Genomic DNA, 57,671 nt, shown 5'->3' on the forward strand with positions numbered 1-57,671 from the left:
TTGGTTCCCAGATAATGGCTGGTTTATCTCCATTTTCTGCCAAATGACGGTCAAGACAGTTTTCTGTGATATTTAACTTAGCACCCTCGAACCATTTAATGTTTGGCTCTGAGAAGTTCCAGGATAATACTTTATCCCATTTCTTTCTCCACAGGAAATTATCAGCGATACCTGCCCAGAACTGTTCAGGTTGGTCCACGCTCAACTTATAAGTTTCCTGATACTCTTCAATAGAATTAATTTGCATGATTTGGTTTATGTCAACAACTAAAACTCAAATATAACTTTATTCAGTCCCTATCAAAATTTTAATACAAGGTTTTCCTCTTGTTTTTGGCCTGAATTTTAAGAAAAAATCTTAAGATTAATACTTAGGTTATCATTTTTTCGAGATAAAAGGGAAATCTTTATGCTCCGTATGTTCTCTTTGCATAATTTGCAGAGCCTGTTTTATGATATCGGGGTGGTTTTCCGATAAATCACTGGTTTCCTTTGGATCTACAGAAAGATCATACAATTGAATCTTGGCATTTGGATTCCTGATCACCTGTTCTTTAATGGCTTTCCATTTCCCCATTCTTACTGCTTGTCTTCCCCCATCTTCATGAAATTCCCAATAAAGAAAGGGGTGTCGTTGCTGTTTTCCTTTTTTAAGCAAGGTGGGTAAGATAGAAAGGCCATCGGTTTGTGCTGGTGCCGGTTGACCAGCAAGGGCGGCAAAAGTTGGGAAGAAATCCCAGAAAGCACCAATATGATCGGATACCTGTCCATTTTTAATTTTCCCTGGCCAGGTCACAATCATAGGCTCTCTGATACCACCTTCTGTCAGTTGTCTTTTGATCCCTTTAAATCCGCCACTGCTGTTAAAGAATTCCGGTTCATTTCCACCTTCTCGATGTGGCCCGTTATCACTGGTAAAGACAATAAGCGTGTTTTTATCGAGGCCCAAGGCCTTCAGTTTCGCCACTACTGCGCCTACATAGTTATCAAGGCGGGTTACCATGGCTGCATAAGCGGCATGAGGATAGGCTTGTGGCTGATATCCTTTACCATTCCACTCCTTTTTAATCACTTTTGGCTGCTCATTGAATTTTTTCTTATAGTATTCAAAGGAGAGATCACCCTCAGGTAATTGCAAGGCGGCATGCGGCAAAGTATAGGACAGGTACATAAAGAATGGTTTGGACTGATTGGCTTCCATAAACGACATGGCACGTTGTTGAATTAATTCCGGTGCATAATCCTTTTGTTGTGTCGTTGTATTGTTAAGTACCACACGTTTTTCATTATCCCATAGGTGATCCGGAAAGAAATTATGTGATTGACGCTGGCAGTTATAACCATAAAACTGGTCTATCCCTTGTTTTACAGGATCACCTTCAGAACCCGGATATCCCATCCCCCATTTCCCAAAACAGCCGGTCGTATAACCTGCTTTTTTGAACATTTCGGGCATGGTGAAAGTGGCATCGGGCAATGGCAACTGACCTTCGGGGTTTATTTCATAATTCCCTCTTATCGGGCTGTGTCCGGTATGTAGGCCGGTCATTAGAGAAGCTCTTGAGGGTGCGCATACAGAGGTTCCTGCATAAAATTGCGTGAAACGCATCCCATCAGCTGCCAGTCGATCAATGTTTGGGGTTTCAATCAGTCGCTGACCGTATGCACCAACATCGCCATAGCCCATATCATCGGCTAGAATAAACACCACATTTGGCTTTTGCTGTGCTTGTGAAAATAGCGCAAGCGTGATGATTAGCGCTGTAAAAATTGTTTTTTTCATATTCTTAATTTCCTTAAAAAAGGAGCAACATTTCTGTTGCTCCCGGTTTTATAAATTAATAGCCTGGGTTCTGCTGCAATGCAGGATCCGCTACGATTTCTTTCAATGGTATGGCGTACAAATACATTTTCGGTGCTACAAAACTCAGCTGATCGACTACGATCGGCGTATAGGTAAAGGTACTTCCTTGTTTTACAATTTTCATTCCTCTTACTGAAGAATTCCCAACCTGTTCTGCAATTTTCCAGCGTCTGATGTCCCAGAAACGTTGCTCTTCAAAAGCCATCTCAATCCTTCTTTCATTTTGAATTACTTTGCGCATCTCTACCTGATTTAGGTCTGTTCTGATTCCGTGGGCATAACCAGCCACATTACCTAATGGTATTCCCGCACGGTTTCTGATCAGTTTCAGTTGTGTTAAAGCTTCCGCCTGATTTCCTGTCTCGTTGATTGCCTCGGCATAATTCAGCAGAATTTCGGCGTACCTGAAAATTGGGAAATTATGTGTTTGATCCTGATAGGCAGTTGCCGTACCGAAAAGGCCTAAGAATTTACGCATATAATAACCGGTACGGGTTTGTAAACGCATTCCGCCGGGTCTGTCTAAACCGCCATCAAATGTTTCTACTGCTCTGCTTAACCAAGTTGCTCCGTTGTAAAAAACTGTTAATCCTAACCTTGGGTCTCTATTTGCATACGGATCCTGTGCTTTATAGGGCAGAGTTGCAGCGGTGGCATCAATTGCTCTACCATCACTCATCGGGAAAGCATCTACCAAATTTTGCGACGGATTTACATAACCATTACTGGCATTAGGTTCTGCAAAGCCAATAGGAGCATTTCCTGTTTCCAGTGTTCTGTTTTGTGCTTTTTGATAAGCTAGAATCACTTCAGAATTTTTTCTATTCAGGAATGCGCTGGTAAAGGCTGGAGTAAGACTATAAACATTTAAATTGATCAGGTCTTTTGCTGCATTTGCAGCTGCCAACCATTTATTTTGGTCATTAGCAGGGTTATTGAGGGGGCTGGCTACATACAAAAGCACTCTTGACTTTAAAGCATATGCAGCTCCCCTGGTGATACTCCCCAGGAAAGTATCCAATACCGGCTCTGTTCTTAGCAATAACTTAATTGCCTCACATTCAGCCAAAATATACTGCACACCTTCATCGAAAGTATTTCTTGGAATATTACTGAGGTTGTCATTAAGTCCAAATACCTGATCCCCCAAAAGTGGCACGCCACCATACCTTTTGAGCAACTCAAAATAGTTCATGGCTCTGATGAATCGTGCTTCTGCTTTCCAAAACTTGATGGAAGCCGCATCGTAAGGCACTACGTCAATCTTAGATAGAAATATATTCACCTTTCTAACCGCGGCATAGCTTGTTGCCCAGCGATCATCTGGATTTGTTCCGGCTGTAATCCCAGATTTTGCCAGTAATTCTATCGGACTTCCGTATCTGGAGGCTACTGCATCATCGGTAGCGGCATCGAGGACTACATTGTCTATTCGGTTAAAACCATCTGGCAAATATGTATAAAGATCATTTCTAACCCATTGCGCATAAGTACCATTCTTATCAAACTGATCGTAGATGATATCCGGGTTCACCAATTCATTCGGCACCTCTTCATATTTTTTGCAGGAGGAGACCAGTATTCCTATATATAGCAGGATAATAATTTTTGTCGCTTTCATAATTTTTTCAGTTTATAACTCCTAAAACTTAACTGTTAAACCTCCGTTAATCATCCTTTGTAGCGGATAATCCAGACTTAATCCTTCGGGATCAAAGCGCTTAATTTTTGAAAAAGTAAGCAGGTTTGATCCATTGACAAACAAGCGAACCTGTTTCACTTTAATTTTTTCAAGGAAGCTACCTTGAAGCTTATAGGCTATTTCTGCATTTTTCAACCTTAAGAAGTTTGCCTTTTGGATCCAATATGAAGAGACCACATTGTTATTGATGTTCGGTCCTACGGATAAACGCGGATAGGTTGCAGTTGTGGCTGTTTCAGGAGTCCATCTGTTCAGGTGCTGCTCAAATGCATTTCCTGTACCGTTGTTTTGAAAAGCCCATTCTCCTAAACCGGTAACCATTATATTTCGGTTAGTAATGCCTTGAAACAAAACTGAAACCTCAAAATTCCTGTAATCAAAGCCCAGACTAAACCCATAATACACTAAGGGCTTAGTGCCACCGATTGCAGTTACATCATACTGATTGATGACCCCATCATTGTTTAAATCTTTGTATTTAATATCACCGGGTTGAGATTTATAACCTTCTACAACCGGACCTTCACCTGCAGTTTGCACATAACCATCGGACACATAACCGTAAAGCTGCTCCATTGGCTGTCCTTTTTTAGACATCCAGCTGTAAGGCATTTTCGGCTCATCATTTTCAATAATTTTACTGCGATTCATCGATACATTCCCACTAATGTGGTAGCCAATATCTCCGATTTTATCCTTCCATCCAGCAGTAAATTCCAGACCTGATATTCGTGATTTACCCAGATTTTCTAGAGGATATGCAATTCCCAAAAGCGATGACGCTTGTCCGCGAATCTGTAGTACATCAGTATATGTATTCATGAAATAATCTGCCTGTACATAACCTCTGTTCTTCGCAAAGCCCATATCCAAACCCGCATCAAATTTGGTTGATTTTGAGGCGGCAACGGCAGTAGGTAAGCCTGCTTCCTGAGTTCCTTGGAAGGAAGAAGGTCCTGTTCCAAAATAATAAACATTCCCAATGTTCACATAAGAATACAAATAGGCATAATATAACGGATCAATCATTCCCACCTTTCCATAGGTAGTCCTTAGCTTTAAAGTATTCAAAAACCCATCATTATTAAAGAAATCTTCTTTATTCAAGTTCCAGCTCAAGCCTCCTGCAGGATAAAAATCATACTGTTTCCCTTTTTTATACCAATTATTTCCACTGTAGGAAGCAGTGGCTTCTAAAACATATTTATCTTTGATGCTATAGTTTGCAGATATTCTTCCAGTATTAAAGTTTTGAGGCAGCTGACTATTGCTTCTATAACTTTGCAGGCTATAAGCCATTACCACATCCAGTTTATTTCCATCTGCCTCATGGTTATATCCTGTAGCACCTTCAGCGAAGAATTGCTGATTTCTACTGATTACAGAGGAATTATTTACCTGAGAAGTTTGGGTACCATAACGCTGGTAGCTTGCTTGTCCGGTAACCGGATCGATGAGCAATTGAAAGGTTTGAAAATTCTTACTACGGTCTATCAGCTGTAGTGATTTTGCATAGAATGAAATATTGGCTTTGATCCACCATCCTTTCCAAACATCATCCATTTGCCTGGTTAAGGCAAGGTCACCAAAGCCATCTGAAGTTGAATTTCGCTGGTATCCTCTATAAACTGATTGCCCATAAATGTTATTGCTAAACAAGGCATTCCCTCCCAAAGATCCGTCTGGGTTAAGCACAGGATAAGCACTCGAAGGAGTGTTCAATATCGAGTTGTAAATTAATAAGCCGCTGGATCCTGGCGAATTCTGATCTCCAATACTAGAATACAAATTGATACTTCCTTTTAAGCGTGGCGTCAACTGCATCTCCAGATTGGTCCTGAACACAAAACGCTCATAATCTGTGTTGGTATTGTAAGTATTTTGAGCCAGAGGCTTGAATAAGCCCTCTTGTTTCAGATAATCAAGAGAGATAAAATAATTCACATTTTTATCTGAGCCTTCAGAGTTCAGGTTATATCTGCTAAATGGTGCATTGTTTTTAAAAATCTGATCATTCCAATTTACATTAGGGAATAGGAAAGGGTCGGAACCGCTTTTATAGCCGGCAATTGCTTCAGGAGTATAAATTGTCTGACGGCCATCATTTCTGAGTGCTTCGTTATAAAGTGTGACATAGTCACCTGCAGAAAGCGCTTTACGTTCTTTCAAACTGCTACTCAATCCTGTTTGTGCACTCGCTTGAAAAGAATAGCCCGCAGCTTTTTTTCCTTTTTTTGTGGTGATCAATAAAACCCCATTTGCACCTCTATTGCCATACATCGCGGTAGACAAAGCGTCTTTTAGCACCGTTACTGAGGCAATTTGTTCTGGATTAATTCCGGTAAGGTCTCTTGGGATCCCATCTACGACGATCAATGGTACCCTACCTCTTAGGATAACACTTGGTGCATCAAGACCTGGTTGCCCGGTACCTTGCAGAGTGTATAATCCCGCCAATCTACCGGATAAAGCATTATAAATAGACGAGGTTGGGTTAGAAGTAAATGCTTTTCCACCCTCCAACACACCAATTGCGCTGACCTGTCTGAGTTGGAGGCTGTCTGTTTTCTCCTGGGCATTCCCGCTAGCGACTGTAAAAATAACAATGCCTATTTGGAGCAATAACAATCGCTTCTGGCGTCGAATGGTATGATATAAATATGAGATCATGAGTTACGGTTTAAGATTGATTGATAAATTCCAAAGTCCATATGGATTACCATCCTGGATTTTGTTTCATTTCCCTGTTGATGCTGATTTCGGCAACTGGAATAGGGAATAAATAGCTGTTTACTTTAAAGTACCGGGCGGTTCTGACGTTGATTTCTGCATAGGTATAATTGTTACCGGTTTTGGTTATCCTCATACCTTTCAGGAATTTCCCATCGTAATCTGCCCCCAGCCTCCATCTTCTTAAATCGAAGTAGCGCTGTTCCTCAAAAGCCAGTTCAATAAATCTTTCGTTTTGAATGAGTGATCTGGCATCGGCTTGCGACATTGTACTTGGAATACCATACCTAGAATCGGCACCTTGAATTATTCCTGCACGTTTTCTCAGGGCGATCAATTGATCCAGGGCGATATTAGTTTGTCCACTTTCATTTGCTGATTCTGCATAATTAAGCAGCACCTCTGCATATCGGATTAGCGGCTGACAGCGTTGCGCGTTGGCGTTGCTATTTCCATAAATTAGCTCATCACACATTTTGCGACAATAGTATCCGGTATTTGTGGCTGTGTTTGCAGTTGCGGCCTGAATTCCATCTTGTGCAGCACCCACATAAGTAAACACGGGTGCCATGGCATTAACACGACCATCAAAATACATCGCGCCATTATAAATAACGGTATAATCTAATCGTGGATCCCGGTTGGCATATGGATTTGCGGCATCAAAACCGGATCCTGGTTCACTTTTAAGTTTACCATTTTTCATTGGAAAAGCATCCACCAGTTGTTGAGAAGGGTAAATTAAAAAACTCCCTCCTCTTGTTGGTGGTAGCCAATTGCTTTCAAACAATTTATTATTACCGAGCATTCTTTGAAAAATAGCTTCGGAATTTACTCTATCCAGGAACATTTTATAAAATCCATTCCCTGGTCTGGTGATATTATCTTCTACCAATTGGTATTGATTCAGGTCCATCACCGCCTTACTTGCTTCCATTGCTTTCTGCCATCTAATTGCATCAGCAGTTGGATAGGCAGTTAATGGAATTACGGCAGCATCTGTGGCAAAACTTCCTCCATTAAACAATGGGCTTGCTGCGGAAAGTAACACTCTTGCTTTCAGTGCCAATGCGGCACCTTTGGTCACTCTTCCATAATCCAGGCCCTGGTTCTTTAAAGGCAATTGAGCGGCAACAGCATCCAATTCAGAAATAATGTAATTGACAGTAGCTTCAAAACTGGCTCTTGGGTTTACATTCTCATCTGAGAGACCTTTAACGTCATCTCCCACCAATTGTACGCCACCATAAAATTTTAGCAAAAAATGATAAAAATAGGCCCTTAAGAATCTCGCTTCCAATTTCGACTTGGCTTTCAAATTGGTCGATAAAGGGGCATTATCTACATTTTTAAGATAGATATTCACCATTCTTATCCCGGTGTATAAAAAAGTCCAGTTTTGATTATTTGCATTGATAAAGCCTGTACCAAAGCTCCCTTGAAACATCTGAATGGGTACGTTTTGTCCACCTGGCCAGCGGGATTCTGCTTCATCAGTTGCTGCATTAAAGGGTGCACCAAGCTGGTTTACTTCTACGGGATCTGACTCAAAACCTACGCGGCCATAAATCCCAAGCAGGAAAGCAGAAGTTCTTGCACTATCTGCAAATACTGTTACTTCATCCAGATCGTTAGTAGATTGGCTATCCAGGAAACTATTTGCTTTTTTACATCCTGTTGTAACCCCAAGAATTAGGGCAATACCTATAGTAAGTGTATAATATATTTTTTTCATAATTGTCCTATTTAAGCGTTACCGATAATCCAATGTTTATTAATCGCGTGGTTGGATACACATATCCGTAGACATTACTCGCAACCTCAGGATCAAATTGATAGCGTTTATAAAAATCGGAGACGGTAAAAAGGTTGTAGCCATTTGCATAAACCCTTACTGCGCTCATTCCTAATTTATCCGCAAATGTTTGTGGTACTCTATATCCGATCTCCGCAGAACGCAATCGGAGGAAATCAGTACTGGTAGCCCAGAAAGTAGACAGGTTTCCCTCAGGATTCATGTAAGTTCCTGCAAACGTGGTCGTCAATGCAGGAAAAGTAGCGGTATTAGCAGTTTCCGGCGTCCATCTTTCCTTATGGAATTCTTGCAATTGTGTTTTGAATGGTACTGCGGAGTCAAAACCAGTATAAGATTCTCCATTTAGGTTAGACTGGAAAAGCATAGAAATGCTAAAGCCTTTGTAGTCGAAACCTATGGTGGTTCCGATAACCGTATTTGGGACGTTTGGATTACCTACAAATGCCATATCTTCTACGTTGATAATGCCATTTCCGTCCAGATCTTTATACTTTAACCAACCTGCTTTGATCGTTCCCGAAGGTTTTGCTGTTCCAAGATCGTTGACCTCATCTTGTGTATAAAACTGGCCGGTCCAAATGTATTTCTTAGCCAGTCCAACCGATAATCCTGTTCCTCTCTGCCATGGTTTTGAAGCATCCGGCTCAGGTTCATCCATAAAGACGATTTTATTTTTAGCATAGCTGAAATTTGTTTTAATGCTATAACCTAAGTTACCGATTCTGGATTTATGGCTCAATTCGATTTCAAAGCCTTTATTAGATACGGCACCCAGATTCACGGGAGGTAAAGTTGAGGTTGGCACACCAAAAGAAGATGGTACTGTACGACGATTGATCAAGATTTTATCCCTAAAATTATCGAAGTAATCAAAGCTACCGCTTAGTTTTCCACTAAACATGGAGAAATCCAATCCGATATTCGCTTTCCGTTCTGTTGCCCAGGTCACCTCATTATTTCCAAGTTTTCCTTCAAAAATGGTTGGAAAAGAATTTGCGGTTTCCCCTAGATTATAGTTTGTCCCATTGCTATAATAACTTTCATAACCATATTGGTAACCAGCTATATCATCACTTCCGGTATAGCCATAAGAGCCTCTGAATTTAAACATCTCGATAAAAGGAAGCGCCTTCTCCATAAAAGATTCTTTAGAGATGTTCCAACCTGCGGAGACTGCAGGGAACCAGGTATATCGCTTCTGAGAAGTAAAATTAGAGGAACCGTTGTAGGCACCACTCAGTTCAAACAGATATTTTTCTTTAAAATTATACGTCCCACGGAATGTGTATCCGAGGAAATTACTTGGTGGTTTTGCGGCCACAATTCTACTTGATCTGTTATAAAGCAGTAATCCGGCAACGTCATGGTCTCCAAAAGTTCGCTGATAAGTTAAAATTCCCTGATAGGTCATGATTTTGGCCGGCAGATCGGTTCCTGCTCCGGTATAACCAAGGCTCAATGGAGACACCCGATATACGTTAATGTCTTTTGGTGTATAGCTACCATCCAGAGGATTGTAATAAAAAGAAGGAATTGGTCCTCTACCTAGGGTACGTGTGGCAGCATTGTTATTTGAATAGGCGAAAAGCCCTTTTAGAGACAAGCCTTTTGTGATGGCATCCAATTTCTGAACTGCAGAAAAATTAGAGCTGAGGAAATTGTTGAAATTTCTGTTATAACCACTTAAGGCAACAATTGCGGCTACACTATTCATTCCATCTCTTGGGGAGAAGACTGCAGGGTTTGCAAAGCCGAAACTTCCGTCTGGATTGTAAACCGGATAAGCGTAAGGATTCACGTACTCGTATTGTGTCATTTGAAAGCCCAGGTTTCCAACGTCCGGTGAATTCCGCTCACTGAAAGTACCATTTAAATCCAGGCTTAATTTAAGCGAGGGTGTTGCATCTATGTCTAAATTAGATCGGAATTTATACCGTTTAAAATAGTAATTGGTATTGATTGGTGATTTATCAGGAACCGGCATTGCGCCTTTGTATTCCATCTTATTGAATAAACCATCTTGAAACAGGTAACCTACAGAAGTGAAATACTTCACCTTTTCGGTACCTCCAGAGATGTCTACGTTATGGTCTGTTTGAATGGCGGACTTACCGAAAACTTTGTCGTACCAATTGATATCTGGATGACCATAAGGATCTTCACCAGATTGAAAAAGATCCAGATCCTCCTGTGTAAACTGAGGGTTAAGGTTGTCATTTTTCAGTGCTTCATTGCGTAAAATCGCTGCGTCGTAGGAGCCCAATGCTTTGAATGGAGATACTGCCAGATTAACTCCTACTTCCGACCTAAGATTGATCACTGGCTTACCCAATTTACCTCTTCTTGTAGTCACGAGGATAACACCATTTGCACCTTTAATTCCATAAATGGAGGTTGAAGCAGCATCTTTTAATATGGAAACATTTTCAATTTCATTTTGGTCAATCATTGCAAACTGACTCAAATCATACTCTATATTGTCTACTAAAATTAATGGTGAGGTAGAGAAACCTGAAAGTGTGCTTACTCCCCTTACATAGATCTGAGCAGCATCATTACCTGGTTGGCCGGTTCTCTGCAAGGTGGTTAGCCCTGTTACCTTTCCGGTTAACATATTCTGTAAACTTGCACCTGGTGTGCTGTTGATTTCTTCTCTGGTTACCTGAGCTACAGAGGAGGTTACTGTCGCTTTTTTTTGCTTACCATAACCAACAATCACGATATCACCATCCAAATCATTGGAAGTAGGAACCAGTTTAATGACTACATTATTGCTGACTTTCACTTCCTGAGTGTTGAACCCAACATAGCTGATCACGAGGACGTCATCGTTCAATAGACCTTTAAAAGCGAATTTCCCCTGTCCATCGGTGATGGCGACTTGTCCGGAGCGCTTTACTTTTACCGTTGCGCCTGGAATTCCTTGTCCGGTTTCATCCAATACTTTTCCAGAAATATCAGTCATGAGGAACATTTGCTGGGAAAAAGAAGGATTTTCTTTACGGACTTTAACCGTAATGATATTATTTTTAATAGAGTAGGTTAAGGGTTGATTGATGAATAGTTTTTCTAATGTTTCTTCTAAAGAGAGCTTTTCGACGTTAATATTTACCAGATTCGCATTTTTTATGGAATTGGAAATATAAACCAGGTCATAACCACTTTGCTTCCCAATAGCTTTTAACACCCGTTCCAGGGAAGCATTTGTCCTGGATAAAGTGATTTTATTCTGAGCATAGGTGGAGGCGCTGACTTGTAGCATTACCGTAAAACTCAATAACAGGGTTAATTTCATGGTTAGTAATATCTTATCCTTGACATAGGATGCCCTATACGAGTTAAAATCGTAAAATTTCATACATTTGGTTTGTTTAGGTTTGAGACAAATGCCGGCACATGAAAATGAGCTGGCCATTCATCAATTTTGATTCTCTATCTAATTTTTGAACGGGGACCTAAACGCATTAGACCAGGAGCGCTCCAACGCTTCTGGTTTTATTTAGTCCACCGTTTCGAGTTGTAAAATTTACTTCATAACGGTGATCCTCCTTCCTTCTACTTTAAATCGGAATTTTTCTGTTGATTCTAATACATTGAGGATATTGGCGAGGCTTCTTGACTTTGAAACGATTCCTCCGAGTTCCACATTTTCTATTTCTCCTTGATAAACAACCTCTACGTTATACACTCTCTCGATGTTTCTCATGATGGTTTTCAGGTCATCATCTAAAGAAAAATAGCCATCTTTCCAGGCAAGGACTTCTTGCAAGTCAACTTTCCTTACGTTCAACGTTCCATTTTCTAAAACGGATTGTTCCCCGGGAACGAGTCTTTTCTGGTTTGTGTATGCTTGTTTTTTAATTTCTGTTTCCATATTCACTAGTACACTTCCTTCTGCGAGCGTAGTTTTTACTACGGATTCATTCTGGTAAGCATTGATGTTAAAATGCGTTCCCATCACTTCTACGACTTGCCCTCTGCTGCTTACTTTAAAAGGTACACCTTCATGTTTTGCTACTTCAAAATAGGCTTCACCGGTTAGGATAACCAACCTTTCTTTACCTATAAACTGCGGCGCGTATTTTATGCTGGACATGGCATTTAACCAAACTCTGGTTCCATCTGGAAGGTTAATCTGATATTTGCTCCCTGCAGGGGTGGAAATGCTATTGTATGCAGATTGAACTGTTTTTCTATGTTTTGAAGCATTGTTTTCCTTCCCTGCAGCTATATCATAGATCAATTGCCCATCGGAAGTCTTGGTGATTTTTATTCCTGATTGCACTGCAATCTTCCCATTTGCAGCATCAGTAAGACTGATTTCGGTACCATTAGCCAGGGTCAGGACGGCCTTATTTTCCGGTGTTTTTATCGCATACTCCTGATGCTTACCATATTGCTCAGGTATTTCATGCGGAGTATCTTGGTTCAGAAACATCGTTACAGATAAACTAATGAGCAGAATTGCAGCCGCTGCATAGCCATAAATTGTTTTCAATTTATATTTTTTTACTACTTTCGGAAGGGCCTTTTCTTTAATTTTAACCAGCAGCAGGGGATCAGGGAGTTCATATTGGAGCTCATCGCTAAGCTTATCCTGATAAGCCATAAGCAGTATTTCATAGGCATCATCATCCAGTTCCGCCAGATATTGATTAAATACCTGATGATCGGTTTCTGAAGCAAATCCTTTTGAGAATTTATCTAAAATATTTTCTATATCCTGCCTTTCCATGTCTTCGATTACTTGTAAGACGGAGCCGATTGAAAAAGGTACACCTCCTTTTCAAAAGATTTATTAAAATAAAACTATAGCTGAAAAAGACTAAGAAAGAATAAGAATAAACCAGCATAACAAAGGCCAGCCGGTTTTATGACGCAACTCCTTTTTAATGGTATGAATGGCTTCGTAAAGTTGTTTCTTTACGGCAGATGAAGAAATGTTCAACGCTTTGGCTATTTCATCTATAGACATCTCCTCTTCCATGCGCATGTCAAAAATCCTGCGCCTTTGCGGAGATAAATCCTGTAGTGCCTGCTTTGCTATTTTATAATACTCCTCATATACCAATTGATCATGGACGGAGGCTAGCTCCTGACAAGCATCATTCCCTACCATATTGATCAGGCGTAGCTGTGAACTCTGACGCCCCCGTTGGTCCAGCAGCTGATTTTTTGCCATTTTAAATAGATAGGATTCAAAAGACCGTAGTTCTGCTATCTTTTCTTTCCGCATCCATACTTTAAGGAATACATCCTGAATGACTTCTTCTGTATCTTCCTTATTCTGATTGGCAAATGGATAAATAAAACGATAAAGTTTAGGCACATAGGTATTATATAGCGCAGCAAATGCTTCCCAGTCCCCTGAAGCTACCTTCTCTAATAAATCCTGATTTTCAATACTCGTTTGCACCCCCCCAAAAATGTTAACAATATTAATATCCCTATAAAACTTGCTCAAGTTACATTTTATTCAGAATCTCCAATTATTTATTTGGCATTCCAATTCATTTATTCTTGAAAGTTGCGAGCAGATATATTATATATGAAATTAAACTAAAAGGTAGTCTTATTAGTCTATGCTTCAATACCTAATCGCAAATCATGAGCAAACAGTTATACGATCAGATTGCAAGAATTTTAAGAAGGGGAGAACTGGCTAACCAATATTACCAGACAGAGTCTTTAATATGGAATATTGACCCTGATCATACCGCGCATCAGGAAATGAGGAATACGCTTGAAGAAATTTACCAGATCAGGATTCCACTAACGATTGTATCTATGATGAAAGCCATCGATCTTCCTGGAATACATAATTTAATTTTATATAAAGTCATGCATCCCGAACTGCAGACTTCTAAACTGGCCTACGGAGTCACTCCTACTATATATCATATGGAGGAATATAAGCAACTTTGGTTAACACAGTTGGAAACAAACGAAAAGCCAGAACTGATACATTATATCAATGATTTGCGAGGATTTGTCTTACAATTTGAAAACCTCCTGAGTGATTTAGAAGAATCTGTGACCTTGTAATCCGTATAAAAGTTGTATATTGCGCCCCGAGAGCATCCACGGTAGGAATCTGGGCAGCAGTCCGTAACACGCTGTAAATAAATTCAAAATATTTTAGATACCTACTTGATGATTACAAATATTTTATTGATATTTGCACACTCTTAAAAAAATTAAGAAAACATAATTAACACTATATTTAAAGGCATGTCTAGAGTTTGTGATTTAACCGGAAAAATGGCAATGACAGGTTTTAATGTTTCTCACTCAAACGTTAAAACTAAGCGTAAGTTTTATCCCAACTTACAACTTCAGAAATTTTATATTCCTGATGAGGATCGTTGGATAACCCTGAAAGTTTCTACTTCAGCTATCAAAACCATTAATAAAATTGGTATTACTGAGGCGATCAATCGCTTCATGAAAAAAGGATATTTGTAAATAACAATGGTTGATGTGAATCGACCTTAAGATTAATAAAATGGCAAAAAAAGGTAACAGAGTACAAGTTATTCTAGAGTGTACGGAGCATAAAACTAGTGGCATGCCTGGTATGTCTAGATATATCTCTACTAAAAACCGTAAAAACACTACTGAGAGATTAGAATTGAAAAAATTCAACCCAGTTTTGAAAAAGGTAACTGTACATAAAGAAATTAAGTAATACATTTAGTATTTAACTAAATACAATCTATTTAGATCATGGCAAAAAAGGTAGTTGCAACCCTTAAAACGGGAAAAGGTAAAGAATATTCGAAAGTTATTACAATGACTAAATCACCTAAATCAGGTGCATATTCTTTCAAAGAAGTTATTGTTCACAACGATCACGTTCAAGATGCTATTTCTGCATCCAAAAAATAATTTTAATATTTAATTATATTAAAGCCGTCCCTTTTAAATGGGGAGGGCTTTTTTTGTTTAGTTAGACATTGTATGGGTTTATTTGATTTTTTCAAGAAAAAGGAAACCGCTCCCGAAGCGCAGGAAGCACTAGACAAGGGTTTAGAGAAAACTAAAGAAGGCTTTTTGACTAAAATCACAAAAGCCGTTGCGGGTAAATCAACAGTAGATGACGATGTACTCGATAATCTTGAAGAGGTTTTAGTAACATCTGATGTTGGTGTAACCACCACCTTAAAAATTATTGACCGTATACAGGCTCGTGTAGCTAAGGATAAGTATTTATCAACTTCGGAATTGCATCGTCTACTTCGTGATGAAATTCAATTGATGCTTTCTGAAAACAACAGCAATGATTTTCGCAAGTTTGAATACGGGCAGCATAAGCCTTATGTAATTATGGTAGTTGGTGTAAATGGTGTAGGTAAAACAACTACTATTGGTAAACTGGCGCACAAACTGAAGGCCGAAGGATTAAGTGTCGTTTTAGGTGCAGCGGATACTTTCAGAGCCGCAGCTGTTGAACAGATCAAACTATGGGGACAACGTGTTGGCGTACGTGTAGTGGCACAGGCAATGGGTTCAGATCCTGCTTCTGTTGCCTTCGACACCTTGCAGTCTGCAGTTGCCAATGGAGAAGATGTAGTCATTATTGATACTGCCGGTCGTTTACACAACAAAATCGGCCTGATGAATGAATTAGGCAAAATCAAGCATGTGATGGAAAAGGTAATCCCTTCAGCTCCACACGAAATTTTATTAGTATTGGATGGTTCAACAGGTCAGAACGCCTTTGAGCAATGTAAACAATTTACAGAGGCAACCGATGTAAATGCATTGGCCATTACTAAGCTGGATGGTACTGCTAAAGGCGGTGTCGTGATCGGCATTTCTGATCAGTTTAAAATCCCGGTAAAATATATAGGCGTTGGCGAAAAAGTAAACGACCTGCAATTATTTGACAAAAAAGCATTTGTAGACAGCTTGTTTAACTAATCGTTAGTTCAACAGAAGAATTCTACTCCAAATAAAAAAACATGAATACAAAAACCACATCTAAAATCATTCCCCTTAAAAAACCTAAAATCAATGTAATTACTTTGGGTTGTTCCAAAAATCTTTACGATTCAGAAGTTTTAATGGGTCAGCTTCGTGGTAATAGCATGGATGTGGCCCATGAATCCGATAAAATGGGCAAAGATGATATCGTAGTCATCAATACCTGTGGTTTTATCGACAATGCTAAGCAAGAATCAATCGACACCATTCTGCAATACAGCGAATTAAAAGACGCCGGAAAAATTGCAAAAGTAATTGTAACAGGATGTTTATCTGAAAGATATAAGCCTGAACTGGAAGCAGAAATCAGCAACGTAGATGCTTTCTTTGGCACAAATGATTTAAATAATATCTTACATTCTTTAGGTGCAAACTATAAGCATGAGCTGATTGGGGAAAGGTTATTAACCACTCCTTCACACTTCGCATATTTTAAAATTGCAGAAGGCTGTAACCGCCCCTGCTCTTTCTGTGCCATTCCTTTGATGCGTGGAAAACACGTTTCCAGAGATATGAATGAACTGGTAAATGAAGCAAAAATTCTGGCTGCTAATGGTACAAAAGAACTGATTCTTATTGCACAGGATTTGACCTATTATGGTTTAGATATTTACGGAAAACGTAATCTGGATGAATTGTTAAGACGCCTTTCTGATGTAAATGGAATCGAATGGATCAGATTACAATACGCCTACCCTTCTGGATTCCCAATGGAAATTTTGGATGCCATGAACGAGCGTGACAACATCTGTAAATATCTGGACATGCCTTTACAGCACATCACAGATAACATGTTGAAATCTATGCGCCGTGGAATTACAAAACAAAAAACCATTGATATCGTTAACCAAATCCGAGATAAAGTACCTAATATCGCTATGCGTACTACATTAATTTGTGGTTATCCTGGTGAAACAGAAGCTGATTTTGAGGAAATGCTGAGCTGGGTGGAAGAAACCAGATTCGACAGATTAGGTTGTTTCACTTATTCTCATGAAGAAAAAACTCATGCCCATGACCTGATTGATGATGTACCTGCAGAAGTAAAACAGGAACGTGTAGATGCCATTATGGAATTACAACAAGGTATTTCTTATGAGATTAACCAAGAAAAAATCGGTCATACTTATAAAGTACTGGTAGATAGAAAAGAAGGTGATTTCTTTATTGGACGTACGGAATTTGACTCTCCAGAGGTCGACAATGAGGTTTTAATTGATGCCGCTACAGGATATGCAGCCAATGGAAGCTTCGTAAATGTCAAGATTGACAGAGCTGAGGATTTCGATCTATATGGACAAATTGTAAAATAATGTTGTGATGTATTGACTTCTGGTTTATTAACTTAAATTCGTAGCAATGCAGGCCAAATACATCTCTTACCAAGAAACGAATGCCTTCTCCAACGTTGTACTGGATTACATCGGAGGAAAGGATCAGTTAAGTGCTTTTTATAAGTACACACCAGATTTTGAAGGCTTTGCTAAAGCCATCGCGAATCGCAATTTCAAAGGAAACCGGTCTACATTGACTCAGATCCTAAAAAAGCAATATGCTACCATTAAAGCTCCTGCTCTAGTGGAACAAAACATACAACTTCTAGCCGATGACCGGACTTATACCATTACCACCGGTCATCAGCTTAATATCTTCAGCGGTCCTCTTTACTTCATTTACAAAATTGTTACTGCCATTAACCTCGCAAAAGAGTTAAAGGAAAAGTTTCCCAATGAAAATTTTGTGCCTGTTTATTGGATGGCGACAGAAGACCATGATTTCGAAGAGATCAACCATGTGAAAATCGAGGACAAAAAACTCAGCTGGAATAAAAAAGCAGCAGGAGCTACCGGAAGATTAAACACGAATGATATTACAGAAACTTTATTGGCGTACAAAGGCTATCTGGGCATAACTGAAAATGGCCTTCAATTGGCTGAATTGGTAGAAAAAGCATACGGAACACCTAAGAAACTTTCTGATGCCACCAGAGCACTCGTAAACGCCTTGTTTGGAAAATATGGATTGGTATGTGTTGATGCAGATGAACCTGAATTAAAGAAAGAATTTGCCCCAATTATCGAAGCAGACATCATCGGTCAGCACAGCTTCAAGCAGATTTCAGATAGTAATGCTGCTCTAGAGGCAGAAGGCTATAAAATTCAGGTAAACCCAAGAGAGATTAATTTCTTTTACATGACAGACCAACTTAGGGAACGAATTGTTGAAGAACATAAGGTTTATAAAGTTTTGAATACGGATATTCAGTTTACTGAAGCCGAATTAAAACAGGAAATAAACGATTTCCCGGAACGTTTTAGTCCGAATGTAGTGATGCGACCTGTGTATCAGGAAGTAATTCTGCCAAACCTTGCCTATATCGGAGGTGGGGCAGAGCTGACTTACTGGCTGCAATTAAAAGCAAACTTCGACTATTATCAGGTTGATTTCCCGGTATTGTTACTTAGAAATTCCGCTTTAGTAATTGATAATCGTTCAGAACTCAAAATGCAAATTCTGGGGATCAGTCACATTGATCTCTTTAAAAATAATGAAGCACTTAAAAACGACTGGATCAAAACGCATGTTAATTTACAACTTACTTTAGGGGACGAACAGCGTACGATCAGTGCAGTCTTTGATCAGATCAAGCTCAATGCTTATAAAATTGATAAAACCCTTTCTCAGTCGACTGATGCCGCTAAAACAAAGGCTTTAAAATTGATTGTGAATCTGGAAAAGAAAATGCTAAGAGCTGAAAAACGCAAGCATGATACTTCCTTGTCACAAATTGACAATTTAAAAGGGAAACTTTTCCCTTCTGGGGTGTTACAGGAAAGGGTGTTGAATATTGCTCCATTGTATATCGCCTATGGTGATGATTTTATAGCATCACTCATTTCAAATTTCAAACCAATGGACCACCAGTTTACGGTTCTATTTGCTTCATAAAAATGATTTTTCACACTTTTACCGAACAAAGTTTACGTCAATTTACGGAAAGCGTATTCCTAAAAATGGGATGTCCTATCCAGGATGCCCAATTGGCAGCAGATGTATTGCTAAAATCCGATTTACGTGGAATAGACTCTCATGGGGTAGCCAGGTTAAGTGGCTATGTTAGATTATGGGAGAAGGAACGCATCAATGCGACACCCAACGTCCGTGTGGTTCATGAAACCCCAACTACGGCCACAGTAGATGGAGATGCCGGATTAGGATTGGTTGTTGCTCCTTTTGCAATGAAAGTGGCTATTGAAAAAGCGAGGATCTATGGTAGTGGCTGGGTCTCTGTTAAAAATTCTAACCATTTTGGAATTGCCGGATACCATGCTTTGATGGCAGTTGAACAAGATATGATCGGTGTCAGTATGACCAATGCCAGCCCTTTGGTAGCACCAACTTATGCAAATGAAAGACTATTGGGTACCAACCCAATGTGTTATGCTTTTCCTGCAGGGAAATACCCAGCTGTAGTAGTAGATATGGCTACCGCAGCAGCAGCAAATGGCAAACTGGAGATTGCCCAAAGAGCAGATCTTCCTATTCCCGAAGGATGGGTACAGGATAAAGATGGCAACACTTCAACAAACCCACATCAATTAAAGGATGGTGGTTCACTTTTACCTTTAGGGAGCGATAAAGACCATGGTAGTCATAAAGGTTATGGATTAAGCGCAACAGTAGATATCTTATCTGCTGTGCTATCTGGTGCAAATTACGGCCCATGGGTTCCTCCTTTTGTGGCTTTCCTGGAACCTTCTGCAAATCCTGTTGGTGAAGGTATTGGACATTTCCTTGGTGCCATGCGCATTGATGGCTTCCGTCCGGCAGCAGACTTTAAAGACCACCTGGACAACTGGATTGAACGTTTTCAGTCCGCAAAGACGATTAAAGCAGATCAAAAAGTGATTATACCTGGAGAGCCGGAATATGCTTTCGAGCAGGAACGTAAGGTCCAGGGAATTCCAATCATTGATGTGGTGGTTAAAGATCTGAACGAACTGGCAGAAAAACTTGGGATTGAAGGATTATCCTAAGCACTAACAACACTAAATCTAAAAATAAAAAGGCCTGCTGATCATATTTTGATCAGCAGGCCTTTCGTTTATTAAGCTAAATTAGTTCTTTTTAGCCCACCACAATGGAGTCAACACTTCATCAGGTCCACCTAAAGCAGTTAATGCCTGCTGGTAACCAGGCGCGTTTGTAGTTTGCAAACTTGAAGGGTATCTCAAACGTTGAGGGAAGAACTTAACATTACTGGTCATGTAGTTACTGTTATTTAATGCTGGTAAATTAGGTAATACATTTTCAATAGCCGGATTTTCAAAGAAAGGCAGTCCTAAACGTCTTTGGTCATTCCAGGCTTCTAATGGAAGCCAAGGGGTTTGAGCAATGAATTTCTGAGTGATGATCTTTGTTAAATGGTCGTTTTTAACAGTACCATTTTTATATAGATTATTCACTGGGTACAACACATTAGCAACACCTGCAACATTGGTATATCCATCAATATAATCCATAGCATGACTTGAACCTGGTTCAGTGATATGATCCCAGCTTACAGAAGTACCTACCCTATTGAAATCTTCAGATGTCAGGTAATTACCCACTGAATTAGATACACCCCAATATTCAAAACTAGCTCTGATACCCGCTTCATAAGCAAGTTTTCCGCCCATTGGAGTTGACCACCCACGCTCAGCTGCTTCAGCCAATAGGAAATAGGTTTCCCAAGGTGCGAAGAAAATACGTTTGCTGGTACTTGCTCTAAATTGGTTAGACAGACGTGGCATGGTACCTTCATAGGCTCTCACCTCATTCTTGGTTCCCTTTGCACCCCAATCGCCAGTATTTGAAGCATTCCAGGTATTTTTAGCATCAATTGTTTTTACTACTGTATTGGTAGCGCTCAATAGATTTCTGGTGGTCGTTTTAGCATCCGTAGTCCATGATGGATACGAATTGAAATTAGGATCAGAGAAATCACCAGGAATGATAAACGTTTTATATGCGCGTGGATCAATTACATTTGGCAGACCATCGAACCAATATCCTGCAGATGGGTTATTAGTCTTAGAAGTGAAGTGATCATCAAATTTTAATCCCAGATAGTTTGCAGGTTTAATAGATGACAAATAACTAGCTCCAAGCTGAGTTTCTGTTTTAATCCCACCCAGGCCTAAATAAATATTATTTAATGACGCTGAAATAAACTGCGGATTCCATTCTCTACTCATTACGCCGGTTAGGTCATCCCAACCTGGTCTCTCTTGTACTTGAAAAGTTTCATCTGTTGCTTTGATGAAATCACTCCCTGCTGCAGCCAATTCAAATTCAGTTTTAGCTTTTGCGGCATCTACTTCAGATAGTCTCATTGCCAAACGCATACGCATCGAGTTTGCATACTTTCTCCATTTTGCATAATCATAATTATATGCAGGATCCAGTTTTTTCAAAGCATCAGTATTTGCAACATTTAAATCAAGCTTAGCACTTGCCTCTTTTAATTCAAGTAGCAGATAATAATAGATTGTCTTTACATCTGAAAATTCCGGATTAGTTCCGCTAAAAGCCTTAGCGGGAATTGGTCCAAAATTGTCAGTCATTTCACTCATTAGGTAAGCTCTCCAGATTCTTGCCACCTGTATTAAGTTAGGGGTATAAGCTTTAGCCGTTCCCTTTGAGATTTGATCCTCACCAATTTGAATTGCTGTATTGGCACTATTTAGCCATGCAGCAATCTTATCATAATAAGCGCCGGTCCAGCCATCGTTATAGCTTCCTGAAGAGATCCCTCCATTACTATGCTGATGACCTGCCGTTTTCCAATAAAGGACAAATGAGCGCTCAGCAACATCTGGATTCATCTGGGCACCAATAATAGAGCCATTAATAAAGTACTCTGTTTGTACCTGATCACCATTTGCTTCAGTAGGACTTACATTGATTTGTTCGAATTTTTTACATGATGCCAATAACAACGTTGTGGTTAAAAGCATGCATGAGGTTTTTATAATTGTTTTCATCAGAATCTTGATTTATAAAGGAAATATCCTTTGGTAAAAAATTAGAAGCCCAGCGTTAAGTTAAATAAAAATGTACGTGTAGTTGGCGCACTGAAATTTTCAAATCCGGTAGCATTACTACCTGTAGCATATACAGACTCAGGATCAATACCGTTCATATCACCTGAAATTAACCATACATTATTGCAGGATACACCAATTTTTGCACGTTGAATAGGTGTTTTAGCTAAGAATTTAGTTGGAATAGAATAATTTACCTGAACATTTCTTAAACGAATATTGGTTGCATCATAAATATTTTCTTCTCCAATTCCAAGGTTTCCATAGCTGTGAATTTTAGCCCAATATCTTTCAGGTGTCGCAGGAATGTTATTCTGAACATATTGACCACTCCCATTTAATATTACTCCATTTACTACCATATTTTCTCTTAAGCCATTAGGAGCAGTAATTGCAGCAGTTCCATTTTCCTGCATTCCAGCATTAGTTCCAGAGAAAATCTGCCCACCAAAACGTGCGTCTACAAGGAATGAAAATCCGAATCCTTTATAAGCAAAACTGTTGGTAAAGCCTAGTAAGGCAGTAGCCTGTTGATTTCCTAGTCTTGTTTTTTGAACTCCTCTTTGAGGTAATCCATCTGCATCAAGAATTAGTTGGCCATAAAAAGCGCTTGAAACATCTTCTACTCTAAGGTATTTACTTCCGTAAATCTCTCCGTATTTTTGACCAGTCGCAGCCAAAACATATACATCGTCATAACCGCCTAATTGATATTCTTTGACTTCGGGAGTTATTGCTTTAACCTTATTGTTATTTGTCGAGAAGTTCAGCAACATATTCCAGTTCAAACCATCTTGATTTGACATCACTTTTGCGTCTACCATTGCTTCAAATCCAGTATTTTGAATATCACCGGCATTTACTCTTTTTTTCTCGTAACCACTTAATGGATCCATTGCTATTTCTAGTAACTGTCTGGTTGCATTTGATTTGTAATAAGCAACATCAAAACCAAATTTGCTATCAAAGAATCTCATCTCTGCACCTACTTCGAATGCTTTAATAAGCTCACTTCTAACATTAGGGTCATTTAGAACCTTATTTCTCGAAGCTGTTGTATTTCCATTCGGATCTTTAGAGATAGAATAAGTATTGTATAACTGATAAGCACTAAGATCATTACCTACTTCAGCATAAGAAGCTCTTAACTTACCATAGCTCATCCATGAAGGCAATGAACCGCCTATTTTAGTAATCATGTCAGAAAACACGAAAGAGGTACTTACAGAAGGATAGAAATAAGAACGGTTATTGGTATTCAAAGTACTGGTCCAGTCATTTCTAAAGGTCAGATCAAGGAATAAATACTGATCCCAGTTTATCTGTCCTGATCCATACACCGAGTTGATCTTTTTTCTATAAAAATCCTCTTCTATAGTTGCTCTGTTTACACCGTTATTTAAGGAGAAGAAGTTTGGCACAACCAATTCACCTGAGTTTGCGCTTATGCCTGAACGTTTAGTAGACATTAAGTTTCCACCTAGGGTCAATACACCACCAAATTTACTAAACAAATTATCTTCTTTAGCGGTTATTAAAGTACTGAAATTGGTTTCACTGAAAACATTCTTACCAGTACTGTATCTTCCTGTAGATACAATCGGACTACCACCATAGACTTTATTTTCTGTATTGGTTGTATACATATCCGCACCACCTTTAACTTCTGCGCTTAACCAGTTATTGAATTGGTACTTTAATGACCCATTCATTAAGAAACGATCTCTGATATCCTGATTCAAGTTATATTGGCGTGCCCAGTAAGGGTTGATTTGGTTACCTCCACCATACCACAACATTGTACCATCTTCCCTTTTAGCAGCACTAAAATCACGAATATCCATTGATCTTGGTAAGTTGTAAATTGCAGAAAAAGCATTTTCACTTCTTGAACCTAATATTGGTCTGTTTTCGGCATTGGTATTAGAGTACTGAATTTTAGTATCTGTTGTCCAACGATCGTCCTTTCCGAATTTAGTTACTGCTCTTGTAGTTAAATTTGTCCTGGTCAATTTAACGCCTGGAATAATGCTTTTATCATCAGAACGATTTAGGGAAGTATAAACTGAAGTTCCTTTAAATTGTTGCTGGAATGAAATCCCGTTGTTCAAGGAAATACCATTCTGGAAATAATTCTTGATGTTATCATAGCTTTGAAGTGCCGATTGTTCTCCATTCCATTTGGTCACCATCTGACCTTCAATTTTAGGCCCCCAACTTCCGTTTGAGATATTTTTAAAAATGCTGTTTTCACCTTGTCCGAATGAACTTTGCAAATCAGGACCAGTAAAAATACTTTCAATTCCTAAAGAAGAAGTTACCGTGATACCAAGACCATTTTGCGCTTTTCCTGATTTTGTAGTAATTAAAATTACGCCATTACCAGCTCTAGATCCATATAATGCCGAAGCCGAAGGTCCTTTAAGAACCGACATACTTTCAATATCTTCCGGATTGATATCTGCTAAACCATTACCCATGTCGAGACCTGGATTAGAAAAATCATTATTTTTCGCACCTGTAAAATTCTCCATTGGGACACCATCTACCACGATTAGAGGTTGATTATTACCCGTAAGTGAGTTATTACCTCTTAGCGTAATTTTGGATGAACCAGTCGGACCGCTACTAGAACGGGTAATTTGCAAACCAGCAACTTTACCTGACAATGCGTTTACCAGGTTTGGTTCTCTGGCATCAACCAACGTTTCACCTTTAAGCTCCTGCATGGCATATCCTAAAGATTTCTTTTCTCTTTTGATACCCAAGGCAGTAACCACCACCTCATTTAATTTATTCTCATCATCCTGAAGAACAACGTTGACATTAGCCGAGTTTCCTATGTTGACTTCTTTAGTACCTAAACCTACAGCAGAAAAAACCAAGATTGCACCCGGTTTCACTGTAATACTAAATTTTCCATCTCCATTTGTTGAAGTTCCATTTTTAGTGCCCTTTTCTGTGACACTTACGCCAGGGATGGGCTGCCCTGATTTTTCCGTTACCGTACCAGTAACTTTTTGTTGCGCATAAGCTGAAATTGTTATTACGCTTAATAACAAAACGGCCATACACTTTAAGTACATCTGTTTCATCTTCTAAAGATTTAGTTGTTAAAATTTGGTTAATTATGTTACTCCTGTTGCATTTAAAAGCTTTTAGCTTATCCCTAGACTAAAAAACTCTATTATATATTAATTAAAATTACAGTTCTCTATAACAAGTGTTGCTGCCCCTAAAAGTCCTGAATCAGCATTCATTTCGGATACCTTAATCTCTGTATGTTCCGCCAATCTAGGAATACAAAATTCATGAATTGCCTGTTGAATTGGCGCCATCATCATTTTTCCAGCCAATGCTCCTCTTCCACCCAAAACGATCAGTTCAGGATTTATAATATGAATTAATGTAGCAAGCCCTTTTCCGATTAGGAAAGCGGCATCCGCCAGAATAGACACAGCTAAAGGATCCCCTGCCTTAGCTGCTTCCAAAAAATGATCTCCGTGTAGTTTACTATCATCTAAAAAAAGTTGTTCCAAACTGGAACTCACTCCTTCATTAATTTGAGTTTTTGCTCTTTCCACTAATACCAATAATGAAGTATCAACCTCCAGACAGCCACGCTTTCCACAGGAACACAATTTATTACTCTGAGATAAAGGAATATGGCTAAACTCTCCCGCATACCCGCTATGGCCTCTGAATAAGCTTCCATTGATGATCATTCCCAAACCTACGCCCCAGCCAATGTTAACCACCAATACATCTTTGAGGTTTTTCCCTGTACCGAATTTAAATTCTGATAGGGCAATCATACTGGAATCATTGTCTATAAACACAGGTAAGCCTAATTCCTTAATTAAATAATTCCTTAAACTTCCTTGAGATTTAAAAAAACTATGATTGATCCCCTCTGCTACATTCACAAAACCAGGCATCCCCATACCTACACCAAGAATCTGCTCCATAGGAATTCCTGAACGCAAGATGTAATCTTTTAAAAATTTGATTAAGGTTTGAGAAAGTGCAGAATCATCTTTAAGCGTTAGCTTTAGCAATTCAGGTTCCATACGAACCTGATTCAATAAATCATATATGATCACCTGAGTAACCAATTGATCCATAGCTACAGCTACAATGTATCTTTGCTTTTCCTGATTTAAAAGGAAGGTTAGGGCTCTTCTGCCTCCGGTGGATGGAGCTAATCCATGTTCCAGGACATATCCGTCTTCCACCAGGTCATTGACTGCATTGGTGATTAAGGGCAGACTTTTATGCGTCAAATGACTTAATTCAGTAAGAGTTAACATCTTACTGTAGTACAAATGTTTGATCACATCGGTCCTTAACTGATGATATTTTTTTATACTGGCGGTCAATGTTTATAATTTAGTTAATCAAACTTAAATTATTTTATGCTAAAAACCCAATACTTATTAAATTATTTTTAAAGTATTAGGTACTTATACACAAAAGTATATAAAAATTATGCGTTTCAGCACTGTGAGTGCCTATCTCGTCCTGAAAAAAAAATAAAAAAAAAGGCTGATGCAATGTGCATCAGCCTTCAATAATTGGTTAAGTAGCTCTAGTTAATTCCTTTGAACAATCTATTCCATCGAATTTTACTGAAGAAAGATCCGTTGGTATCATAGCTCATCCAAATGAACAAGGCTTTTCCAACGATATGGTCTTCAGGAACAAAACCCCAATAACGAGAATCGGCAGATCTGTGACGATTGTCACCCATCATCCAGTAATAATCCATTTTAAAAGTATAGCTATCCGCAGCCACACCATTGATCAACCAACCTTTACCAGATTTCTCTACCTTATTTCCTTCATAAATACGGATACTTCTTTCATAAAGTGGCATAGTAACACTATCCAATTTAACAGTCCAGCCTCTTTTAGGGATAATAATAGGTCCAAAGTTATCTACATTCCAGTTTCTATTCGGGTCATAAGGAAAAATATCCGGATCTCTTTTACCTGCAGGCTCAGTCATTTCCTTCACCGACTGTACAAAATCCAACTTACGTACTTTATCCAGCATCTCTGCAGTCCCTGTAAATTGATAGGTATTTTGATTCATCGCAGCAATTTCATCAGCCACATTAAAGCCAATGTCTTCAAATATCTTGAAATTCACATCGGCAGTTTTAAACACCACTTCATAAGAAATCTGTCCAGTGTTTTTCAGTGGATCAGCTTTACCATTCAGGAATACCAAACCATTTTTCATACTGATGGTATCACCGGCAATCCCAATACATCTTTTGATATAATTTTCTCTTTTATCTACCGGGCGACTCACTATTGTAAACTGACTGTTTACCTGTTTCCATCCCAGGGAACGTACCATTTGGTAATAATCCTGATCCTGATATTCTAATGCAACGGTATCACCTTGTGGATAGTTAAACACCACGACATCATTTCTTTTGATATCTGAAAGACCTAGTAACCTACGGAACTTCCATTGTACGCCATCCCAATACGCTTTGGTACCAGTAATTGGCATGGTATGGTGAGCAAATGGAAAAGCAACAGGTGTCATAGGTATTCTCGCACCATAATTTACTTTACTTACAAATAAGAAATCCCCCACCAATAATGATCTTTCCATCGAGGCTGTAGGGATCGTATATGCTTCAATAAAAAACACCCGGATAATGGTGGCTGCTATAACCGCGAACAAAATGGCGTCGAACCATTCGCGGCTTTTGGTTTTTTTCTTACTTGGCTTGGCATCCTTATTCTTTTGCCAGAATTTCCAATTCATACTTTTTTATTTAAAATTAAATATATCGGCTATGTTATAAAAGCCTTGTTTATTTTGCAACCACTCCGCTGCAACTATAGCACCCAAAGCAAACCCAGCACGGTTATGTGCGGTATGTTTGATCTCAATCTCGTCCACTTCAGAACTATACACTACAGTATGCGTTCCGGGAACACTCTCAATACGGTGTGATTCGATCAGCACCTGATCTTTTTTAACCACTTCTTCAAATGGACTACCTACCAGTTCATTCACCCATTCCTTCTTGCTGTCCAGCTCTTCAATAATACCTTCTGCAATGGTCATGGCTGTACCACTTGGGGAATCCAGCTTTTGTGTGTGGTGAATCTCTTCAACCTGCACGTCATAAGCGGGGAAGTTATTCATTACTTTTGCCAAAACCTGATTGATATGGAAAAAGATATTTACACCAATACTGAAGTTTGATCCATATAATAAGGTATTGTTACTACTTAAGCATTCGTCTTTCACTTCCTGTAACTGTCCGTACCAACCTGTAGAACCAACAACGATAGGCACATTTGCCTCAAAGCAAAGGTAAATATTAGCAATTGCCGCATCTGGAATACTAAAATCAATGGCTACATCAGCTTTTGAGAGATTAGCAACATTAAGTTCTTCCAGATTGGATGAGCTGATTTTCAGGACCACTTCGTGACCTCTTTCTAAAGCAAAACGTTCAATAATCTGACCCATTTTACCGTAACCCAATAGTGCTATTTTCATTTTTGTTGGTTCAATTAATAGTTTAATATTTTATCGTCTATACGATTTAAAAGTTGATGGCGACTTTAAGTCCTGGAGCAGGTAAATGTAATCCGTACATCGTATTGTTTCCATACATACCATTATTATTGATAATGGTAGGACCAACTTTAACAGACACATCTCCTACATCAAAATATTTCAATCTGGCATCTACATAAGCATCTACAACATTCAAAAGATAAAGCCCTATATAAGAGAAAATGATCACATCCTTATTTCTTCTATAAGTATCTTTTGCGGTGATCAAATTCTGATCACTTACCAATGTATAATTTTTATTCAGTTCTTCTGTAGGTTTAGTGATGCCTGGGGGAGGAACCCCGTTATTATTTTTCACAGCTTCTTCATAGGCTCTATACTCCTGTCTGAGCTGGAGCTCCTTAAGAAAGATATGGTAATTTTTATTGTTGTCAATAAAAGAAAGTGTCAACAAAGTGGCGCCAGTATAAATACCTGCCACCTTTAAGCCACGATAAACATTAAAACCGCTTCTGATCTGTCCCAGTCCAGGCACTATGGCGGAACGGAACAATGCTTTTCGCCCTGCTATTTTACCAGGATTTACGTATTTGGGTTTTAAAGTATCTACTTTATTTTTAACAGGAGGATTGACTACAGCGGCAGTATCTTTTTTAACAGGAACAGGGCTTACTTCCTGCGCAATTGCTGCAATGGAAGCCACAAATAGTAAAACCGACAAAAGGAAAGCCTTTGACATTACCAATCTAATAATTCTAAAATTCTGCTCAGATCATCTTCAGACATAAAAGGAATTTCAATTGCACCTTTACCGTTCTCCCCCACCTTAAGTTTCACTTTCGTAGAAAACTTGGTAGCTAGATCTTTCTGCAGTTTTTGATATTCAAAAGATATGCCATTTGGCTGTTTAGGGCCTTTAGCACTTAGGTCCATGCTATTGATACTTCTCACCAATTCCTCTACTTTTCTAACGGAGAGGCCTTTTTCAATTATTTCACGATGGATAAAGAGCTGTTTTTCGACATCTTCTACATTGATCAATGCTCTGGCGTGCCCCATCGATATTTTCTGATCTCTAATCGAGATCTGAATTGAAGGGGGTAATTTCAATAATCGAAGGTAATTGGTCACGGTAGTCCGGTTTTTACCCACACGCTCTCCCAATTGTTCCTGTTTTAAATTACATTCTTCGAGCATTCTTTGGAAAGACAGGGCGACTTCAATGGCATTCAGGTTTTCACGTTGAATGTTTTCAATCAATGCCATCTCCAGCATTTGCTGGTCATTGGCATTGCGTACATAGGCTGGAATTTCGGTCAGACCGGCCAGTTTAGAAGCTCTTAACCTGCGTTCACCGGAAATGAGTTGGTACCTATTCCCTACTTGCTTTCTAACGGTAATTGGCTGAATCAGTCCTTGTACCTTTATTGACTCTGAAAGTTCAATTAAAGCAACCTCATCAAATTCCGTACGTGGCTGGTAAGGATTGGTATCAATGTCAATAATTTTGATATGTCCAATAGCACTATTATTGCTACTTTCCTGCCTGGTCTCGCTTACAGGATTGACTCCGTTTTTCGGTGGATTAACCGAGTCGCTGTCATCTAAAAGCGCACTTAATCCTTTACCTAAACCTGTTTTTCGCTGAAAAGATGTCATTAAAATAGTTTTAAATAGTTGCTTTATTTACATCCTGTACTTCTGTTACCAGTCCGTTTTTACGAACGATTTCACGTGCCAGGTTCAAATAGTTGATCGCACCTTTGCAGTTGGCATCATGCATGATCACCGATATTCCATAACTAGGTGCCTCACTCAGTCGTGTATTTCTTTGAATAATCGTTTCAAAAACCAGGTCCTGGAAATGGGTTCTGACTTCTTCTACCACCTGGTTTGACAAGCGTAAACGCACATCATACATGGTCAATAGAATCCCTTCTATTTCCAATTGCGGGTTTAAACGATTCTGAACAATCTTAATGGTATTCAATAACTTACCTAAACCTTCCAGTGCAAAATATTCACATTGCACAGGAATAATTACTGAATCTGCCGCAGTTAAGGCATTGATCGTAATTAGACCTAAAGATGGAGAACAATCCACGATAATAAAATCGTATTGATCTTTCACTTTCTCCAGCACTGCTTTCATTTTATACTCCCTGTTGTTTAGATTGATCATCTCAATTTCCGCACCTACCAGATCAATATGCGCCGGGAGGAGGTCTAAATTAGGGGTTTCTGTTTTTTGAATGGCATCCATTGGCTCTATATCATTGATGATACACTCGTAGATGCTATTTTTAATACTCCTTGGATCAAAACCGATACCTGAGGTAGAGTTGGCCTGTGGATCTGCATCAACCAATAAAGTTCTGTATTCCAACACGGCTAAGCTTGCGGCTAAGTTTATAGATGAAGTCGTTTTACCTACACCACCTTTTTGATTTGCCAATGCAATAATTTTACTCATTTATCTTTTTAATAATTACCAATTATTTACTGAAGGCTTTCTGATACCCGATTTAAATCTATAAAAAATGCTATTTTTGTATTGATTTAGGCACATTTTAACGATTAGCTAAGATACAAACAATTTGACACTTACTGCATAGCACCAATATAGTGTTTTACACATCTTATTAACAATTTTTTACATGATCACCATCATCTCTGGAACAAACAGACCTGGAAGTAATACGCTGAAAGTATCAAAATATTATCAAAAAGTACTGGCAGAAAAAGGATTAGAAACCCAGCTATTCAGTCTGGAACAATTACCTGACAATTTGATTGCTTCCGATCTGTATGGAAAAAGGTCTGCGGAGTTCGAACCTATCCAGGAAATGGTGACTAAAACCAGTAAATTTCTCTTCATAATTCCTGAATACAACGGAAGTTTCCCTGGGGTACTAAAAACCTTCATTGATGCCTGTCAGTTTCCAGAGAGTTTCTACGATAAGAAGGCCGCTTTAGTGGGAATCTCTTCCGGAAAATATGGGAATATCAGGGGCATCGATCATTTTGGTGGGGTATGCAGTTACCTTCACTTAAATGTACTCCCATTGAGAATCCACATATCCATTATCAAAACTGAACTCAATGAAATGGAAGAGATTTTCAAGGAAGACACCTTAAAATTCACTAACCAGCAAATGGACAAGTTTATTGCATTCTAGATTCCGCAAAATGCCTTTATTGTGCCTCAGTTAAATGCCAAAACTGCTCCAGTTTTTACCCTCATTTCCAAAAATGAAGTAACCAGGGTATAACATTTCGGCGATATCTTCAAGTAAGGCTACCCATTCTTCAGGAGTAACCGCAGCCTGATCATCCAATAGATAAACCCGGTTGTATTCTACTGCCGGCCATTCTTTCTGTAATAAGGAAGGAACTATGCCCATCATGCTGAGCATGCTCAGACCTTTTTCTACATAAATGATTACCCTTGCCTGATTTATATCGGCCTGCAAAACACCTCCGGCATCATTAATCAGGCCTTCTAAGTCGAAATTTAAATGATTCTCGGTATCCAGACAGGCAACAGGCACCTTTTCCATAAATTTTATTTTATGCTGGACAAGATCCACACGCTCCTGAAGCATTTCATTTAACACTTCATCTTCCACCTTATTTATAACCGCATTTAAAAAAGACATATTGATTTATTTATTACTTTGTGCAAAATTAGTATTCCTACACCGATGCGTCGTATTATCTCCCATATTTTTTACGGATTATTACTGTTTCTCCTGGCATCCTGTGGGAAAAGAGCGGAAGAACAGGAAAAAAAAGTGTTCAACATGAACCTGGACCAGAATCTGACCTCCCTGGATCCTGCCTTTGCCCGTAATCAAAATGCTTTATGGATGGTGAACCAGATTTTCAATGGTCTGGTACAGATTGATAGCAATCTCAACACCTTACCTTGCCTTGCCAAAAGCTGGGAAATATCTAAAGATGGTTTAAATTATACCTTTCATTTGAGAGATGATGTATATTTCCACGACGACCCTATATTTCCACAGGGAAAAGGCCGCAAAGTTAAGGCCGATGATTTTGTCTACAGCTTTTATCGTTTAATAGATCCCAAAGTCGCTTCTTCAGGCAGCTGGATTTTTAGCGATAAAGTAAAAGACCAGCAGAATTTTATTGCCCTAAACGACTCCACTTTTCAAATCAAGCTCAACAAACCTTTCCCTCCATTTCTTAGTCTGCTGACCGCACAATATGCCTCTGTAGTGCCCAAAGAAATTGTAGAGCATTACGGAAAGGACTTCCGGAACCATCCTATTGGAACCGGCCCATTCAAATTTAAATACTGGAAAGAAGACGAGGTTTTGGTCCTCTTAAAGAATGAAAAATACTGGGAAAAAGACAATGGCCAACAATTGCCCTATCTGGACGCGGTAAAGGTGACTTTTATCAGCGATAAACAAAGTGCCTTTATGAACTTCATTAAAAAGGACCTTGACTTTTTTGATAAAGTAGACGGGAGTTATCGTGATGATATCCTGACGAAAAGTGGAAAGATGACCAGGAAATACAAAGGAGATTTTCAACTGATCAAAAGCCCCTATCTCTGCACCGAATATCTGGGTTTCTTAGTAGACACCTCCAAAAGCATCGCTAAAAATTCGCCAGTAAAGTACTTAAAAGTAAGACAAGCGATCAATTATGCGATCGACAAACCCAAGCTCATCAAATATCTGAGAAATAGCATTGGCATCCCTGCAACTGCTGGATTTGTACCACAAGGGATGCCGGGTTTCGACAGCAGGGTAGTCAAAGGTTATCATTACGAACCAGAAAAAGCAGCTAAACTATTGGCGGAAGCTGGTTTTCCCAATGGAAAAGGCATGCCACAAATTACCCTGAGCACTTCTACAACTTATAAAGACCTTATGGAATTCATACAAGGTGAACTGAATGCAATTGGAATAAAAGTCAAAGTTGATGCAAGTCCAAATGCCAGTTTAAGAGATATGATGTCTAAGAATGCAGTTAACTTTTTCAGGGGATCCTGGATTGCTGATTATGGCGATGCCGAAAATTATCTGGCGGTATTTTACTCAAAGAACAAAGTACCAGACGGTCCAAATTATACTGGCTATTTTAACAAGGCATACGACCGCTTATTTGAAAGCAGTTATTATGAAAATGATCCACAAAAAAGGTATAAACTTTATCAGAAGATGGACAGTATGGTGATGACCTATGCGAACATTGTTCCCATACTATATGATCAATCCCTGATCATGCTGCAGAACAACATTAGTGGATATCCGACAAACCCATTAAATCTTATGATTTTGAAAAGGGTAAGAAAGCAATAAAAAAAGACCTTTCCGCTATGATCGGAAAGGTCTTCAATTTATATCCAGATGATCTTGCCTGAGATGGCGGTATCTTACAATGGGAATCAGCCTTCCTGATTTGAACCGGATTAGTTCTGAACTCCTCCCATTCCTCCCTGATCTTCTTTTTTCACATCATCATTTTTCACTCCTTTTTTAGGTTCTGTGAATTTCAATTTACCAAATTTATAGCTAAAATTGATACCGAATGAACGCAATGGGTAATGAATATTTGTAGATTGCTGATAGTTGCTTCCTTTATTCACCGTGTTGATCACTAAATCACGATTGAAAGGATTCAAAACGTTCAATCCGATCGTTGCTTTTTTCTTCATGATTTCTTTTTTCACCGCAGCACCATAAAAATACATCGCATCAGTTTTACCCTGGAAAGTTCTTTTTGGTGAATTGACCACTCCCCAAATCTCGGTATTCCAACCACCAGGCAATGCATAGGCAGAACGACCAAAAACAGTATAATTTAAGAATGTTCCTGTATTTAGATTACTGGAAGAATTGTTTACTTCGTAAGTATTCAAACCAAAATTCGCCATTAAAGTCCATTTTGGTTTAGGATTATAGCTACCGAATAAATTCATTCCATAGGATTGGCTTCTACCAACATTCAGGTAAGTCGTTAAAAAGCGTTGGCCATCTGTTGCCGTGCCATCAATTGGTAAAATTGCACTTTCTATTACATTTTCAGTAGTACGATAAAAAACAGAAGCATTAATCATAGATCCTTTGATAAAGGTAGAATATCCCATTTCTATATTGTGAGTTAATTCAGGATCCAGTTCCGGATTACCGCGCATCACATTATAGGGATCGCTTTTGTTTTCAAAAGGATTCAAATAAAACAAACTTGGACGTTGAATTCTCTTGTTATAACTCAGTTTAACCGAACCACCACCCTTTAAAGCCTGGGATAAAATCAAACTAGGGAACAGGTTCATGTAGTCATTATCAAACCTATCTTTATGACCAGATAAACCATTGATTTTGGTATATTCTCCTCTTAATCCAGCTTTTGCAGTAATTTTTTTAGTCAGTTTAAAACCTAAAACTCCATAAGCAGAAGCTACATTCTGGTCATAATCAAAATCCTGTAAGCTTTCACCATAAGCACTGATGATATTTCTAAAGATTCCTTTTACTCCGGTTTCAAAAGTTGTCGTTTTACTGATCGGATATACATAATCTGATTGCAAGGTATATTCATTGTTTTTTCCTGTATTGGAACCATTAACAATCACATCAGGTAGCATTACTCCAGGCTGACCAGGACCTGGAATGAACAATTCTTCAAAAACAATTTTATTCATAAAGTCGCTGGTGTTTCTTCCTGCAGTCAGCTGAGCAGAAATACTGAACTCTTCTCCTTCTTTCTTACTTGTTTTCCTATAATCAATATTCCAATCCAAATTATTGAATCCCATGTCCATATCTCTGATATTTATGGAAGGAAAGCCATTAGTCAACACATTAGAACGACCTGGACCTCCATTAGAAAATCTATTGATTTTCAGGTTAGTACTAATGTTATGGTAATTGTTAAAATCATAATCCAGTCCGGCACTTCCATTATACCCTATACGAGACCATTTTGAGTAGCCATCCTGTGAAACTGTGCTTAAAGTACCGTCGCTTCCTACAGAGCTATTAAAAGATTTCACCAATGAATTTTGAGGATAAGCATGATTTACACCAAGACTGGTGGTAACCGATAAACGTCCGGTTTTGGCATTCAGATTGAAGGCTCCATTATTGGAACGCGTACCCACCGAGGCATTTACACTCCCACTTGTTCCTTCTGCAGTTTTCTTTTTAGTGATGATATTGACAATTCCACCAGAACCTTCTGCGTCATATTTTGCCGATGGACTGGTAATCACCTCCACACTTTTAATCTGTTCAGCAGGGATCATTTTCAAAGCATCTGCCACACTATTGGCCATGGTTCCTGATGGTTTACCATTGATGAGTACTCTTACTGAACTTCCTCTCATTTGAAGATTTCCGTTCACATCTACGGATAACATGGGAACTTTACGCATGACATCTGTTGCATCTCCACCGGCATTGGTAATGTCCTGTTCGGCATTATACACGATTTTGTCGACTTTATTTTCGACAAGCGCCTGCTGTCCGCTAATCTCCACTTCTTTTAAATTACTTGATGTTGGACTTAGATATATCGTTCCAATGTTCAGATCTGGTTTTCCCGGAGTCGTTTTAACGACCACAACTTTAGTTTTATAACCCATAAAACCAATAGACAGCTTATATTCTTCCGGGCTGATATTGGACAAGCTTACTTTTCCACGTTCATCTGTGACCCCTCCGTTAATAGATTTATTGTCTTTATTTTTAATGAGAGATACTGTTGCATAGTCTATTGGTTTTTTGCTAATAGAATCCAGTATCAGAGCAGTGATTCTTCCGGTCACCATTTTTTTTGCGGTACCTCCCCCCATCGGAAACTGGGCATTTGCCCCAATCGTCAGGATCAGGCCAAAAAATAAGAGTATCATTTTTTTCATTGTAGTAGTTTAGTTTTTAATAGTCTAGATCAACCATTAGGTAAATTACCTTCCAGTTTTTCAATTAGTCTAACGAAGGTATATATTGTTACAAGCTATTTCCATAGATTTTAGATCTCTGGTAAATATTTTACGGTGAACAGCCATTTATGACCGGTGAGCGTAGCCAATGGCTATTTGTAAAAGATGGAATACAATGGCATAAGAACGGTAATGATTGCTGGCTGAAATAGTGCTGTTCTAGGGTTCTGGTAGGGTAGCTGTAGCCTCAAAAGCCTAAGAAAGCCTTTTGAATACGCACTTACCTCCACTTATATTAATCAAAATTTGAGCGTTCTTCAGCCAGTCTTTAATTTCAGAACATCCCCCCTCCTTTTTACAATCCAAAACCACTTTAAACAACAAAGGCTCCGAACAATCGTCCGGAGCCTTTAATTTCTATGATTTGATCTCGTTTAAATCACAATATTTACAATGCGACCTTTTACAACAATCACCTTTTTAGGCGTTTTTCCTTCCAGGTATTTTTGTACCTGTTCGTCCGCCAATACGATTTCTTCAATCTCTTTAGCTTCTAAAGTCAGGCTTAAGTTAAGATTCAACCTCGTTTTTCCATTTACAGATACCGGGTAAGAAAACTCATCTTCTACCATAAAGGCAGGATTGAATACCGGATATTTTGCATAAGACAAACTTCCTGCATCATGTCCCAGATTTGCCCAAAGTTCTTCACAGATATGTGGTGCATAAGGAGAAAGTACTACGACCAGGTCTTCCAAAACCTGACGGTTTTTACATTTCAGTTCCGTTAACTCGTTTACTGCAATCATAAAACTGGAAACAGAAGTATTGAAAGAGAAACGCTCCACATCATCCTGAACCTTTTTAATGATTTTATGTAGCGCTTTTAATTCTGCTTTTGAAGGAACAGAATCACTAACATTAAATACCCATGCATCATTATGGAATAAACGCCAGAATTTACGAAGGAATTTAAACACCCCTTCAATCCCGTTGGTGTTCCATGGCTTACTTTGCTCCAGTGGACCTAAGAACATTTCGTACATTCTTAAAGTATCGGCGCCATAGCTAGCGATCAATATATCAGGATTCACCACATTGAACTTGGATTTAGACATTTTCTCTACCTCTACACCGCAGATGTATTTTCCATTTTCAAGGATAAACTCCGCATCGGCAAATTCAGGTCTGAATAATTTAAACTGCGGAATATTCAGGATCTCATTTTCTACGATATTCACATCAACATGTAATGGCGTAGTTTTATAATCTTTTCGTAGACCATAAGAAACTAAAGTATTTGTACCCTTACCTTCCTCATCTACCACACGGTAAACAAAATTGGATCTACCCTGGATCATTCCCTGGTTTATCAACTTTTTGAAAGGTTCTTCCACTTTTACATGACCAAGGTCTTTCAAAAATTTATTCCAGAAACGACTGTATAATAAGTGTCCGGTTGCATGTTCTGCACCTCCGATATACAAATCTACATCCTGCCAATACTCGATTGCTTCCTCTGAAGCAAAAGCAGATTTATTTTTGGCATCCATATAACGGTACCAGTACCAGCTGGAACCTGCCCAACCTGGCATGGTGCTCAATTCATACTCATACTGATCGTCGTAGCTCCAGTTTTCAGCTCTGCCCAAAGGTGGTTCACCACTTTCAGTTGGCAGGTATTTATCAATTTCAGGAAGCATTAAAGGCAATTCTTCTTCATTGATCAAGTATGGTAATCCATCTTTAAAATAAACAGGAATTGGCTCTCCCCAATAGCGCTGGCGACCAAAGATTGCATCGCGCATGCGGTAATTAATTTTAGCTTTTCCTACTTCATTCTCCTCCAACCAGGCGTTTAAGGTTTCAGTAGCTTCGGTATAAGTCATCCCATTGATAAAACCTGAGTTGATGTATTTACCTTCTTTGGTTGGATCTGCCTGAGTTTCGATATCTTTCTGACTATCCAGGATCTGTACGATTGGCAAATGAAAATTGGTCGCAAATAACCAGTCGCGCTGATCACCACTTGGCACACCCATTACGGCACCTGTTCCATATCCTGCCAGCACATAATCAGCAATCCATAACTGCACACGTTCGCCACTTACCGGATTAATCACATATGAACCCGTGAATGCACCGGAAACAGTTTTCACGTCAGACATCCGGTCTAACTCTGATTTCTTCTTCGTTTGAGCGATATAGTTATTGATGCCATCCAATTGCTCAGGTTTAGTCAAAGCAATAACCAGTTCATGTTCTGGTGCTAACACCAGATAAGAAACACCAAAAATCGTGTCTACACGAGTAGTAAATACTTCTATGTAATCCTGAGTTAATCCAGCTGTTTCTGCGGCATCTTCAATCTTAAAACGAACACTCGCTCCAACACTTTTACCAATCCAGTTACGTTGCATTTCCTTAACTGGTTCTGGCCAGTCAATTGTATTTAGGCCTTGTAGCAAACGCTCTGCATAAGCAGAAATACGCATGCTCCATTGCATCATTTTCTTTTGCTCTACCGGATGACCTCCACGTTCTGAGTAACCACCGATCACTTCATCATTGGCCAATACCGTTCCTAATGCAGGGCACCAGTTTACCGTACTTTCTCTAAGGTAAGTTAAACGGTATTTCAATAGTTCCTCCTGTTTTTCTTCCGGAGTCATGGTAGCCCAGTCGCTAGGAAGGAAAGACCTGGTATCTTCATCACAAACTGCTTTTACGTCAGCGCTGCCTGAAGCATTGAATTTTTCTATTAAGGTAGTGATATCTTCTGCACGGTCTGTTTCCTTGTTATACCAGGAATTGAACAATTGCATAAAGATCCACTGCGTCCATTTGTAATATTCCGGATCACTGGTACGTACTTCTTTACTCCAGTCAAAAGAGAAACCGATCTGATCTAGTTGTCTTCTGTAAGTATTAATGTTTACTTCCGTTGTTAATGCCGGATGTTGTCCGGTTTGAATGGCATATTGTTCTGCCGGTAAGCCAAAAGAATCGTATCCCATAGGATGCAATACATTGTATCCTTTTAATCTTTTATATCTGCTAAAAATATCAGAAGCAATATAACCGAGTGGGTGACCAACATGTAAACCCGCTCCTGAAGGATATGGAAACATATCGAGTACGTAAAACTTAGGTTTTGCAGAATGCTCTTCTGCTTTAAACGTTTGATTTTGAGCCCAAAACTCTTGCCACTTTTGTTCTATTTCTTTAAATTGATAATCCATTACAGCTATGCCTTATATCCTTATATGTAGCGCGAAAATAAGGAAATAAAGATTGGATTAGAAACGCTTTCTGAAATAGCTATGCTCCTGATCAAAATCAGGCATACCGATTCCAGCATTTCAATTTATTTTCAGGATACTCTATTTGAGATTCTGCTAGATCCCCAATCTGCCAAAAAGCAGATGTTTTGGCGATTTATTTTCAGGGGCATTGTAAATGCTATGGTGCCCGGAGGCAAGAAAAGAAACCGTACAGGCAATTGCAACATACCATCCACAGGAAATTCCAAACAATTCAAAAGCCATCATACAACAGGCGATCGGTGTTTTTGCTGCTCCGGCAAATACAGCAACAAAGCCCATTCCGGCAAGTAATCCCAGAGGTAAAGGAAGAAATAGGGAGAGTGCACTGCCTAATGTTGCGCCTATAAAAAATAAAGGAGTAACTTCTCCACCTTTAAATCCTGAAGCAAGTGTGATGGCGGTCAGCAAAATTTTAAAAGCAAAATCCTGAGCTGAAGCTGGCTGATGAAAGGCATCAACAATTACCGGAATACCCAAACCGATATATTTATACTTCCCAAATACGAGTACGATGACGAGCACAACAACACCTCCAAGCACTGGCCGGATTGGGGCGTACTTCATTTTTTTAAACGCAGTAGATAGCAGATCAGTGATCCTGACAAAAGCCACTGCTGCAATACTGAAAGCAAATCCTGCGACAACACTATACCAAACACCCCTTAAAGAAATTTGGGGGATGAAACCCATCTGATAATGGGTATGTCCAACTCCCCATAATCCGGTCACATACGCTCCAATAAAAGCGGATGCAATTGCAGGAAGGATAGATTTTTGAGGTATTTTCCCTATTAACAGTACTTCAATCCCGAAAATGGCGCCAGCCCATGGTGTTCCAAAAACCGAAGCAAAGCCGGCACTTAGGCCAGCGATTAACAAAATTTTACGATCTTCAGCAGAGAGTCTAAAAGGCTGATGTAGCTGATCTGCCGTAGCAGCCGCCATTTGCAAGGCTGTTCCCTCTCTTCCGGCAGAACCCCCAAATAAATGAGTGACGATGGTGCCCAATAATACCAGGGGTGTCATTTTAAATGGAATAACATCTTTAGGATTATGAATCGTGTCAAAAACCAGGTTATTTCCCCTTTCCACATTTTTCCCTTTGTGGTAGTACATGAATCCGATAAAAAATCCGGCAACAGGTAAAAGGTATATCATTTGAATATGCTGGTTTCTGAAATCAGTAGCTAAATTTAAAAGTGTCAGAAACAAGGCGGATAAGGTTCCCGCAGCAGCACCAATTATAAAACTAAGTAGGATCCATTTCAATAAATAAGAAAAAACGGTGTCTTTATGAAGTAATTTGACTAATGGTTCTGTATCGTTTTCCCTCATAATTAGCCTGGGGTAATTTTCAAATGAGAATGGCTTATGGCAAATATAAAAAAAGCTGCCCATATTGTTCTTTAAAACAGAAGGGCAGCAATTTATGAATAGGGATGGTATTGTCTTTAACCAGGCCTGGATGTTGATTTATGAAATGATATGGGCAGCGCTTTTTCTGGTCAGGCTATCCGATTAATTTACCTGCGCAGGAAGTACTTTCTAACTTCTTTTGGATTAGCATCCTGCACTGTTGCAGTAAACTCAAAGTTATTATCCGTGATCGTGTTGGTTGTACTGTTTAATATTTTACCGGATAAGGACAAACTGAAGTCATCAGTAGCAAAGACAGCATAAGTACCCAGGATGCGATCTCCGGCAATGCCAACCTCCACCTGATCATTTTCATCATTACGAAATTCAAAAAAATCCGCAGCAGCACCGGTATAGACTTTAGTTGCCGTGCCGTCGATAGTAGTCTCTATTTTAGACACCTGCCATTTACCTTCCATTTTCTTCTTTAATGACCTGGATTCTCCACTTTCCTTTTTACATCCGGCAGCGATTCCTGTAAGGATAAATAGCAACATGGTAGCGAAAGTAAGTTGTTTTCTCATAGGTTTAATTTTGTTGTTTTAAAATTGATTTTAGACAATTTCTAGGTTGATTATTAGTTTGTTTGTCCTCCATTCGAAAAGAAAAATAATAGGGCTCCCCCGATGTCCGACTAGAAAATAACGCTAAAAAATTCCTTTTGGTACAAAAATGTTACACAAGGCTGTATAGAAGTATGGCTTGTTTGCCTCATTACAAAAGCTAAAATCTATTTTTCTAAACTATTTTTGGGGATCAGGCGTTCTAGTTTTAAAGATTAAAAAGGGATAAAGGCTATAATTTTAAATTAGTTGCTTATATTTTTTTATTTTCGCACAACATAAAAACACATACATGGAAGAATTTGAAGTTAGCGATGCTTCTAAGAAGACAAAAACCATTTATATTTCTACGATTTTCAGTATAGCTTTGGTGCTATTGATGCTGGGCATGTTGGGTTTGATTTTAGTACATGCTAAGAATCTATCCAACTATGTGAAAGAAAACATCGTATTGAACATCATTGTAGATGAAGGTGCAAAAGAGGCAGATGTTTTGGCTTTCCAAAAGGAGTTGAACACCAATCCAGCAATCAAAAACACCCAATATGTCAATAAAGAAATGGCAGCAAAGAATCTGACCACAGATTTAGGTGAAGATTTCGTAAACTTTTTAGGCTATAATCCTTTACTTTCTACAGTGGATGTTTATCTGAAAGCAGATTATGCAAATAACAAAAGTATTGACGAACTAAAGGCCAGTATTGCAAAAAATCCGGTTGTTAAAGAAGTGATTTATCAGAGCTCTTTAATTGACATGGTCAACAAAAATATCAACACGATTGGTTTAATTATACTTGCTTTTGCTGCTATTCTATTGATCATTTCGATTGCTTTAATCAATAATACCATTCGTCTGGCCATTTATTCTCAACGTTTCTTAATAAAAAGCATGCAATTGGTTGGTGCTACCAGAAACTTTATCCGTAAGCCTTTCATTTTATTGGCAGCTTTACACGGGTTAATTGCAGCATTTATTGCCATTTTAATTCTATTAGGCATTTTGTATTATGCGCAAAGAGAAATCCCTGAAATCATTATTCTAAGAAATTATACAGAATTTGGTATTGTATTAATCAGCCTGGTGGGCATTGGTATCTTTATTACTGCCATCAGTACTGCTTTTGCAGTCAGCAAATATTTACGTTTAAAAATTTACGACCTTTATAGCTAATGACAGAGAAAAAAACAGCACCTGTAAATCAGGAAAGCAAATCTGAACTTGTTTTTACAAAAAAGAACTATCAATTGCTGGTAATTAGTATTGCAATTGTAGTCATAGGTTTCATCTTAATGATGGGGACTACTGATATTTACGACTTCAGAAAAACCACACTGGCACCGATGACTGTGCTATTTGGTTTCGGCTTTGGAGTGTATGCTATTCTTAAAAAATAACGGTTTACATGAATTATTTACAGGCTTTTATCCTCGCTATTATAGAGGGGTTAACGGAGTTTTTGCCAGTTTCTTCTACCGGTCATATGGTGATTGCCAGTGCGGTTATGGGAATTGGAAACGACGAATTCGTTAAATTATTTGAAGTTGCCATACAATTGGGGGCTATTCTGGCTGTTGTAGTATTATACTGGAAGAAATTTTTCGACTTCAGTAAATGGCAATTTTATGTGAAATTGCTGATTGCAGTAATTCCTGCATTAGGTTTCGGATACTTATTGAATGATTTTATTGATGATAAACTGGGAAGCCCAATTTTCATTGCGGTGATCTTATTGTTAGGTGGTATTGTACTCCTCTTCATCGACAAGATGTTTAAAAATCCGGAGATTCAGCATGAATCGGAGATCACGAACCTATCTGCTTTTAAAATTGGCTGTTTTCAGGTATTGGCAGTGGTATTCCCTGGTTTGAGCAGAAGTGCTGCGACCATTATTGGGGGTATGCAACAGAAGCTAACCCGCCATGCTGCAGCAGAATTCTCTTTCTTTTTAGCGGTACCTACGATGTGTGCTGCAACAGGTTATAAGCTTCTAAAAGGCGCCCATCTGCTAAATGGAGAGAACATTAAACTGTTACTTTTCGGCAACCTGATTGCTTTTATTGTTGCCATCATTGCCATTAAATCATTTATTGGTTTTTTATCAAAACATGGTTTCCGTGTGTTTGGTTATTACCGAATAGTGATTGGTGTGGTTATTCTTGCACTATATTTCTCAGGAATTGATTTGAAGGTAGTTTAGTTTTAAGAATTGTAATTGAATTCCATTTTAGCCCTAAGGCTAGCTGGATAAATTAAAGAACTTGAAGGAAATCATGCTGAAAACAGCTCCAGATCAGCAATGAAATTGAGGTCAACCGAATAAAATATAACCAAGAAAACGTATTAAAAATAGCGTGTATTGCAATGACAGAGAGTGAAAATAACTTAAATACGAAGACCTTCCCGGATTTCAATTTTGCAGAAGGTGAATTGTTACTCATCAATAAACCATATCAATGGACCAGCTTTGATGTAGTTGGAAAAATCAGAAACTCGCTAAAGCCATTAAAAGTTAAGGTGGGGCATGCCGGAACATTAGATCCTCTAGCTACTGGTTTGCTGATCTTATGTACCGGAAAACTCACCAAGCAAATTGACACCTTTCAGGCGGAAGAAAAAGAATATACAGGAACCATGATCCTTGGTGCGACTACACCTTCTTTCGATATGGAAACTGTTGTAGATGAAGAATATCCATTAGATGGCTTAACCGAAGAAGCAATTTATGCAGCAACGGAACCTTTTAAAGGCGATATCCAGCAATACCCACCGGCACATTCTGCGGTAAAGGTGAATGGAGAACGTTTATATGTAAAGGCACGCCGTGGGGAAGAAACGGAACTTCGTTTACGATTCGTGACCGTTTCTACTTTTGAAATTACGCGGATTGCACTTCCGGAGGTTGATTTCAGGATCGTTTGTAGTAAAGGAACTTATATCAGGTCACTGATTTCGGATTTCGGAAAACACTTGAATAATGGCGCATATTTATCGGTACTAACACGCACCCGTAGCGGGAATTTCTTACTTGAAAATGCCTATGAAGTGGCTGATTTAGTCGCCCATCTCCGCAGTAAAAAAGAACTACCGGTCTCCTCAACAGATCCTCAAACCTAACTTGTTATGCAAAGCCACATTAAAAGTAAGAATGCAAGATCAATAAAAGACTTCTTATTGATTACTTGTGGCGTTGTTTCTGCCTGTTTTGGTTTAAAAAGCTTTTTGATTCCCAATGATTTCATTGATGGTGGGGTCACCGGGATTTCTCTTTTGGTCAGTACTTTAACCGGATGGAAACTCTCCTACCTGATTGTGCTGATTAATATTCCTTTTATCATTCTGGGCTATCGTCAAATTGGAAAGGCATTTGCCCTGAAAACCGCCCTTGCCATCGGAGCATTGGCTATTCTTCTGGTAGTGCTGCCCTTCCAACCTGTTACACATGTCCCATTACTGATTGCCTTCTTTGGTGGCTTCTTTCTTGGTGGAGGTATTGGTATGGCGATGCGCGGTGGATGTGTGATTGATGGAACAGAGGTGCTTGCCTTATATTTTAGTAGAAATAGTCTCTTAACTGTAGGAAATATAATTCTGATCTTAAACATCATTATATTTTCTTTTGCAGCGTTTTTTCTGGGTATGGAAACAGCTATGTATGCCATTTTAACCTATTTGTCGGCCACTAAAACCATTGACTTTGTAGTAAATGGATTAGAGCAATACACAGGAGTAACAATTATTTCTGATAAAAGCGAGGAGATTAAAGAGTACATTATCGAAACGATGAAACGCGGAGTTACGGTTTATAAAGGTGAAGGGGGCTATGGGATAAAGAAAGATATTGACATTCTATATACTGTACTTACCAAACTGGAAATCGGGAAGTTACAAACAGAAATCAGGAACATTGACCCGGATGCTTTTGTAGTTCAACAACAGATTGCGGATATTAAAGGCGGAGTGGTACTGAAACGTCAATCCTTACATTAAGTCACATATGTGATCCAAATGAGCCATCAAATAGAAGCGCAGCAAAAACAAAAATCATAAAACAAGCTGATGAAAACATATCACCATCTTTCTGAGTTTAAAAAATTAGACAATGCCGTTGCCACCATTGGAACTTTCGATGGGGTGCATTTCGGGCATCAGAAGATCATCAAAAGACTTTGTGAACTGGCAAAATCTACCGGTGGAGAAAGTGTGATCTTAACCTTTTTCCCACATCCTAGAATGATCATTGATCCTGAGAACCAGGATTTGAAACTGATCAATACCATCGATGAAAAAATAAAGATCCTTTCAGAATTAGGTGTTGATCATTTGATCATTACCCCTTTTACAAGAGACTTTTCGAACCTCAGCCCTACAGACTACATTAAAAATATTTTAGTGGACACGATAGGCATTAAACAACTTATTGTGGGTTACGACCATCGTTTTGGGAAGGACAGAAAAGGTGGAATGCAGGAATTGGAAATGCTTTCAAAACAGTTTGATTATAAAATCGAGGAGATCGCAGAACAGGATGTGGACGATGTGGGTGTGAGTTCTACCAAAATCAGGAAAGCATTGTTGAATGGAGAAGTGGCCCTGGCTGCAAACTATTTAGGTTATAATTTTTCCATTCATGGACGGGTGATTAAAGGGGATAAAATTGGGCGTACCATTGGTTTTCCAACCGCGAATATCTTTCTGGAGGAGACTTATAAGCTGATTCCATCTGATGGCATTTATGCCGTTACCATTGACATGGGCACTGAGTCTTATAAAGGAATGGCTTATATCGGGCAGCGACCAACCATCAACGGCATGACCAGAAATATAGAAGTGAATATTTTTGATTTCAATAAAGAGATTTACGGACAATATATCACCATGACTTTCCTCGAATTCTTACGTCATGATGTAAAATTCACTGGCTTAGAAACCCTGAAGACCCAGCTTCATCAGGATAAATTAGATACCCTCGCTTATTTCGAAAAAACTAAGTAATCTGCATTTAAAAGCCTTTTTCCTAAAAAAAAAGGCTTTTTTTTGCTATATTTACCTCAATGAGGCTTTTATTATCTGCTATATTTTTCTTTTTCAGCCAGGTAATTTCCTTGCAGACCGCGCAGGGGAAAGTGGTAGCTCAGGTAAGTCCTTATGTAAGTAAATCTAATTTCAGCACAAAGAAACATTACCTTAATCCACTATCTAAAGACCGTACTTCTTTAAAGAAGGTGTTTTTAGAAGACATCAGCTATATTCATCATTCTACACAAAAACAATATAGTAGCCCCTGGATTTTTCTAAGAACAGCAGATAAAGCATTATATATCCCCCTGGTTATTCTCAGGACCTATCATGTATTTCAGAATTTTGGATATTCATATATTTTCAATTTTCTTTATCCAAAACATGTTTTTTGGTAGTTAAAAATCATCGAAATCTGATCGATAATATTTTATAACTTTAAAAAAACACATCTTATATGATACATTTACCCGTATTAATCACTGACTTAGGTTTAATACTTGCCGCAGCTGCGATCACTACCCTTTTATTTAAAAAAATTAAACAACCATTGGTATTGGGCTATATCCTTGCCGGTTTATTGGTTGGTCCACATATTAATTTTATCCCTACCGTTACCGATAATGCCAGTATTACCATATGGGCAGAAATCGGAGTCATCTTTTTATTATTTAGTTTAGGATTAGAATTCAGTTTTAAAAAGCTGGTTAAAGTTGGGGGTTCTGCTTCCATCACAGCCATCGTAGAGGTAGTCTTTATGCTACTGATTGGTTTTGCTGCAGGAATGGCCATGGGCTGGTCTACTATGGACAGCATATTTCTTGGCGGTATCCTGTCTGTGTCATCTACAACGATCATTATACGTGCTTTTGAAGAACTTGGTGTAAAACATAAGAAATTCGCCGGATTGGTTTTCGGGGTTTTGATTGTCGAGGATTTAGTAGCCATCTTATTATTGGTATTGCTCTCTACACTCGCCGTAAGCCAGCAATTTGCAGGAGCAGACATGCTGATCTCCATTTTAAAATTGGGTTTCTTCCTGGTACTGTGGTTCATCGGTGGTATTTTCTTAGTACCCACTTTCCTGAAGGCTACTAAAAAATTAATGAATGATGAGACCATGCTGATTGTATCTATTGCATTGTGTCTATTGATGGTTTTATTGGCTGTTAAGGTCGGTTTTTCACCTGCCCTTGGCGCATTTATCATGGGTTCCATCCTGGCAGAAACCACACAGGCAGAACGTATAGAACACCTGACAAAATCAGTAAAAGATCTTTTTGCAGCGATATTTTTCGTGTCTGTAGGGATGATGATCAATCCAAGTATCCTGGTTGATTATGCTGTTCCAATTTTAGTCATCACTGTTGCTACGATTCTTGGAAAGTTCCTGAGTTCTGGAATGGGGGCGCTGCTTTCTGGTCAGCCTTTAAAAACTTCTGTACAAACGGGATTAAGTCTGGCACAAATCGGAGAGTTTTCATTTATTATCGCCACACTTGGCTTAACCCTAAAAGTAACAAGCGAATTCCTGTACCCGATTGCCGTAGCTGTATCCGCGATCACGACCTTTACCACACCCTATTTAATCCAGGCTTCTGAACCTTTCTACAATTTTCTGGAGCGTACGCTACCGAAGAAATGGGTGGAAGCCATCAATAGATATAGCACCAGTACGGCGGGTATCACTACAATGAGCGACTGGAAAGTGCTATTGAAGTCTTATACTTTCAATACCATCATTCACTCGGTTATTCTTATTGCAATCGTCTTCCTGGGTTCGAAATACCTGCAACCATTTATTACGGAAAACATTATAAATGGTCATAATGGAATTATCATCAGCTTAATTTTCACTTTAATTCTCATGACACCATTCTTATGGGCATTGGCAATTAGAAAAATAGAAAAAAAGGCTTATTCTCATTTATGGTTGAATAAGAAATATACACGAGGCCCATTGGTGGCACTAGAGGTATTAAGGATCGCCCTGGCCTTATTCTTTGTCGGCTTCCTGATCTATCAGTTCTACAGCAACTGGATAGCGGTAGTAGTGGCCATTGCCTTAATCATCCTTGGCATGTTCATCTTTTCCAGAAAACTACAAGGTTTCTACAACAAAATGGAAAGTAGATTCCTGTTAAACCTGAATGCCCGTGAAAAACAAAATGAACAACCGGAAATCCTGCCCTGGGATACTCACCTTGCTGAGTTAATGGTTGCTCCGGAATCAGAACTTGTAGGAAAAACATTAATTGACTTGTCCATCAGAGAGAAATATGGGGTCAATATTGCCCTCATTGAACGTGGTAAAATCATGATCCCAACTCCCGGAAGAGACGAGAGATTGTATCCCAATGATAAGGTTTTAGTCATCGGTACGGATGATCAACTAGCAGCAATCAAGCCTTTATTTGAAGGTATTAAAGAAGAGCTCCTGGCCGAATCCAGCTTCCCGAAAAAAGACATGACTTTACAAAAGATTGTCATCACCAGTAGTTCACCTGTTTACGGGCAAAGTATCAGAAGCTCCGGAATCCGGGAGAAAACACAGGGACTGGTTGTTGGCGTAGAAAGAAAAGGGGAAAGAATTCTAAATCCAGACTCTAATCTGATATTTGAAAACGAAGATATTGTATGGATTGTAGGTAACAGTAAGAAAGTTCCGGAGTTGTTAAACTAACTCCATACCTTATTCAATAAGCAGCCATTATTTACGCAAAATGCCTCCAGGATTAAATAATTTTGGAGGCATTTTCATTCTGTAGGATTTTACAACTGCAATTATTATAACATTTTATGAATTGAAAATGGTTTAAGAAAGATATATTGGCAAAAGCTATTAAATTGAGAAATTCATGCAAAGAATCAATTATAAACCTATTTTAGCCTTATACTTTTTATAACCAGAAATACATTATGAAAGCCAAAATGTACTTTTCATGAAAATAGATTCCGAAAAAACTGAGTTTTTAGAGGAAATGCTGGAACATTGGCAGGCACAGAAATTACTCAGTCCTGCTGAAGTAGCGCGTTTACGCAATAGTTATGAAACAAAGCATTTCGACTGGAGAAGGTTAGCGCAATATTCTTTTTGGATTGCCATGGCTTGTGGTGTAATCTCACTCGGCGCATTACTGGTGGACAATAAGGTGTTAAAATACCTGGAAAGCTTGTACCAAACCTCTGATGGGGCAATCAGTTTACTTTCGGCAGTTGCTGCAGGATATTTTTATTTTATAGGGTTCAAAAGAAAAAAAACAAAATCCCGACAGGTATTTAGTAATGAAGCATTGGTGTTTACAGCCGTAATGCTTACAGCCAATGCAATTGCCTATTTAGGGAAGGCCATACAAAGCTCTGGAGACCACTTTTCATGGTTACTCCTGATCGCAGTATTCATTTATGGCATTCTTGCCTATATTTTTCAATCCAGACTGATCTGGGCATTTGTATTGATTTCGCTTGGTGCCTGGTTCGGAACAGAAAGCGGATACTTATCCAGAGGAAACTGGTATTTCATAGGTATGAATTATCCACTACGTTTTGTTTGTTTTGGCCTTCTGCTGACCGCGCTATCTTTCCTGATGAAGGGCGCTTCCTCCCCTATTCACAATTTCACTTTGTTTAGAAATAAATCAACTAAAGACGCTAAAGATTTGAAGACATTTTCCCCGGACAGGTTAGAGTTAAAAGCTGAGGCAGTTATCGGCCTTTCCGATCAATCCCCTAGCTCCTCAAATATGGATCTTAACACTCAACCAGAGAAAAGGAGTTTAGCGTATTTCTTTCAGGTCACCTATATCATAGGAATGATGTATCTTTTTATCTCACTCTGGTTCCTTTCAGTTTTTGGAAACTTTGGAACCTTGGAAGAATGGTATACTGTAAAACAGATCAGCTTGTTCTACTGGGCAATTATCTCTGCGACTGTTTGTGGGATCAGTATATTTATTGGGCTAAAATACAGAGATGATATTGCCAGAGAGTTTGGCATTACCTTCCTTTTTATTAACCTTTACACCCGCTATTTCGAATATTTCTGGGACAACTGGCATAAGGCCCTTTTCTTCAGCGTACTTGCAGCCTCCTTCTGGATCATTGGAAGAAAGGCTGAAAAGATTTGGAATCTCGAATTTTTAAAGTGATCAGCAAATAAAGCTGCTTTTCAAATTCTCATCTCCATTCGATGCAATAAATGCTTTGAAAAAACTATTTGAAATAGCAGATATAGATGATTTTAACAATATGATACGCAGAAAGTGCAAAAAACAACAGGGCAATCCCTTTATTCACCACATAACTGCTCAAAGTGAACTTTTCCTGGATATATTGTGCGAAACGGGCGAAACCATATAAAGCAAGTGCAGCACCAATACCTGAACCTATGCTGAAGATGGTTAATGACAGGTAACCAATATCGATCCATTCTTTTGAAATCAGATATGTGCCCACAAATAACCAATATGGAATTTGCATAGGGTTGACTACCCCTAGCAACATTCCATATTTTATACTGTCTTTTTTTGAATAATCAGCCTTGGGCATTTCTTTCCTTGACCTCCAGGTAATTACACCCAATATCCCAAACATAAAGACCATGATGACATCAATAATATTGCCTATCTGAATCTCACTGGAAAGCCATTGCACAAACCTCATCACCCCAAAAGTGAAAAGTATCTCTATTGCTGAAAAGGCGCCAATGAAATAAAGTGCCTGTCTGATTCCCCGGGTAATCGTGATCTGAACGACTGTAAGGTTGATATTTCCCGGAGGAATATATCCAACCATATTCAAAATTACCCCTAAAAAGAATGTTAAAAATAGCATGCGCGAAGATACAATTATTTCATGTGTGCCAATAAATACTTCGCAGTATATGATGAGTTGGCAGTAACCATGTCCTCCGGAGTGCCTTCAAAAACCACATTTCCACCCTTATTCCCCCCTTCAGGACCGATGTCAATGATCCAATCCGCCGATTTAATCATGTCCATATTATGCTCGATGACAAGAATGGTATTTCCTTGCTCAATCAATGTATTTAAAGCAATCAACAGCTTCTTTATATCGTGAAAATGCAAACCAGTAGTTGGCTCATCGAAGATGAATAAAGTCTTATTCGCATTATTTCCTTTGATCAAAAATGAAGCAAGTTTGATGCGTTGTGCTTCTCCGCCTGACAATGTATTTGAAGATTGGCCAAGGTGAACATAACCTAGACCTACATCCAATAAGGGCTGTAGCTTCGTTAAAATTTTAGGCTCTCCTTTGAAAAACGCTACCGCTTCATCAATGGTCATATCAAGGATATCCGCTACATTTTTGTCCTGGTAAGTAATATCAAGTACTTGCTGCTTAAACCTTCTTCCAGCACAGGCTTCACAAGGAAGGTAGATATCGGCCATGAATTGCATTTCGATTTTCACTTCTCCCTCCCCCTGACAAACATCACAACGTCCGCCTTCTACGTTAAAAGAGAATGCAGCTGGTTTTAGTCCGGCCGCTTTTGATGCAGGTAATGCCGAAAACAATGCACGTACATCGTCCCAGGCTTTCACATAAGTTACTGGATTGGACCTGGAAGATCTTCCGATAGGATTTTGATCTACCATTTCTACCTGGCTCACCAATTCATAATCACCATAAATACCGTCGTAGGCACCAGTTTGTTCACCGGCATAATTGCCAATCGCCTTTTGTAATGCCGGATAAAGAATTTTTTTGATTAAACTGGTTTTTCCACTACCGGAAACACCACTTACTACTGTAAAAACCCCTAAAGGGAATTTAACATCAATATTTTTAAGGTTGTTTTCCCTGGCACCTTTGATCAGGATATGATCCTTCCATGTCCTCCTTCTGCTAGGAATAGAGATCTTTTCTGCCCCCGACAGGTAACGTCCGGTAAGGCTGTTTTTATCTTTTACAATTTCTTTATAGGTACCACTGAACACCAGATTACCACCATGGGTACCTGCTTCCGGACCTATATCTATAATATGGTCGGCAGCTTTCATCATTTCTTCTTCATGCTCAACTACCAAAACGGTATTCCCAACATTTCGCAAGGAAATGAGCACCTCAATTAGTTTATTGGTATCTCTTGGGTGTAAACCAATACTAGGCTCATCCAAAACATAAATAGAGCCTACCAAACTACTTCCTAAAGAGGTGGCCAGGTTAATTCTTTGAGATTCACCACCAGACAAAGTGTTAGATAACCTATTTAAAGTCAGATAACCAAGGCCTACATTGTTTAAAAACAGAACACGGCTCACAATCTCGGCAAGTAATCTTTTTGCAATCTTCGCATCGTTCGAAGACAATTCCAGGTTATTGAAAAAATCCAAAATCGTTTCTAAAGGCATCAATACCACATCAATAATAGATTTACCATTGATTTTCACATAAGATGCATCCTTTCGTAGGCGAGAACCTTTACAGTCCGGGCAGACCGTCTTTCCACGATATCTGGACAACATGACCCGATATTGAATTTTAAACGTCTGCTCTTCTAACTCTTTAAAAAAGTCATCTAATCCCCCGAAATACTTATTTCCTGTCCATATTAATTTTTGTTGTTCTTCTGTCAGCTCATTAAAAGGACGATGAATAGGGAAATCAAATTTATCTGCATTCTTGATCAGTTTATTCAACCATTCACGCATTTTTTCTCCACGCCAGGGCGCGATTGCATTGTCATATAAGCTTTTACTCTTATCTGGAATCACGAGGTCTTCATCTATTCCAATCACATTTCCATACCCTTCACACCTTTTACAAGCACCATAAGGATTGTTAAAGCTGAAAAAATTAGGAGTAGGCTCGTCGAAACGAATACCATCCAGTTCAAACCGGTCACAGAAATGATTTGATTTACCATCATGCTCTACATACAAATCTCCTTTTCCTTCAAAAAACGCGGTTTGTACGGAATCCGCAATACGACTCAATGTTTCTTCCTCCGTATTGACCACAATTCTGTCAATCAGGATCCTTACTGTTTCCGAATCAGCTAGTTCAAAGTCTTCAAATGAAGCATCTTCAAGAACAGCCTCAATTTTCAAAATCTCTCCTTTATAGAGAATCCTTAGAAAACCCTTTTGAAGTAATACTGCCAGCTCTTCTTTAATTGATCTGTTATTATGTGGGAATAAAGGACAGAAAATTGTAACCACACTTTCTGGAACTAAGCCTGCAATAAAGTCTACCACAGTGCTTACAGTATCCTTCTTAACAATTTCTCCGGATACTGGTGAATAAGTTTTCCCTATCCTTGAAAACAACAATTTGAGATAATCATAAATTTCCGTTGAAGTGCCCACTGTAGATCTTGGATTTGAAGTGATCACCTTTTGCTCAATCGCAATTGCCGGAGCTATTCCTTTAATATAATCAACATCAGGCTTATTCATCCTGCCCATAAATTGACGGGCATAAGAAGAAAGGCTCTCTACATAGCGCCTTTGGCCTTCAGCATATAAGGTATCAAAGGCCAGGGAAGATTTTCCTGAACCAGACATTCCTGTGATGACTACCAATTTATTTTTAGGGATAGCAACGTCTATATTTTTAAGATTATGGACTCTGGCACCCTTTATGATTATATGTTGATGTGGATCTTTATCGATTTCGTTATTCATTGACTTCTGGATAGAATACTGCTAAGTTAACCCAAAAAAAGCAATATTGCCATTTTTGAGATGATGCAAAAATAAGGTGCTCAATCCGTTTTTATTTTTTTTTAACAGTTTTTCTATTGGATTCTAATAAAAAATTGGTTCTTTTGGGGAACTAACGAACAAACTAAACCACTAACTAACAGGAGAAAGATATCGATTAAAACATCTACTAAGTATTTTATAGCAATTAGCAGGGAACTTATTAGTACGAATACTCCTATGAATTTAGAATTATTTAGTGATCAGGACTTGGTGAAGTCATACCTTACCGGTGAGGAATCGGTTTTAGAAGAACTTCTCAAAAGACACAAGTCAAAAATATACACTTCCATTTATCTTTTAGTTAAGGATCAATACCTCGCTGAAGATATTTTCCAAGATGCCTTTATTAAGGTGATCAATACACTCAGATCAGGTCGATACAACGAAGAAGGTAAATTTTTACCTTGGGTAATGCGAATTGCGCATAATCTGGTTATCGATTATTTTAGACGTGAAAAACGTGCACCAGTGATTACCAGTGCCGATGGTACAGACATTTTCAACTTACTTCAGATTCAAGAGGAAAGTGCAGAAGAAAAAATGCTGAGAGATCAAACTCATTTTGACCTTCGTGCGATGATCCATTTATTGCCAGATGACCAAAAAGAAGTGCTCATTATGCGCCACTATGCCGACTTGAGCTTTAAGGAAATTGCAGACCTGACTGATGTTAGTATCAACACTGCCTTAGGAAGGATGCGCTATGCCCTTAGCAATCTCAGAAAAATGATGAAAGTGAAAGAGATTTCTTAATCATTTCAAACAGCTGAGGTAAAAATTTAAAAATAGCCAGAAATTATAGCGAATTCTATGTCATTTGATTGGGTCTCAACTTAAATAAATGATGTAGAATTCGCCCTTTAAATAAGCAATACTGCAATTCTTGAATCAAGCGCTAATTGGCCATAAAAAATGCAACAAACTAGTTACACAAAATGTAGTTTAGGTTAAAATAAATGTATAACAATAACGTTTCTATTAGTAAACAAACATTTATTATTGCTTATGATGGAAACCTTTACTTCTTTTAACAAGTTAAATTGCTCAATGCAAAATCAGGAAAAACCTGATGCAAATGCAGTTATAGAACTCGACATGATGTTCTTTGACCACATTAGGCCCCAACTGGACGGTTTAAGAAAAAATCCTACCGATGAAACAATCGCGAAAATTTTAGCCTATTCCAGAGCCAAGTAATTAAAAACCGTATTGAAGCTGCCAGTTGATCTGGCAGCTTTTTCATTTTAGCGTTTCCAGACACGCTTAGCTACTGAGGCAGAACAACTTTAACTTCAGATGACTCCCTAACAGTTTTAACGCTTTTACTTAGGCAAACGGTGTTTATAGTATTAGGACCTCATTCTACATCGGAAACTAAACCTTTACTAAAATAAAATTTGTCAAGCCTCTGTTTTTCCTAAGTATTTTTTAACCTTCCTAAGTTCTTCTCTTTATATTTGCCTATGCTCAAAAAAGACCGGTATAAACTTTTTGTTGAACACTTTGCTGCCAAACAACCAGATGCTGAAACGGAATTGCATTACAATAATCCATATCAATTATTAGTGGCTGTCATTCTCTCCGCTCAGTGTACAGATAAACGAATTAATCAAATCACCCCTGCACTTTTCCAGCGTTTTCCAAATGCAAAGGCGCTATCCGAAGTAACACCTGATATCGTTTTTGATTATATCAGATCTGTCAGCTACCCGAATAATAAAGCGAAACACCTGGTCGGGATGGCTCATATGTTATTAAATGATTTTAATAACATCGTCCCTTCTGATATTGATCAATTACAAAAAATGCCTGGTGTTGGGAGGAAAACTGCAAATGTAATCGCTTCTGTAATATACAACGCCCCTGCAATGGCTGTGGACACCCATGTATTTCGGGTTTCTAGAAGAATTGGCTTATCTACAGGAAAAACACCACTTGCAGTAGAAAAAGACCTGGTAAAAAATTTGCCTGAGCATACAATACATGTAGCTCATCACTGGTTGATCTTACATGGAAGATATGTTTGTCTTGCAAGATCACCGAAATGCAATATTTGTGAAATCACAGATATTTGCAAATACTTTCAACAAAATAGTAAAAAAACTAAAATAATTAGTGACAAATAGACTTGGCTAAATAAAAATATTTTTATTTCTTGTTTTAGATTAAAACATCGTTATCTTTGCTAAGATAATTAGCATGTAAGTAAAGTTATTTGTTCTTCCAACGGTAATATTTTATCTTACTCCCAGAATTTAACAATATGAGCGTAAACGCAGACAAATTAAAAGCATTACAACTTACTTTAGATAAGTTAGAGAAGTCTTATGGTAAGGGTACCGTAATGAAATTAGGCGACAATGCTGTAGAGCCTATTGAATCTATTTCTACAGGATCTATCAGTTTAGACATTGCTTTGGGCATTGGTGGAGTTCCTAAAGGAAGAGTAATAGAAATATACGGTCCTGAATCCTCTGGTAAAACAACTTTGGCAACGCATATTATTGCAGAAGCACAGAAAAAAGGTGGAATTGCGGCTTTTATCGATGCAGAACATGCATTTGATAAAACCTATGCAAAGAAACTAGGTGTTGACGTAGATAACCTGTTGATCTCTCAACCAGATAATGGTGAGCAAGCTTTGGAAATTGCGGATAATCTAATTAGATCAGGTGCAATTGATGTCATTGTTATCGACTCCGTTGCAGCATTAGTGCCAAAAGCAGAGATCGAAGGTGAGATGGGCGATTCAAAAATGGGTTTACAAGCTCGTTTAATGTCTCAGGCATTACGTAAATTAACCGGAACAATTGCTAAAACAGGATGTTGCTGCATCTTCATTAACCAATTACGTGAAAAGATTGGTGTAATGTTCGGTAATCCAGAAACAACTACGGGTGGTAATGCACTAAAATTCTACGCTTCAGTTCGTTTGGATATTCGTAGAAGTTCACAAAT

General features: G+C 38.7%; 46 protein-coding genes (2 of these 46 cut by a window edge). 23 read left to right on the forward strand and 23 right to left on the reverse strand.

Annotation, left to right across the window (positions count from 1 at the left end; translation table 11 throughout):
• The 8 genes from acs to R2Q94_RS11895 form a co-directional block, all read right to left on the reverse strand.
• On the reverse strand, positions 1-247 hold the 5' end (the start) of the coding sequence (gene acs, locus R2Q94_RS11860; protein WP_316821673.1) for an acetate--CoA ligase. Its footprint begins 1,646 nt before the window's first position; only the first 247 of its 1,893 coding nucleotides appear in the window; the start codon lies at positions 245-247; its stop codon lies beyond the left edge, outside the window.
• Positions 248-379: 132 nt separating this feature from the next.
• The gene (locus tag R2Q94_RS11865; protein ID WP_316821674.1) at positions 380-1,783 is read right to left on the reverse strand and encodes an arylsulfatase; all 1,404 of its coding nucleotides are present in this window, start codon (positions 1,781-1,783) and stop codon (positions 380-382) included.
• Positions 1,784-1,838: 55 nt separating this feature from the next.
• A complete protein-coding gene (locus R2Q94_RS11870) occupies positions 1,839-3,485 on the reverse strand; it encodes a RagB/SusD family nutrient uptake outer membrane protein (RefSeq protein WP_316821675.1) in 1,647 nt (548 codons plus the stop codon).
• Between the two features lie 21 nt (positions 3,486-3,506).
• Positions 3,507-6,236, reverse strand: a complete 2,730-nt coding sequence (locus R2Q94_RS11875) for a SusC/RagA family TonB-linked outer membrane protein (protein ID WP_316821676.1) — start codon at positions 6,234-6,236, stop codon at positions 3,507-3,509.
• Positions 6,237-6,282: 46 nt separating this feature from the next.
• A complete protein-coding gene (locus tag R2Q94_RS11880) occupies positions 6,283-8,031 on the reverse strand; it encodes a RagB/SusD family nutrient uptake outer membrane protein (RefSeq protein ID WP_316821677.1) in 1,749 nt (582 codons plus the stop codon).
• Positions 8,032-8,038: 7 nt separating this feature from the next.
• Positions 8,039-11,407 (reverse strand): TonB-dependent receptor, encoded by a 3,369-nt coding sequence (locus R2Q94_RS11885; protein WP_316821678.1) that lies wholly within the window; start codon positions 11,405-11,407, stop codon positions 8,039-8,041.
• Between the two features lie 231 nt (positions 11,408-11,638).
• Positions 11,639-12,847 carry a FecR family protein gene (locus R2Q94_RS11890; RefSeq protein WP_316821679.1) on the reverse strand — a complete coding sequence of 403 codons (1,209 nt, stop codon included), beginning with the start codon at positions 12,845-12,847 and terminating at the stop codon, positions 11,639-11,641.
• A 90-nt stretch (positions 12,848-12,937) separates the two neighbouring features.
• Positions 12,938-13,528, reverse strand: a complete 591-nt coding sequence (locus R2Q94_RS11895; protein ID WP_316821680.1) for an RNA polymerase sigma factor — start codon at positions 13,526-13,528, stop codon at positions 12,938-12,940.
• Between the two features lie 191 nt (positions 13,529-13,719).
• Between R2Q94_RS11895 and R2Q94_RS11900 the strand changes: the two genes are divergently transcribed.
• The 8 genes from R2Q94_RS11900 to R2Q94_RS11935 all read left to right on the forward strand — a co-directional run bounded on the left by R2Q94_RS11900 (position 13,720) and on the right by R2Q94_RS11935 (position 20,135).
• The gene (locus R2Q94_RS11900; protein ID WP_316821681.1) at positions 13,720-14,157 is read left to right on the forward strand and encodes a hypothetical protein; all 438 of its coding nucleotides are present in this window, start codon (positions 13,720-13,722) and stop codon (positions 14,155-14,157) included.
• 186 nt (positions 14,158-14,343) lie between these two features.
• A complete protein-coding gene (gene rpmB, locus R2Q94_RS11905; RefSeq protein ID WP_039866682.1) occupies positions 14,344-14,577 on the forward strand; it encodes a 50S ribosomal protein L28 in 234 nt (77 codons plus the stop codon).
• A 40-nt stretch (positions 14,578-14,617) separates the two neighbouring features.
• Positions 14,618-14,800 (forward strand): 50S ribosomal protein L33, encoded by a 183-nt coding sequence (gene rpmG / locus R2Q94_RS11910; protein WP_008242799.1) that lies wholly within the window; start codon positions 14,618-14,620, stop codon positions 14,798-14,800.
• Positions 14,801-14,838: 38 nt separating this feature from the next.
• A complete protein-coding gene (locus tag R2Q94_RS11915) occupies positions 14,839-15,000 on the forward strand; it encodes a DUF4295 domain-containing protein (protein ID WP_069378912.1) in 162 nt (53 codons plus the stop codon).
• A gap of 72 nt (positions 15,001-15,072) precedes the next feature.
• On the forward strand, positions 15,073-16,035 hold the full coding sequence (ftsY, locus tag R2Q94_RS11920; protein WP_316821682.1) for a signal recognition particle-docking protein FtsY: 963 nt from the start codon (positions 15,073-15,075) through the stop codon (positions 16,033-16,035).
• Between the two features lie 41 nt (positions 16,036-16,076).
• Complete coding sequence (rimO, locus tag R2Q94_RS11925) at positions 16,077-17,411, forward strand: 30S ribosomal protein S12 methylthiotransferase RimO (protein ID WP_316821683.1); 1,335 nt, start codon at positions 16,077-16,079, stop codon at positions 17,409-17,411.
• Between the two features lie 46 nt (positions 17,412-17,457).
• Positions 17,458-19,047: a bacillithiol biosynthesis cysteine-adding enzyme BshC gene (gene bshC, locus R2Q94_RS11930; RefSeq protein WP_316821684.1), complete on the forward strand. Its 1,590-nt coding sequence runs from the start codon at positions 17,458-17,460 to the stop codon at positions 19,045-19,047.
• A gap of 2 nt (positions 19,048-19,049) precedes the next feature.
• Positions 19,050-20,135, forward strand: coding sequence for an Ldh family oxidoreductase (locus tag R2Q94_RS11935; protein ID WP_316821685.1), 1,086 nt, complete (start codon positions 19,050-19,052; stop codon positions 20,133-20,135).
• Between the two features lie 81 nt (positions 20,136-20,216).
• On the opposite strand, the gene R2Q94_RS11940 is transcribed toward R2Q94_RS11935, so the two are convergent.
• The 8 genes from R2Q94_RS11940 to R2Q94_RS11975 form a co-directional block, all read right to left on the reverse strand.
• Positions 20,217-22,127 (reverse strand): SusD/RagB family nutrient-binding outer membrane lipoprotein, encoded by a 1,911-nt coding sequence (locus R2Q94_RS11940; RefSeq protein ID WP_316821686.1) that lies wholly within the window; start codon positions 22,125-22,127, stop codon positions 20,217-20,219.
• A 41-nt stretch (positions 22,128-22,168) separates the two neighbouring features.
• The gene (locus tag R2Q94_RS11945; RefSeq protein ID WP_316821687.1) at positions 22,169-25,282 is read right to left on the reverse strand and encodes a SusC/RagA family TonB-linked outer membrane protein; all 3,114 of its coding nucleotides are present in this window, start codon (positions 25,280-25,282) and stop codon (positions 22,169-22,171) included.
• A gap of 99 nt (positions 25,283-25,381) precedes the next feature.
• Positions 25,382-26,497 (reverse strand): ROK family protein, encoded by a 1,116-nt coding sequence (locus tag R2Q94_RS11950; protein WP_316821688.1) that lies wholly within the window; start codon positions 26,495-26,497, stop codon positions 25,382-25,384.
• 278 nt (positions 26,498-26,775) lie between these two features.
• Positions 26,776-27,972 (reverse strand): signal peptidase I, encoded by a 1,197-nt coding sequence (lepB, locus tag R2Q94_RS11955; protein ID WP_316821689.1) that lies wholly within the window; start codon positions 27,970-27,972, stop codon positions 26,776-26,778.
• A 6-nt stretch (positions 27,973-27,978) separates the two neighbouring features.
• The gene (dapB, locus tag R2Q94_RS11960) at positions 27,979-28,719 is read right to left on the reverse strand and encodes a 4-hydroxy-tetrahydrodipicolinate reductase (RefSeq protein ID WP_316821690.1); all 741 of its coding nucleotides are present in this window, start codon (positions 28,717-28,719) and stop codon (positions 27,979-27,981) included.
• 46 nt (positions 28,720-28,765) lie between these two features.
• Positions 28,766-29,479, reverse strand: a complete 714-nt coding sequence (locus R2Q94_RS11965; protein WP_316821691.1) for a DUF5683 domain-containing protein — start codon at positions 29,477-29,479, stop codon at positions 28,766-28,768.
• Positions 29,479-30,399, reverse strand: a complete 921-nt coding sequence (locus tag R2Q94_RS11970) for a ParB/RepB/Spo0J family partition protein (RefSeq protein ID WP_316821692.1) — start codon at positions 30,397-30,399, stop codon at positions 29,479-29,481. Before R2Q94_RS11970 ends, R2Q94_RS11965 begins: the two co-directional genes overlap by 1 nt.
• A 10-nt stretch (positions 30,400-30,409) precedes the next feature.
• Positions 30,410-31,213 carry an AAA family ATPase gene (locus R2Q94_RS11975; RefSeq protein WP_316821693.1) on the reverse strand — a complete coding sequence of 268 codons (804 nt, stop codon included), beginning with the start codon at positions 31,211-31,213 and terminating at the stop codon, positions 30,410-30,412.
• Positions 31,214-31,397: 184 nt separating this feature from the next.
• Here R2Q94_RS11975 and R2Q94_RS11980 point away from each other — a divergent pair, with 184 nt between their 5' ends.
• Positions 31,398-31,919 carry an NAD(P)H-dependent oxidoreductase gene (locus tag R2Q94_RS11980; protein ID WP_316821694.1) on the forward strand — a complete coding sequence of 174 codons (522 nt, stop codon included), beginning with the start codon at positions 31,398-31,400 and terminating at the stop codon, positions 31,917-31,919.
• 30 nt (positions 31,920-31,949) lie between these two features.
• Here R2Q94_RS11980 and R2Q94_RS11985 read toward each other — a convergent pair whose 3' ends face one another.
• Positions 31,950-32,399, reverse strand: coding sequence for a hypothetical protein (locus tag R2Q94_RS11985; RefSeq protein ID WP_316821695.1), 450 nt, complete (start codon positions 32,397-32,399; stop codon positions 31,950-31,952).
• Between the two features lie 18 nt (positions 32,400-32,417).
• Between R2Q94_RS11985 and R2Q94_RS11990 the strand changes: the two genes are divergently transcribed.
• Entirely contained in the window at positions 32,418-34,076 is a 1,659-nt protein-coding gene (locus R2Q94_RS11990; protein WP_316821696.1) for an ABC transporter substrate-binding protein, read from the forward strand.
• Positions 34,077-34,186: 110 nt separating this feature from the next.
• On the opposite strand, the gene R2Q94_RS11995 is transcribed toward R2Q94_RS11990, so the two are convergent.
• From R2Q94_RS11995 to R2Q94_RS12010, 4 genes are all read right to left on the reverse strand, one after another.
• Complete coding sequence (locus tag R2Q94_RS11995; protein WP_316821697.1) at positions 34,187-36,640, reverse strand: TonB-dependent receptor domain-containing protein; 2,454 nt, start codon at positions 36,638-36,640, stop codon at positions 34,187-34,189.
• A 455-nt stretch (positions 36,641-37,095) separates the two neighbouring features.
• A complete protein-coding gene (gene leuS, locus R2Q94_RS12000) occupies positions 37,096-39,903 on the reverse strand; it encodes a leucine--tRNA ligase (RefSeq protein ID WP_316821698.1) in 2,808 nt (935 codons plus the stop codon).
• 156 nt (positions 39,904-40,059) lie between these two features.
• A complete protein-coding gene (locus R2Q94_RS12005) occupies positions 40,060-41,322 on the reverse strand; it encodes a chloride channel protein (RefSeq protein ID WP_316821699.1) in 1,263 nt (420 codons plus the stop codon).
• A 188-nt stretch (positions 41,323-41,510) separates the two neighbouring features.
• Complete coding sequence (locus R2Q94_RS12010; protein ID WP_316821700.1) at positions 41,511-41,927, reverse strand: hypothetical protein; 417 nt, start codon at positions 41,925-41,927, stop codon at positions 41,511-41,513.
• Between the two features lie 331 nt (positions 41,928-42,258).
• Between R2Q94_RS12010 and R2Q94_RS12015 the strand changes: the two genes are divergently transcribed.
• The 9 genes from R2Q94_RS12015 (at position 42,259) to R2Q94_RS12055 (ending at position 51,131) form a co-directional block, all read left to right on the forward strand.
• The gene (locus R2Q94_RS12015) at positions 42,259-43,137 is read left to right on the forward strand and encodes a cell division protein FtsX (RefSeq protein ID WP_316821701.1); all 879 of its coding nucleotides are present in this window, start codon (positions 42,259-42,261) and stop codon (positions 43,135-43,137) included.
• Positions 43,137-43,361: a DUF3098 domain-containing protein gene (locus R2Q94_RS12020; RefSeq protein ID WP_316821702.1), complete on the forward strand. Its 225-nt coding sequence runs from the start codon at positions 43,137-43,139 to the stop codon at positions 43,359-43,361. The genes R2Q94_RS12015 and R2Q94_RS12020 overlap by 1 nt, the downstream gene beginning before the upstream one ends.
• Positions 43,362-43,369: 8 nt before the next feature.
• Positions 43,370-44,164 carry an undecaprenyl-diphosphate phosphatase gene (locus R2Q94_RS12025; RefSeq protein ID WP_316821703.1) on the forward strand — a complete coding sequence of 265 codons (795 nt, stop codon included), beginning with the start codon at positions 43,370-43,372 and terminating at the stop codon, positions 44,162-44,164.
• A gap of 164 nt (positions 44,165-44,328) precedes the next feature.
• Positions 44,329-45,081 carry a tRNA pseudouridine(55) synthase TruB gene (truB, locus tag R2Q94_RS12030; RefSeq protein WP_316821704.1) on the forward strand — a complete coding sequence of 251 codons (753 nt, stop codon included), beginning with the start codon at positions 44,329-44,331 and terminating at the stop codon, positions 45,079-45,081.
• Between the two features lie 6 nt (positions 45,082-45,087).
• Positions 45,088-45,954, forward strand: coding sequence for a YitT family protein (locus tag R2Q94_RS12035; protein ID WP_316821705.1), 867 nt, complete (start codon positions 45,088-45,090; stop codon positions 45,952-45,954).
• Positions 45,955-46,023: 69 nt separating this feature from the next.
• Complete coding sequence (locus R2Q94_RS12040) at positions 46,024-46,959, forward strand: bifunctional riboflavin kinase/FAD synthetase (protein WP_316821706.1); 936 nt, start codon at positions 46,024-46,026, stop codon at positions 46,957-46,959.
• A gap of 59 nt (positions 46,960-47,018) precedes the next feature.
• Positions 47,019-47,381, forward strand: a complete 363-nt coding sequence (locus R2Q94_RS12045) for a hypothetical protein (protein WP_316821707.1) — start codon at positions 47,019-47,021, stop codon at positions 47,379-47,381.
• Between the two features lie 59 nt (positions 47,382-47,440).
• A complete protein-coding gene (locus R2Q94_RS12050; protein WP_316821708.1) occupies positions 47,441-49,666 on the forward strand; it encodes a cation:proton antiporter in 2,226 nt (741 codons plus the stop codon).
• A gap of 259 nt (positions 49,667-49,925) precedes the next feature.
• Positions 49,926-51,131 (forward strand): DUF2157 domain-containing protein, encoded by a 1,206-nt coding sequence (locus tag R2Q94_RS12055; RefSeq protein WP_316821709.1) that lies wholly within the window; start codon positions 49,926-49,928, stop codon positions 51,129-51,131.
• Between the two features lie 64 nt (positions 51,132-51,195).
• Here R2Q94_RS12055 and R2Q94_RS12060 read toward each other — a convergent pair whose 3' ends face one another.
• Positions 51,196-51,816: a lysine transporter LysE gene (locus R2Q94_RS12060; protein ID WP_316821710.1), complete on the reverse strand. Its 621-nt coding sequence runs from the start codon at positions 51,814-51,816 to the stop codon at positions 51,196-51,198.
• Between the two features lie 14 nt (positions 51,817-51,830).
• On the reverse strand, positions 51,831-54,632 hold the full coding sequence (uvrA, locus tag R2Q94_RS12065; protein ID WP_316821711.1) for an excinuclease ABC subunit UvrA: 2,802 nt from the start codon (positions 54,630-54,632) through the stop codon (positions 51,831-51,833).
• A gap of 258 nt (positions 54,633-54,890) precedes the next feature.
• Between uvrA and R2Q94_RS12070 the strand changes: the two genes are divergently transcribed.
• From R2Q94_RS12070 to recA, 4 genes are all read left to right on the forward strand, one after another.
• Positions 54,891-55,466: an RNA polymerase sigma factor gene (locus tag R2Q94_RS12070; RefSeq protein WP_316821712.1), complete on the forward strand. Its 576-nt coding sequence runs from the start codon at positions 54,891-54,893 to the stop codon at positions 55,464-55,466.
• Positions 55,467-55,760: 294 nt separating this feature from the next.
• Positions 55,761-55,910, forward strand: a complete 150-nt coding sequence (locus R2Q94_RS12075) for a hypothetical protein (protein WP_316821713.1) — start codon at positions 55,761-55,763, stop codon at positions 55,908-55,910.
• Positions 55,911-56,176: 266 nt separating this feature from the next.
• Complete coding sequence (gene nth, locus R2Q94_RS12080; RefSeq protein ID WP_316821714.1) at positions 56,177-56,839, forward strand: endonuclease III; 663 nt, start codon at positions 56,177-56,179, stop codon at positions 56,837-56,839.
• A 137-nt stretch (positions 56,840-56,976) separates the two neighbouring features.
• A protein-coding gene (gene recA / locus R2Q94_RS12085) for a recombinase RecA (protein ID WP_316821715.1) crosses the window boundary here: on the forward strand, positions 56,977-57,671 show its 5' portion. It continues 328 nt past the right edge of the window; the window shows 695 of its 1,023 coding nt (coding positions 1-695); its start codon is at positions 56,977-56,979; the stop codon falls past the right edge of the window.

Origin of the sequence: Pedobacter gandavensis (assembly GCF_032678465.1) — a bacterium.
In the GTDB taxonomy this organism is placed as follows: Bacteria; Bacteroidota; Bacteroidia; order Sphingobacteriales; family Sphingobacteriaceae; genus Pedobacter; species Pedobacter gandavensis_B.

Bases quoted from the DNA above. Each gene is read 5' to 3' on its own strand.
- R2Q94_RS11865 (WP_316821674.1), bottom strand. From the start codon at position 1,783: ATGAAAAAAACAATTTTTACAGCGCTAATCATCACGCTTGCGCTATTT.
- R2Q94_RS11870 (WP_316821675.1), bottom strand. From the start codon at position 3,485: ATGAAAGCGACAAAAATTATTATCCTGCTATATATAGGAATACTGGTC.
- R2Q94_RS11875 (WP_316821676.1), bottom strand. From the start codon at position 6,236: ATGATCTCATATTTATATCATACCATTCGACGCCAGAAGCGATTGTTA.
- R2Q94_RS11880 (WP_316821677.1), bottom strand. From the start codon at position 8,031: ATGAAAAAAATATATTATACACTTACTATAGGTATTGCCCTAATTCTT.
- R2Q94_RS11885 (WP_316821678.1), bottom strand. From the start codon at position 11,407: ATGAAATTAACCCTGTTATTGAGTTTTACGGTAATGCTACAAGTCAGC.
- R2Q94_RS11890 (WP_316821679.1), bottom strand. From the start codon at position 12,847: ATGGAAAGGCAGGATATAGAAAATATTTTAGATAAATTCTCAAAAGGA.
- R2Q94_RS11900 (WP_316821681.1), top strand. From the start codon at position 13,720: ATGAGCAAACAGTTATACGATCAGATTGCAAGAATTTTAAGAAGGGGA.
- rpmB (WP_039866682.1), top strand. From the start codon at position 14,344: ATGTCTAGAGTTTGTGATTTAACCGGAAAAATGGCAATGACAGGTTTT.
- rpmG (WP_008242799.1), top strand. From the start codon at position 14,618: ATGGCAAAAAAAGGTAACAGAGTACAAGTTATTCTAGAGTGTACGGAG.
- R2Q94_RS11915 (WP_069378912.1), top strand. From the start codon at position 14,839: ATGGCAAAAAAGGTAGTTGCAACCCTTAAAACGGGAAAAGGTAAAGAA.
- ftsY (WP_316821682.1), top strand. From the start codon at position 15,073: ATGGGTTTATTTGATTTTTTCAAGAAAAAGGAAACCGCTCCCGAAGCG.
- rimO (WP_316821683.1), top strand. From the start codon at position 16,077: ATGAATACAAAAACCACATCTAAAATCATTCCCCTTAAAAAACCTAAA.
- bshC (WP_316821684.1), top strand. From the start codon at position 17,458: ATGCAGGCCAAATACATCTCTTACCAAGAAACGAATGCCTTCTCCAAC.
- R2Q94_RS11935 (WP_316821685.1), top strand. From the start codon at position 19,050: ATGATTTTTCACACTTTTACCGAACAAAGTTTACGTCAATTTACGGAA.
- R2Q94_RS11940 (WP_316821686.1), bottom strand. From the start codon at position 22,127: ATGAAAACAATTATAAAAACCTCATGCATGCTTTTAACCACAACGTTG.
- R2Q94_RS11945 (WP_316821687.1), bottom strand. From the start codon at position 25,282: ATGAAACAGATGTACTTAAAGTGTATGGCCGTTTTGTTATTAAGCGTA.
- R2Q94_RS11950 (WP_316821688.1), bottom strand. From the start codon at position 26,497: ATGTTAACTCTTACTGAATTAAGTCATTTGACGCATAAAAGTCTGCCC.
- lepB (WP_316821689.1), bottom strand. From the start codon at position 27,972: ATGAATTGGAAATTCTGGCAAAAGAATAAGGATGCCAAGCCAAGTAAG.
- dapB (WP_316821690.1), bottom strand. From the start codon at position 28,719: ATGAAAATAGCACTATTGGGTTACGGTAAAATGGGTCAGATTATTGAA.
- R2Q94_RS11965 (WP_316821691.1), bottom strand. From the start codon at position 29,479: ATGTCAAAGGCTTTCCTTTTGTCGGTTTTACTATTTGTGGCTTCCATT.
- R2Q94_RS11970 (WP_316821692.1), bottom strand. From the start codon at position 30,399: ATGACATCTTTTCAGCGAAAAACAGGTTTAGGTAAAGGATTAAGTGCG.
- R2Q94_RS11975 (WP_316821693.1), bottom strand. From the start codon at position 31,213: ATGAGTAAAATTATTGCATTGGCAAATCAAAAAGGTGGTGTAGGTAAA.
- R2Q94_RS11980 (WP_316821694.1), top strand. From the start codon at position 31,398: ATGATCACCATCATCTCTGGAACAAACAGACCTGGAAGTAATACGCTG.
- R2Q94_RS11985 (WP_316821695.1), bottom strand. From the start codon at position 32,399: ATGTCTTTTTTAAATGCGGTTATAAATAAGGTGGAAGATGAAGTGTTA.
- R2Q94_RS11995 (WP_316821697.1), bottom strand. From the start codon at position 36,640: ATGAAAAAAATGATACTCTTATTTTTTGGCCTGATCCTGACGATTGGG.
- leuS (WP_316821698.1), bottom strand. From the start codon at position 39,903: ATGGATTATCAATTTAAAGAAATAGAACAAAAGTGGCAAGAGTTTTGG.
- R2Q94_RS12005 (WP_316821699.1), bottom strand. From the start codon at position 41,322: ATGAGGGAAAACGATACAGAACCATTAGTCAAATTACTTCATAAAGAC.
- R2Q94_RS12010 (WP_316821700.1), bottom strand. From the start codon at position 41,927: ATGAGAAAACAACTTACTTTCGCTACCATGTTGCTATTTATCCTTACA.
- R2Q94_RS12015 (WP_316821701.1), top strand. From the start codon at position 42,259: ATGGAAGAATTTGAAGTTAGCGATGCTTCTAAGAAGACAAAAACCATT.
- R2Q94_RS12020 (WP_316821702.1), top strand. From the start codon at position 43,137: ATGACAGAGAAAAAAACAGCACCTGTAAATCAGGAAAGCAAATCTGAA.
- R2Q94_RS12025 (WP_316821703.1), top strand. From the start codon at position 43,370: ATGAATTATTTACAGGCTTTTATCCTCGCTATTATAGAGGGGTTAACG.
- truB (WP_316821704.1), top strand. From the start codon at position 44,329: ATGACAGAGAGTGAAAATAACTTAAATACGAAGACCTTCCCGGATTTC.
- R2Q94_RS12035 (WP_316821705.1), top strand. From the start codon at position 45,088: ATGCAAAGCCACATTAAAAGTAAGAATGCAAGATCAATAAAAGACTTC.
- R2Q94_RS12040 (WP_316821706.1), top strand. From the start codon at position 46,024: ATGAAAACATATCACCATCTTTCTGAGTTTAAAAAATTAGACAATGCC.
- R2Q94_RS12045 (WP_316821707.1), top strand. From the start codon at position 47,019: ATGAGGCTTTTATTATCTGCTATATTTTTCTTTTTCAGCCAGGTAATT.
- R2Q94_RS12050 (WP_316821708.1), top strand. From the start codon at position 47,441: ATGATACATTTACCCGTATTAATCACTGACTTAGGTTTAATACTTGCC.
- R2Q94_RS12055 (WP_316821709.1), top strand. From the start codon at position 49,926: ATGAAAATAGATTCCGAAAAAACTGAGTTTTTAGAGGAAATGCTGGAA.
- R2Q94_RS12060 (WP_316821710.1), bottom strand. From the start codon at position 51,816: ATGCTATTTTTAACATTCTTTTTAGGGGTAATTTTGAATATGGTTGGA.
- uvrA (WP_316821711.1), bottom strand. From the start codon at position 54,632: ATGAATAACGAAATCGATAAAGATCCACATCAACATATAATCATAAAG.
- R2Q94_RS12070 (WP_316821712.1), top strand. From the start codon at position 54,891: ATGAATTTAGAATTATTTAGTGATCAGGACTTGGTGAAGTCATACCTT.
- R2Q94_RS12075 (WP_316821713.1), top strand. From the start codon at position 55,761: ATGCAAAATCAGGAAAAACCTGATGCAAATGCAGTTATAGAACTCGAC.
- nth (WP_316821714.1), top strand. From the start codon at position 56,177: ATGCTCAAAAAAGACCGGTATAAACTTTTTGTTGAACACTTTGCTGCC.